A 56222-nucleotide genomic window follows, 5' to 3' on the forward strand; every position below is an offset into this window, starting at 1 on the left:
AGCCTTGACGGCGGCACCCCCGATCAAGCTTACTTCAGCCCGCTGCCGTTCCGCGCGGCAGCCTAACTCTGGCAGAAACTCCACTTATCGACGCGGAATTGCTGTTCAGACAACCGGGGCCAGCTCTCTCCTGCGCCGCCGTTTCCCAGCTCGGGATCGTGACCTCGCGGCCGTCCACGCCCCGGACCCGCGGGCGCTCGACCTCGATCTTGCCGCCGTGGAAACCGATCCGTCCGCGCGTTCGGCCCCAACGGTGCGCCCGCCGCGCCGCATCGCGACCGTGGCGCGGCCCGCAGGCCGCCGTCACGTCCGCCTCCATCATCGTGCCGAGCGCCTCGATCCCCGCCGCAAGGCAGAACCGATCAAAGCTCGCCCGCACTTCCGCAAACGCTTCGTCCACAGCCCCAGTCGCCGGCGAACCAGCCGGTGTGATATCTCTCGTCATGGCGTTGCTCTCCTTTGTGGAATCAGCACCCCGAGCCTACCGGCTCAAGGTGAGCAACGCCGACCTCTTCAGAAATTCAACAGAACCCGGGACATCCCCGTACCAGCCGGTTCTCGGGTGGGATGCCTGTGAGACTTTCGCCAGCGCGCCGCGCCCGTGCTGCCTACGATCCGGGACTGATCGCCAAGTCACCGCCCTATCCTGGTAGTTGCGCTAGGGCATTCGTCGGGATGATGTATCCCCGTCAGCTTCTTTCGTCGCTGAGGCTGGCTGCGTAGAAGTCACTAGCGAGTGGCAGGGACAGCACTTTATTGGTCCACTTCCAAGCGTCGAGTCAAGTTGCCGCTAACGTTCCCGCTGTTTAGGTCGCGCGGCTGCCACCGTGAGTCCGGTGTGATCCTTGAGGCTATCGACTACCGTGACCGCCGCTTCGAGTTCATCTCGAAGACGCTTCGTAATCCGCAGAATGCTGCTCGCGAGCTCCTCGCGGCTGATTTCTGCACCGTGAGCAACTTTTTCTTCGAGGTCGCGTATCGCTTCGTCGATCTTGTGCAGCGAGAATGTGCTAGGCATCATCCGGCTCCGTCCTGATTGAGGGTCGGGCATCCGCCGAACCACGGTGTAAAAATGCGTCCGCTACACGGTTAAGTAAAGCGGGTGGCGTTGCGGGAAAATCTGTCCCCATCTCGCGTCTGAGCGCCTCGAATTCGGATAAGGTCGAAATCGGGCAATCCGCCACCGCGTCCATTTTTGAGCGGATAACTTCAACCCGGGATCGCCAATCGGCCAGCTGTTCTTTAGTTCGCTGTGGGCCGTACGTGTCTTCTGCCGGTGTATGGCTTGGCCTACGGACGTAGTCCGTGAATGCTTGGATTGCCACTTCGGTCCTTGGCAAGGCGTTACTCCTATGAGCGGAGCCAGCTCGAACAGTTACAGGCCGAGCATTTTATACAGGCACGCGGGATGCGGCAACCCCCTCGTGCTGGTAGGTGCTCTCCAACTGTTCTCAGAATACAAATTGGTAGCATCTTGAGAATTTCAGCCTCTCGGGAGCAAAGGTGGTCAGCCTCAGTCTTCGAGGACGGGCTGGCCACCATCGCTTGCGACGCCACCTTGCAGGTCCAAACGGAATGCACACGTTGGAGCGACACGCCACCTCCCTACGCTCGCAGGCGCTTGCGGTGCTTGCAGCCAATCAGGCCCGGGCGGCCGATCAATCTTTGAGCCTGGCAGATCGACAAGTCGCGACGTTTAATGCTGAGGAGGCCCAGGCGCTGCTCAGCATCCTCGATTGCGTGAAGCTCGAACCCGGGCCTGAGGAGGCACGGAAGATCGCAGCGCGCATACGCGCGCTTCTAGAGGACCCACGGAGAAGCCAACCGATTCGAGTGGCGTGCTTGTAGGGTTGCGGATTCCGATCGATGTCGCCCAGGATTCCGAGATGATCTCGCCCACCATTCCGATTTGAAGTCGCCCACCCGTTCCGAGATGATGTCACCCACCATTCCGGGATGATGTCGCCCGGGTCTCGCAAGGGCGAACCCGGGGTGACGAGACCTCTTCTGGCTCCCATAGGGTCAACCTTTCGGTTTTGCGAAGGGGGACCCTGGATGCCGACGGAGAGGCTTGCGATGCGCCGTGTGCGCGATGTGATCAGGATGAAGGCGGCTGGGCTGCCGAGCCGCGAGATTGCTCGGCGGATGGGCGCGGCGCCCTCGACAGTGCGGCTGACCATCCGGCGATTCGAGGCCGCAGGCCTGAGCTGGCCGTTGCCCGACGAACTCACGGACGCGGCCCTGGAGGCCCGCCTGTTCGCCAAGACCGGCAACGGTAACCGGCAGGGTCATCGCCGCATCGCCGAGCCCGACTGGGCGGCGGTGCACCGCAGCTCAAGCGCAAGCATGTGACGCTGTCGATCCTGTGGGAGGAGTACATCGGCGCCGAGCCCGGCGGATACCGGTACTCGCGCTTCTGCGAGCTTTACCGCGCCTGGGAGGGACGCCTGTCGGTGACGATGCGCCAGGCGCACGCGGCCGGCGACAAGCTGTTCGTCGACTACGCGGGCGACGGCGTGCCGGTGGTCGTCGACCGCCTCACCGGCGAGCGGAGGACGGCGCAGATCTTCGTCGCCGTGCTCGGCGCCTCGAGCTTCACCTCCGCGCAGGCGACGTGGACGCAGGGACTCGCCGACTGGATCAGCGCCCATGTTGGCGCCTTCGCGGCGATCGGCGGCGTCCCGGCGCTCTTGGTGCCTGACAACACCAAAGTCGCAGTCATCAAGGCGAGCCTCCACTACCCGCAGATCAATCGCACCTATGCGGAGATGGCCGCGCATTACGGCACGGCCGTCTTGCCGGCGCGACCTCGCAAGCCGCGCGACAAGGCCAAGGTCGAGCAGGCCGTCCTCATTATCGAGCGCTGGCTGCTCGGCCGCCTGCGCCACCGCGTCTTCTACAGCCTCGCCGAGGTCAATGCAGCGATCGGCGAGTTGCTCACCAGGCTCAACGAGGAGCGGCCGATCCGGCGGCTCGGCGTGACGCGCCGCCGGCTGCTCGAGGAGATCGACCGGCCGGCGCTCAAGCCGTTGCCGGCGAGCCCCTACGTCCTCGCCGAGTGGCGGATCCGCCGCGTCAGCCTCGACTACCACGTCGAGGTGGAGAAGCATTATTACAGCGTTCCGCATCGCTTCGCGCGTGCCGAGGTCGAGGTGCGGTTCACCGCCCGCACCGTCGAGATCTTCCACAAGGGCGAGCGGATTGCCGCGCATCAGCGCATGAGTGGCAATCACAAGCACACCACCGTGCCGGAGCACATGGCCTCCAGCCATCGGCGCTACGCCGGCTGGACTATCGGGCGTATCCGTCAGGACGCCGCCGCGATCGGGCCGGCAACCAGCGCATTGTGCGACCTCATTCTCGACGAGCGCTCGCACCCCGAACAAGGCTTCCGCGCCTGCCTCGCCATCCTCAGGCTCGCCGCCTCCTATGGGCGCGAACGGCTGGACGCGGCGGCTGCGCGGGCGATCGACATCGGCGCGCGCACCTATGGCTCGGTCAAGTCGATCCTCGCCAACAATCTCGATCGGCGTCCCGCTCACCAGCGCTCCGCGGACGATGCGTCGATCCTGCATGCCAACATCCGCGGACCGCGCTACTACAATTAGGAGACCGTCCCTTGCTCACCCATCCGACCCTCGACCGCCTCAACGCCCTCGGCCTCCACGGCATAGCCAAGGCCTTCGCCGACATTGAAGCCGCCGGTGAGGCTGGCAGCCTCGGTCACGCCGAATGGCTTGCTCTGCTGCTCGAACGTGAAGCCTCGCTGCGGCACGACAAAATGGCTCGCCACTCGCCTGCGCTACGCCAAGCTGCGCCAGCAGGCATGCGTCGAGGACATCGACTATCGCACCCCGCGCGGTCTCGACCGCCCGCTGTTCGCCAAGCAAGCAAAGCCGTCGCCGTCATTGGTCCCACGCCTGGGATTGTCATCAAACGGCGGGCATCTTCTTCTTTTCGGGCGCGATGGGTGATCTCGCTGTCGAGTTTCTTGATCTGCATTTCCAGCGTCAACATCGTCTTGATCAATATCTCGAGTACGAACCGTGCCGCTTCGGGCACGTCGGTTTTTGGATCCATTGCGCGCTCGACAAGCTCTGCGACATAGGCCGTGCCCTTTGCCATAATCACCCCGTATTCGGCGAGATGACCACGCAAAGCATTGATCGCCTGGGTCCGCTGCCGGATCAGCAGGTCGCGGGTCCGAAACACCACCGCGCTCGCTTGCTGCTCTTCACTCTTGACGGGAACGAAACGCATGGTCGGTCTCTGCGCCGCTTCACAGATCGCCGCTGCATCGGCCATGTCGTTCTTCTGCCGCTTCACGAAGGGCTTCATAAGCCGGTGGGATCAGCCGCACTTCATGGCCGAGCTTGCCGATCTCACGAGCCCAGTAATGCGCGCCCGAGCAGGCTTCGATCGCCACGAGGCAAGCCGGCTGCTCGGCAAAGAATGCCAGCAGCTTATTCCGGCGCAGCTGTTTGCGAAAAACGACCTTGCCGGCGGCATCGGCTCCATGGGCCTGAAAGACATACTTCGCTAAATCTAGTCCAATCGTGCTAACTTCGTTCATGGACGCTTCCTCTCTGGTGATGGTTGTTCAACACCCTTCACTTTGGCACATCGATGCCGTCGAGGGGGCGTCCACCCCATCACAGCAACCGCAGAAGAAGAAAAAAGGTTGAAGTCGCGATTCCAGATTGACCGCGCGGCTTGACCGATGCCAGAGAACCAGCCGGCCAGCACGCCTCGCCGCTGGGCGAGATCAAATCGGAAAGGTGGGCGACATCGTCTCGGAATCCACGGGCGACTTCATATCGGTACGCCTGGGCGACTTCGTCGGAATCCGCATGTAGGGTTTACTTGGAACACGACGAGTCCGTTTTTTGGCGCGTTTAGAGGAATCGAGTCACTCTTTCGGTGTCCGCACATTTTACCAAGTTAGTGGTGAGCCCGGCTGGACTTGAACCAGCAACGAGACCATTATGAGCGTACGCGTCCGGTGACGCTTTCAATTACCCACATTTAGCCGAACGGGCTGAGGGAGCGCACAAACCATTGCATCGCAGGAATCGACCGGATTCCTTGTCTGGCACCGATTCGCAGGGGGCGGTGCCAATGGACGAAGAAGCCGACGCATGGTTTGATCGCGAGCTCGCTGGCTGCAGCCTTGCCGACGAGCGCCTGAACAAGCGGCTCCGCAAACTGGTAGCGCAGATCGCGAGCGCGATGGGTGAAAGCATTCCGCTGGTGTGCCAGGACTGGGCCAATACCAAGGCTGCGTATCGTGTTTTCTCCAACGACCGGGTCAGTGAGGCGGACATTCTGGCCGGCCACTTTCAATCGACGCGGGAGCGCACGATTGGCACCGACGGTCCTGTTCTAGTGCTCCATGATACGACCGAATTCAGCTATCAGAGAGAGCTCGGACGCGATCGGGACCACCAAAAGCATAAACAGCGGCCGGGACAAGGCGGGCGGCCTGAGATCGCACACGGTTTGCGGCATCCTGATGCACTCGAGCCTGGCGGTGACGACCGAAGGGCTGCCGCTTGGACTGACGGCGGTCAAATTCTGGACCCGGAAGAAATTCAAGGGGACCGCCGCGCTTAAGAAAACGATCAATCCGACGCGCGTTCCCATCGAGAAGAAGGAGAGCATTCGGTGGCTGGACAATGTCCAGCAATCCACGGGGCTGCTGGGCGATCCAGGACGATGCGTTCACGTCGGTGATCGCGAGAGCGACATCTATGAGCTGTTCTGCGCGGCTCGAGAAGTAGGAACGCATTTGTGACTAGGACTTGCGTTGACCGTTTGGCTGGGGATGGAGATGCGATCCGCTGGACATGCGAGTCCCTTAATAGCGCCCGCGGTGCGAGTGGCTGCGATCCAAATGCCGTCCAACCAACACGAACTCTGGTGCAAATTGCTCCGGTGATTGGCTGGAGATCAGCCTGAGATTCCCCGGTGAGTGTCGCCGCCTACGTTCTGGTTGACGGAGGACTGACACATGGCTTCCAGAAGCATCGGCCTGACAGCGGATTTGCGCGGATACGCACCTGCAATCTCGCGGACCATCCAGCCATTGCGGGTGGCGCGATGAACACCCCCTATCAGCAAAATGAGGGCGGCATTGTTGCGCTCTTGCCGGATGGACGGGTCGAATTCCTTCATCCAGCGGCGCTCCCTCTACTCGAAGCCGCCCGCGCGGGCGACGCCAAGTTGCCGGACATTGACGACAACATCCTCTCGTCTCCTCTGGTCCGGCTCGAGCAATTCCATTTGACCGCGCCGGCCATTGCCTTCATCGAGCTCACCAACCTTTGCAATCTGCGCTGCAAGCATTGCTATACGTGGTCGGGTCCGAAGCGACCCAACGAAATGACGACCGAAAAGATCATCGGTCTGCTGGATCAGTTTGCGGAATCCGGCGTATTGCAGGTGTTTCTCACCGGTGGCGAGATTTTCGCCCACCCGGACGCAATCGAAATCATAAACTATGCCCGAACTAAGCCGTTCAGCACGCAAATCTTCACCAATGGTCTTCTGATCACGGAAGAAGCCCTGGCGCGCATAACCCCTGGGACCTCCTTCTTCATCAGCTTCGACACCGCGGACCCTGAGCGAACAGTTCGCGGTAAGATGGATTTTCCGAAGCTCCGAAGCGCCTTCGAATGGATGAAAACGCACGGTCACGCCTTTCGAACTGCGATCTCCGTCCATCGCAACAATGTAGCTGACGCGGAGGAGATCTTTGAATGGTGCGCGATCAACGACTATCCGCGGCCGCAATGGCTTGAAACACGCCCGGTCGGCCGGGCTCTTCTGCACCCAGGCATTCTTCTCCAGCCGGATCAGATCGACGAGGTGTTCGAGGTGTATCGTCGGTGCATGGACCGCTACTCGGCCGCGCCGGAGGCGGAGGAAGTCGGGGGCGTAGCATCGGCGGTGGCCGTCCGCAGTGTCGATACGATCAAATTCTGCCAGAGGCTCGAGCGCGCGACCGGGCAGGAGAAGTGCGGACGTTCGCTCGTCTACGTCAACAGCGTGCGATGTGTTTCCCTGCAGTAACTGCATGAGCGGCGGGCTCTACAGGGCCGGCAGCGTCGTCGATCAGCCGTTCGCCGAGATATGGGCCAATGGTTTTGACGAATTCAGGCGCATCACGTTCGACGATCACAATGGATGTCAGGAATGTCCTGTCCACAATGCCGGAATCTGGTGTCAGTTTCGGTGTCCGCCACTCGCGCAAAATGTCTCCCGGAATCAAAAGGGATGCGGCGCGACCGAATACCTTCGCCTGTTCATGCTGCGTGCGGGCGCCTTGTGGGAAGAGAGACGAAAGGCGGGTGTCCGGCTCACGATGGCGCCGTCCCGACCACATCGAGCGGAGCATACCGTCGCCTGAGATCGGCACCGGTCGCCCGCCCCGCGCCGATATGGTTTGGCGGGCTGCAATGAAAGGAGACATCGAACCATGAGCACGAAAGCCATTGGCCGACAGCTGTTGCCAGTTGACGGCATCGAGATCAGCGCGAGTCCCGGCAACGGCCTCGATCTGGCGCAAGACGGAGTATCGCTGGCAACCGTCGGCGCCGCCTCTGCCGTCGCTCAAAAGCGGCAATCGGCACGTCGCCCGCCTTACCCCAAGCAACGACGGGATCACCCTTGCGCTTGTCGGGGCGCCTCCGCAACCAAGGCCTAAGAAGCCGATCCCGGCCGCCACCGGTGGCCGGGATTACAATCCGGAGAAAGATCATGCATGCACCGACTGCTACTCCGCTGGTGAGGTCGGCTCCGCCGCGATCGCGCATCACAAATCCAGGTGCTCTGCTGGCGCTACACCCCGAATTGCGCATAGATCAAGACATCTACAACATCAATGTCACGGCCAACTTCGGTGCGACGCTGACTGCATCAGAGACTTGGCAGCAGATCGCGACACATGATGGCGCGCAGAAGCCAGTCCATCTTTATTTCCATTTGCCCCTGTGCAGCTACGTTTGCCGGTTCTGTAACTACGTCAAGCGGCAGGCCCCGACCGGCGCGAAGCTCGATGATGCCCTCGATCATTGGACCGGCTTGCTGATTGAGGAATCGCAACGATATCTGCGGGGAGCGCCGTGGTTGTCAGCGGCTCGCGTTGAGTCGCTGTTTCTGGGGGGCGGCACCGCATCGCTGCTCAGACCCAGGCACCTGGCGCGGATCATGCGGCATGTGCAAGACAACTATTCCGTCATACCGGGATGCGAGGCGACGTTGGAAGGCAATCCGGACAACTTCCTCGCCGACGAAGTCAGTGATGCAATCGAGATCGGCTTCAACCGGTTCAGCGTCGGCCTCCAGTCGCTCGACAGCAAGGTCAACGCCTTCGCTGGTCGGGGGCACGACCGACAAATGTCGCTGAAGTCCGTCTGCACGACCAGAATCTGTTCCCGACGCTTGAAACCACCTACGCGATGCGCGAAGCGATGGTGGATGTCCTGCTCGATGCAAACTATGAACCCAGCCCCTGCGGCTGGTGGAGTGCGCCAGGATCTTATCCTGACGGCAACATCCCACAGGTGTCGCGCAACAAGTGGCAGAATTACGACACGATGATCGGATTCGGTCCCGGCTCCTATGGCTGGCTCGCGGGTATTCGGCCGGATCCTATCCAGACCCGCAACATCGCCGACATCTCCGCCCATGCGCGCCATGTGGAATCTCAGAGCACCGCACCGCTCGCGTCCGGCAGGCGCCTGACCGGCGCGGAAGCCGTCGCGACGGCGCTTGGGTTCGCCTTCAAGTCAAACCAGCCGATCTCCGTGCAGCGGTTTGCCCGGATCTATGGCGTGAATCTGTTGTCCGATGAGCCCTATGCCGGCGTGATCGAAGACCTCATGGCAAAGGGACTGCTCGAGCCGGTCAATGGGTCGTCGGAGTACCTGAAGCCGACGCTTGATGGTGAAACCCTCCACGAGGAGATCATTACGACGCATATCCACGGCCGTATCGGCGGTGTCGTCGCCGCCGTCTGCCGGCGCTAAGAGGCTGCCTACTCATGTTGCAAACGCAGAGAACGATGAACCCGGAAGCAATTCGCATTCATGAGTTCGTACCGATATCGGGATCCGAGATCGGCCGCGTCTTGATTGTACCATCCGGAAATGTCGGGCCGATGGATCAGGGCGGCTTCGAATCCGAATTGTACGAGCGGCTGGCCGGCAGGCTCGTTTCCTCCGGAATGATTACGGTTCGATTTGATGTCGAGTCCGATCGACCGCGCGGAGGTGTGTCGATACCGGCGCGCCGGGCGAACCGGACGCGGCGGTTGTCCGAGATCTTGGAACACGAGGCGATTGCGGCACGATCATCTCCGCTCATTCTACTCGGCGTGTCGCTCGGCGCACTTTCGATTGTTGACGTTCTAAGACGCCCGACCTCGCTCAATATCTGCGCGGCTGTTCTGCTTGGATGTGTGATCGAAGAACCCAGCGTTGTTATGCCGCCGGTCGAGCGAATCGACTTCCTCTACGGCGCGCGGGATCTGGTCGGATATTGTAACAGTGACGGTGAACTGAGCGAAGTCGTCGGTCCGGACACGTATGGACCTCGGTCGGCGCAGCAATTGATCGTTCGGCCGAGAACCGTCGTTACCACCCGCATCATCGAAGGGGTCGGACACATGCTCGCGCGGCCTGGTGCCCACGCGCCTGACGATGACACGTTGGATGTCATCGTCGACCTAACGAAGCAATCCGCTTTTCCGCCGTCTGCCCCGGCCGCGCAATAGGAGAGATCGACGATGACGTCTTTGGCAACCCAGCGCTTCGACAAACTGTCGACAAACTTTGCGACAAGCGAGGTCCATTCGAGCAGTCATTCCATCAGGCGATTGCATGAATTGCTCGACCTGCCGGCCGGCGCGTCGGTTGTCGACATAGCCTGCGGCGCTGGCCATCTTGCTCTGTCGTTTGCAGGTCGCGCGAAACGCATCGTGGGAGTCGATGGTGCCCCGACCATGCTGGGGGCCTTCCAGAGACTTGCGAACGAGAAGGCAATCCAGGTCGAAACTGTGCTGGCCATGAGCGATTCTGTCTCGCTGCGATCCGGCGAATTCGACGTCGCGGTTTCCCGGCTTGCACCGCATCATTTTCCGAACCTGCAAGCGTCGGTGCGGGAGATGGCGAGGCTGGTTCGGCCGGGGGGCATGTCGCAGTTATCGACCTGCATGGCTACGACGATTCCGACCTTGACGAATTCAACCATCGGCTGGAAGTTTTGCACGATCCAACGCACGTCCGAAGCCACACGCCGCTGGCCTGGCGAGATACCCTGGCGGGCGCCGATCTGGAGATCCTGACCTTCGAGACGCATCTTCGAGAGAGTCCGAAAGGTGTCAGCATACAGCGCTGGTGCGAAATTGCAGCCTCTGGCCCTGAGGCGGAACAGGCTATCCGTGCGCAGCTTGCGTCGGCCCCCGCGGCGACGTTGAACGCCTTGGGGATTGATTTCGCGGTAGATCAAGCCGAATTCCTGATTCCGGTGAGGACGTTGCTTGCGGTTGCGCGCAAGCCGGCCGTTAATCACTGAGCGGGGACGGGGGCCTTTGTTGCGAAGCGCGTGTGTCACGGTTGGTGGGTGAGGTTCAGGTGCCTGTCCTTCATATCTATTCACCTCTCGATTCGCCGCCATCGGCGCTGCTCGAGAACCTCTGCTCGGGGATCCTCGGCATTCTTCACCTACCGCCGGGGCATTGCTGGGCGATTTGGCACGAGGTGGCGCCCCACAATTTCCATCGCGACGGCTGGCATTACGGCGCCATGGACAACGGGCCGATCGTCACGATCTACTGCAAGCGAACATACAACAAGGAGGAGATCTCGCGGATGTTGCTCTTCACGCGGGATACGCTTGCGAGTGGCTTGTCGTGCGATGCGGCTGCCGTCTACGCGACCGTGCAGCGCGTTCAACCGGGAGAGACCCTGGTGCGAGGCGGGATTTGGCAGGAAGTTGAGGGGGCACCGTGACCGAAGCAGGATATATGCATCCGACCCGTGGCGACCGTCAGGTCGTCGCGTAAGACACCTGAAGATGACCATTGGGGGGCGGTGGAATCATACATCGACTTCGATCAACGCCAATTCGGTGCAAACGCGCTACTGGGGCTCTCGGAGTTTTCTCACGTTGAAGTAGTTTTCCTGATGCACAAGGTGCCACCGGATTCGGTAGAGAAGGGCGCGCGGCACCCGAGGGAGCGAGCGGATTGGCCCTTGGTGGGAATCTTTGCCCAGCGCGGCAAGTCGCGGCCGAACCGGCTGGGTGTCTCACGTTGCGCGTTGCTCGGGGTTTCGGGCCACACACTCCATGTGCGCGGGCTGGACGCAATCGATAGCAGCCCGGTCATCGATGTGAAACCCTACATGGAAGAATTTGGCCCGCGAGGAGCGATAGCGCAACCAGCTTGGTCCAACGAGGTCATGAAGGATTACTACAAGGAATGAAGGAAGGAGTGGCGAGTAGTTAGCCCGAGGTGATCAGGGGCAGCGTGAGAACGCCCGCCTTACGGAGGTCCTGAAACGGAAGCTCTATAAAATGGAGCTTCGGGCAATCCTCACCATGATGGTGCTGCCTCGGGATGAATTATCCGACCTGGCTCGTTTTCTGAGTAGGCGGTGCTTCTTCGATCATTCTGATTGCCTGTACGGCGAGACGATCAAGAGTAGGGTGTATCGACCAGGTACGAAGGACGGGAATGTCGCCGGCGTTGCCGAAGAGCCCGAGGATTTCAAGAGACTTCGCGACAACGTCTTCGGCGCGGAAGAATTCGAAGTAGCCAGATTGCGTGGTTGGGCTCGCAAGCGCGGCCCGATAGGATCGCCGCGATTTCGTTCGGAAAGAACTCGACGAATAATGCTACGGCAGGCTCGGTTCCGGGAAGATGCTTCGCACGTTCAGAAAACATGTGGTCCCTGTGGTAAAACTCTCCAACGAACGCCGCCGCAATCACCATGCCGAACGGCTGCTCAAAGCCTAGTTCCATAGGCGACGTCAAACCGCGCAGCGACGCGCTGACGCCTACAAGCTGTCCTTCGGCGGTGGCGACAGCCCCCGGCAGGCGCACAGCCCTCGCTGGACGGCGGCGTCGACGGCGGCTATCAATGCCTCGAAGCTGGCCACCGGTTTGCCTCGGATCGTAATGAGGCGCGTCGCCAGTGTAAATCTTCCCGGCCAGTTAGAATCTGAAAGCCTCAGCCCGGGCCAGGTCGGCACGCCATGCCGCGTAAAACCTGGTCGCAGTTGACCCCGTAAAGTCCGAGTAGCGCGTGTTCGGATATCAAGCAGTGCAATCACTAAGATCGTGCGACGAATGCCCACTTTCAGTCGGATAAGCCCAGTGGTGCGACCAGTAAGTCATTGATTGTTCTCACCCCGGGGCTGTCTCTTAATCAGCGGCCCGGTCCGAATCAGTTATGCAGCAAGCTTAGGAATCTCCTGTTCAATCAATCGCAACAATCGGGTGTTGCGCCTCCCCGCAACCAAATTCGGATTGACCGGATCCGAGACGACAACGGCCCGCTTGATGCGGGCCGTTTTTGTTTTGGCGATGGGATCCGCGCTACCTCGCCGCGGTCCGCCAGGCGAGTAGCCGCTGCTCGACCAGTGACATCGCAATCGACGTCAAATATCCGGTCGCGCCGAGCAGGATGACGCCGGCGAAGAGGTCGGCGGACCGGAACGCGCGTGCCGAGAGCAGCACCCAGTGACCAAGGCCGTCGAGGCCGGCCAGGATCTCGCAGACCACCGAGAGGATCAGCGCGACGGTCAGGCTGAGCCGCATGCCCGCGAGGATATCCGGCAATGCCGAGGGCAGGGCGATCTTGGCGATGATTGCGGTGCGCGACATCTGCAGCGAGCGGGCGACCTCATAGAGCCGCGGCTCGACTGCGGCAAAGCCGTGAACGGTTGCGAGGATGATCGGCCAGATCGCGCCGAAGGCGATCACGAACAGCGCCATGCCTTGCGTCAGCCCGAGCATCGCGATTGCGACCGGGATGATCGCCGAGACCGGCAGGGGCCTTAAGAATTCCAGCGACGGCGCGACATAGGCGCGCATCATCCGGGACGAACCGATCAGCGCGCCAAGCGCAATGCCGGCGATCGAGGCGGCGAACCAGCCATAGGCCATGTGCTCCAGCGTGCCGATGAGCTTGCCCGCGAGATCGCCGCTGGAAAAGCCGCGCACCAAAGCGGCCCAGGCGCGGTCCGGACCGGGCAGGAACACCGGCGACACTAGCTTCAGATTGGCGACGAGTTGCCACGCCGCGATGAAGCCGGCTGCGACGAGGGCGCTTGCCAAACGCCAGAGGATCGCGGTGCGCTTCATGGATTGTCTCCGGCGAGCGCGGCGCGGCCGAACAGACGGCGCTGGGCGGCGATCAACAGCATGTTCAGCGCGTAGCCGATCGCGCCGATCCAGACGAGATAGGCGAGCATCAGGTCGGCGCGCAGGGCCTGCTGTGCCAGCATGATGCCGGCACCCAAGCCGATCGGGTTGATGGCGATCTCGACGGTGACCGCGACGATCAGGGCGATCCCGGCCGACAGGCGGAAGGCGACAAAGATCCGCGGCAGTGCGGCCGGGATCACGATCTTCGCGATCCGTTGCGGCGCGCTCAGCCGCAAGGCCCGCGACACTTCCATCAATCGCGGCTCGATGCTGCGCACTGCGCTGCGCGTCATGATCAGCATCGGCCAGACGCAGGCGAACGCCACGATCACGATCTCCATGCGATAGCCAAAGCCGAGCGCGATCAACGCAATCGGCAGCAGCGCAATTGAGGGAATCGGGCGGATCGCCTCGACCGTCACCTCCATTAGCCGATCGAGAGGACGCGAAATGCCGAAGGCGATGCCGAGCGCAAGCCCGATGGCGCTGCCGATGGCCAGACCCGCAAAGGCGGCGAACAGCGTGTCGCGGGTCGCGACCGGGATCGAGAGATCGGCGAGCGCCGTGGCCAGCGCCGCGAGGATTGCGCTCGGCGGCGCCAGGCTGTCGCTTTGCAGATGGGTGAGGCGCGCCCAGAGCTCAAACGCCAGCACCAGCGCCAGCGGCAGCAGCAAGGGCTTGGTGCGATCGAGGCTCAATGCTCGGTCGCCTTGATGAAGTCGAACAATTGCCGGCGCAGCCGCAGGAATTCCGGATGCTCGCGGGTGGCGAGCTGGTCGCGCGGACGCGGCAGGTCGACGTCGAGCTCGATCCCGATCCGGCCCGGATGCGGCAAGAGGCCGATGACGCGGTCGCCGAGATAGATCGCCTCGTCGAGATCGTGGGTCACGAAGATCACGGTGGTCTCGCTCGCCTGCGTCAGCGACAGGACCTCGTCCTGCAAGCCCTGCCGCGTCATCGCATCCAGCGCGCCGAACGGCTCGTCCATCAGCAGGGTGGTCGGCTCCTGCGCAAGGCAGCGCGCGATCTGCAGGCGCTGCTGCATGCCCCCGGACATTTCGGCCGGATATTTGTCGGCATGGCCGGGCAGTCCGACCTTGCGCAGCAGCGCCTCGATGCGCGCGCCGCGTTCGCGCGCCGGCACACGCGAGGCTTCCAGCGCCAGCGAGATGTTTCCGGCCGCGGTTCGCCACGGCAACAGCGCCTTGCCGTAATCCTGGAACACGATCGCGACCTCACGCCGCGGCTCGGTGATCTCTTCGCCCTCAAACGTCACCGCGCCGCTCGTGGGGCGATAGAGACCTGCGGCGAGCCGCAGCGCCGTGGTCTTGCCGCAGCCGGAGGCGCCGACGATGCAGAGGAATTCGCCCGGCCGCACCTGAAGATCGAGATTCTCGATGATGGTCTTGCCGCCGAGCCGCAGCGTCGCGGCATTGAACGCGATCAGCGGTTTCTGCCGCCGCGCGGCGCGCGCCTCAATGAGCCTTGCAACGACGCTCATGATTGTTCCCCGCTCACCTGCGGATAGACGAAATCGATGGTCGAGTGCAGATGCGCCGCCAGCATTTTTTGCGCGGCGGCCACGTCGCGGGCGAGCACGAGGTCGGCGAGCATCTGGTGACTGCGGATGAATCTCTCGCCGCTGTCGATGGCGCCCATCATCACGCGGCGGTAGCGGTAGGCCTGGTCGTAGAGGTCGGAGTGGGCGGCCAGCATGCGCCGCGAGGCGCAGGCGGCGAGCAGCGCGGTGTGGAAGCCCTTGTGCAGCCGGTCGAACTCCGCCGCGCCCTCGCGGAATTCGTCGCCGGTGCGCTCGATGTGTCGGCGCATCTGATGCAGCGCGCTGATGATGCCGGCCTCCCAGGCAGCATCGCCGTGGAGGATGGCGAGCTTGACCGCCTCGATCTCGACCGCCGTCCGCATGCAGGTGATGTCGGCGAGATCCTCGCGGCTGACCTCGGCGACGCGGAAGCCGCGCTGGCCGATGCCGACGATGAGGCCGCGCGACATCAACCGCGAAAGGCCTTCGCGCAGGGGCGTGGCGCCGATATCGTAACGTTGCACGAGGTCGAGGATGCCCAGCCGCGATCCCGGTGCGAGATCTCCCGCCAGGATGTCCTGCTCGATGAGGTTTGCGGCACGCTCGCTCAAGGTGCCGGCTTCCGTCGGCAGGCGTTCGAGAGTGCGCTCGGGAGCTGGCATCGTCGATATCCCTTAGTTCAGCACCAGTTTCGCCGTGTCGAGCTTCGATTGCAGCATCTTCTGCGACGACATCACCTCGATCCACCAGCTGAGGTTTTGCGGCTTGAGGTTCGGCTCGGACTGGTTCGGCGGCGTCGCCTTGACGAGATCGAGCGGCTGCTTGGTGAACTTGGCGATCGAGGCCGAGGCCTTCTCGCGGTCGCTGTTGACGATCGCGGCGGCCTCCGCGACGGCCTCGCGAAACTTCTTCACGGTGGCCACATTCTTCTCCGCCCAGTCGCGCGATGCGGCATAGAAGATGATCGGATCGGTGCGGCCGAGCTCGGCGCCGTACCGCGCGCCAACCGAGCCGAGCCCCGCATTGCTCATGCGCGTGACGAACGGTTCGGCCGTGAGCACCGCATCAACGCCGCCTGATTTGATGATGTCGGCCATGGTCGGGAAGGTGACCTCGACGAAATTGACGCTTTTGGGATCGACGCCTTTCTCGACCAGCCATTTCACGAAGAGTACGTGCAGGAAGGCGTTCAGGCCGGGCGCGCCGACTTTCTTGCCGATGAAGTCCTTGGGATCCTTGATGGTGATGCCGTTGCGGACGAAGGCCGCGATCGCGGTGTTGGAGGTCGGGTTCATGACCGAGGCGCCGGCGATCGCGACGAGGTCGAGGCCCCCGTCGACGGCCTGGAGGAAGACGGTGGAGGTGGGGCCGCCGACCTGAATCGAGTTCGACAGGATCGCCGCCGGGATGTTGGAGTTGATCGCGATCGGCGTCATCTCGACGTTCAGCCCGTGCTTTCTGAAAATGCCTTCGTCGACCGCGACCATGGCCGAGGCGCAGTCGGAGGTGGCGGTGCAGCCGATCTGGATCTTGGCCTGCGCCAGCGCGGGTGCCGTCAAGCCGGCAGACATCCCGAGCACGAGACCTGCCGACATCGCTGTGATCTGCGTTCGCCTCACTGCGCTCTCCCCACATTATATTTTTCGTTCTTGTTTATCGATATTTTATCTGATCATATATTCGAAACGACGACAAGGGGTCCCCAAGGTGAAGCTCGCAACATTCAAAACGGCCGGTCAGGAGAAGATCGGCGCCGTCCACAGCAATGACAGCCAGGTGTTCGATCTCGCCGCCGCGGCCGCACGGGACGGCGGGGTCGATCCGGCCTTCGGCTCGATGCTGGCGCTGATCGACGCCGGGCCCCGTGCGCTGGATCGGGCCCGGGCCCTGCTCGACAAGCACGGTCAGGACGCGACGCTGTCGGCGGCGGTCAGCGCCGTCGACATCCTCGCGCCGGTGCCGGAGCCCAGGCAAATGCGCGACGGCATGTCGTTTCCCCTGCACATCCTGCAGGCGCCGCGCGGGCAGCTGAAGCTCGCCGCGCGTGCCAAGGGCGACATGGCAGAGTTGGCGCGCATCGACGCCGAGCCGCTCGGCGAATTGCCCGAGGTCTATCGCAAGCAGCCGATCTTCTACATCACCAACCGCTTCAGCGTCCGCGGCACCAACACCACAGTGAAATGGCCGCGCTACAGCAAGGTGATGGACTACGAGCTCGAATTCGGGATCATCACCAAGAACAAGGGCGCGAACATTTCCGCCGCGAAAGCCAAGGATCACATCTTCGGCTACACCATCTTCAATGATTTCTCCGCGCGCGACGCCCAGCGCATCGAGATGGAGGGGCGGCTCGGCCCTGCCAAGGGCAAGAGTTTTGACGGCGGCAACGTGATGGGGCCCTGGATCGTGACGCCGGACGAGATCGGTGATCCCTACAAGCTGAAGATGGAAGCGCGCGTCAACGGCGAGACCCGCTCCAAGGGCATCTCCGAGGGCATGCTGTTTTCGTTCGAGGAGATCATCGCGCACGTCTCCCAGGACGAGACGCTGATGCCCGGTGAATTCATCGGCTCCGGCACGGTCGGCAATGGCTGCGGCCTCGAGCTCGGCTGGTTTCTCGAGCATGGCGATACGATCGAGCTCGAGGTCGAGAAGATCGGCATTCTGAAGAATCGCGTCGAGCGGCAAGAACCTGAGGGGGACGCCTGAAGCGGCGGCCGACGCTGCCAACGAGAACAATCAACGAGGAAGCGCCATGACGACCAAGCTGATCGATATCTCTGTCCCGCTGCAAAATGACGTGCCGGCCGACCCGCCTGGCAATCATCCGACGATCCAGTACATCAATCATCAGCAGGGCCTGCCGCGCATGCTGCAGTTCTTCGATGGACTGAAGGCCGAGGATCTGCCCGATGGCCAGGGCTGGGCGGTGGAGCAGGTCAGCCTCTCCACCCACAACGGCACGCATCTCGATGCGCCCTGGCATTTTCACCCGACCATGAATCGCGGCGAGCGGTCCTGGACGATCGACGAGGTGCCGCTGGAATGGTGTTTTCAATCAGGCGTGAAGCTCGACTTCCGGCACCTGCCGGACGGCTATGTCGCGACGGCCAAGGACGTCGAGGCCGAGCTCAAGCGCATCGGCCACGAGCTGAAGCCGCTCGAGATCGTCGTGGTCAACACCAGCGCCGGCGCCAAATACGGGCGGCAGGACTATGTCACCTCGGGCTGCGGCATGGGCTATGAGGCAACCATGTACCTGCTCGAGCGCGGCGTGCGCCTGACCGGCACCGACGGCTGGAGCTGGGACGCGCCGTTCGTTCACACCGCGAAGAAATATGCCGAGACGAAAGATGCCAGCCTGATCTGGGAAGGCCACAAGGCCGGACGCCATATCGGCTATTGCCATCTCGAGAAGCTGCACAATCTCGAACTGCTGCCGCCAACCGGCTTCAAGGTGTCATGCTTCCCCGTCAAGATCGAGCGAGCCTCGGCGGGCTGGACGCGAGCGGTCGCGATTTTGGAGGGGTAGGTTGTCGAGGCCCGCGTTGGGCGACATCAGTTATGGTGATAGTCCAGGACTGTCATCGTATTTCGCACCCGATCGCTTGTTCTCTTTTTGTTCCTGTGATAATCTGGCGCTTTCCGTCTTCTCGGTGGGGCTTCCCCGCCGTAACCTGATGGGCTCTACGAGCAGTTCGTGGAGGGAATTTCTGTTTGCCCTTAAAGGCCGAGGCTTTAGTGACGCAGCGCTATATCAAGGAGTTAGCCAATCTTCCCGACGTGTATGAGGCCGCCAACAGACTTGATCCCGGTCCATTAAAAGTAGCGATCGAAAGTTGTGCTGCAAAACCGGCCGTGATGCTTGGTTCAGGTGGTTCTTTTTCCGTCGCATCATTCGCGGCCTACATTCACCAGTTTACAACCGGTCGCTTGGCCTCGCCCTCGACTCCGCTCGATTACATGACCCTGTCTCTCCGCGATGCCGCGGTAATGTGTTTCACGGCAAGCGGACGTAACAAGGATATTTGTGCGGCTTTCGATGAGGCCGCGCAGCGCGAAGCAAAACCCTTGATTGGTCTTGTCATGCGAGACCACTCTCCGCTTCACGAGTTATCGGAGCGCTATCGGTACAGCAGAGTAGTTTCTGCCCCCTCAGAGCTTTTCGAAGACGGCTTTCTGGCCGTTGCGTCTCTTCTCGGTTCTTCAATTTTGCTTCTAAGAGCCTATCGGCTGCTGATTGGAGACACTGCGGCTCTTCCCTCGACTTTTGCTTCTTTCATGCAGTGCCGTGTTAGCGTTCCGCTTGATGCGCTTGTTGACCATATGCGTCCAGCCGTTGTTTCCGAGACCACGAGCGTGCTCTGCTCGTCTTCACTCCGCCCGGCAGCTGTGGACATAGAGTCGCGTTTCGTAGAAGCAGCACTTGGAAACGTGCACGCAACTGATCTCCGGAATTTTGGTCACGGCCGTCATCACTGGTTTGCCAAGCGGCCAGATACTACAGGGATTTTGGCACTCATCGGCGATGATCAAGAAGCGCTTGCGACGCGTACTCTGGAACTCATTCCGAACGAAATTTCAAAGGCACGCATCGACTTTAGCGGTCCCCGCGATGAGCAAGCACTTGCCGGCATGGTCGTTAGTTTGCATCTTGCCGCCGCCGCAGGACAGGTCCGGAACATCGATCCTGGGAAGCCGGGCGTACCAGAATTCGGGCGGAAGCTTTATCACCTAGCGCCCGCGCGTCGACGTAAAGCCAAACGTGCAGAGATTACAGATGTGGCGCTCTGGCGAAAGGAAATGGCCGGAGGTTGGAAGACCGCGCACCAGATCGAGGAGTTGCGCGAGCACTGCAAGCGCGGCGTTGAAAGAATCAATCAATGCAAATTTGTAGGCATCGTCTTTGATTACGACGGAACGCTTTGCGAGCCCGACGGACGCTTCCAGCCGTTGTCAACGCCCATTGCAAATGGATTGAATCGGCTTCTTGCGGAGGGAGCAGTCATCGGTATTGCGACCGGGCGCGGTGGATCGGCCGCTGATCGAATCCGGGAGGCAATAGAGAAATCTTATTGGTCGAATGTGATAATTGGATTCTACAACGGCGCTGTTCTTAGAATGCTAGCAGAGGGCCCTCCCACGCCTGGCAATCCGACGGCAGATGTCCTTCGCATCGAGAAATTGCTGCGCTCGTCCCGTCATTTCTCGGCGAGTTCTTTCCGATCCAACGACTGCCAAATCGCAATCTCGCTTCCTACGCTCGAAGAACCCGCGACATCGGTCCGAGTCGCGACCGCTATTGTTGAGCAATCGGGAGTAAAGGCTTCCGTAACTTGCTCAAATCACTCCGTGGACGTCATTTTGGGCGGCGGCGGCAAGACGGCCGTGGTCGAGGCCGTTCGCGCATGTACGCACGCAACCTCCGGGGCTCCGGTCTTGAGGGTCGGCGATAAGGGCCGCTGGCCCGGGAATGATAGCGAACTGCTTGACGATCCGTTCGGCCTGAGTGTCGACGAAGTCAGCGCAAGTACCGAATCTTGCTGGGGATTATCGCCACGCGGCTACCTTGGCGTGCAAGCTACCCTCTATTATCTCGATAGAATCGGTTGGCAGCACGACGCTGGCACCATCCAGCTGGAATAGGTCTCATCGAATGAGGGACGAGCTAGCAGAGGCTCTCCTGGCCAAGGTCATGCATTGGTCGGATGAAGAAAAGGCTCGGGAGCGCCCGATCCTTCAGGACCTTGCGCGCTATAAATATGACGAATATCAGCAGTACGCGCCGGGACGACGATTCATTGAGAGTCTCGCGCTTTGGTTGCGGCAGTTCGAGACCCTTCAAGAACGAAAGGCAGCCTATGAGTTCTTTCGGACTCGTTTGATTTTTGTCTCCAACGCAGAGATACGCCATCTTATTGAGCTAGCATTTCCTGTCGTAATCCGACCCGGTCTCATCACCAAGGCCGCGGTCGCCTCATCGGCGGATCCTCAGCGCTGCAAGCAAGTCGTCGCCAGTCCAGCCTATTCACGAATATTACGCCAGACGCTTTTTCTTGGCCTGAGCGATGGCGCGCGTACCGACGTGTTTCGCCGCTCGCACCCTGAAGTTAGTAATGAGCAGCTTTGGCACGCCTACGATATCTCGGATGAAAAAGCTGCTTCGATGGGAGCCAAGCTCAAGAAGGCGCTCAAATCACAACTGGGCCGGGAGCCTACCGACGACGAGGCGCGCTTTCATACCATTTGCTTGCTCGATGATTTTACGGCTAGCGGAACCTCATACATCCGATTTGAAGAAGGCGCTTGGGACGGTAAGATTCCAAAAATTTTACAGAAGCTCTGCGAAGAAAATAGCTCTCTTAATAAGATTGTGGCGAAAGACAACCTTGACGTTATAGTTTGCATTTATGTCGCTGCTCATCAAGCGATCGAACATATCGAAGCAGAGCTGAAGAAGTACAATTATCCGAAAGGTACAGTGCGCCTGAGCGTGGTGCACGCTCTTCCCAAGGAGGCGCGTCTCGACGCCGATCGGGATCGCGATATCATCGCACTGGCCAACGACGATCGATATTTTGACAAGGAGGTTGACGACGAGCATGCGGAGGTCGGTGGAACCTCCATGCGGTTAGGATATGCAGATTGCCGTCTTCCGTTGATCTTGCCGCACAATGCGCCAAACAATTCAATCTACCTTCTATGGGGCGAATACCGGCAGACATTCACGGGTCTTTTCCCTCGTGTCAGCCGGCACAAGCGCGGAGGTTAGATGCGAAATCCATTCCGCCTACGTGCTTCGAAACGCTCCGTGCATGACGAGCAATTTGTTCGTCTGTTCGCGGCGGGTGCACTTGACCTATTGAACGATGCTGACGAGCCATGGTCAGGTGTTGTGTTCCTACGCAGTGCGCCCGGCGGCGGAAAGACGACGCTTCTTCGCCTGCTGACACCCGGCCCCTTACGCAAAATCTTTCGCATGCAGGATGATCAAGACGTCCGCCCGACGCGAGACGCCTTGGTAAAGGCTGGCGCGCTATCCGCAGACGGTCCGACAATTCTCGGCGTCATGATCGGATTCACAAATGAGTATCGTGATCTCGATGAGGTCGGGAACGGTGGACCGAGATCTACGGCTGTGTTCCGGGCGTTGGTCAACGCGCGGATCGTACTCGCCACCCTTCGCGCTGCTCTAGAGCGATCTGAAAAAACGTATCCAGACGATCTGATACAAATCCGCGCGTCCTGGCAGCCCGTAGATGGAGCAACACTGCCCGCCGTCGCAACGGGGGTCGATCTGCACAAATGGGCGTCTCAAATCGAGGAGAGCGTATTCGAAATCCTCGATGACCTGGGCGGCGAAGACAAGCCTATGCCCAAGGCCGCGTCGGGACTTGAAGCTCTCCAATGGCTTGCAACCGCTCAGCTCACCGATGCGGCGGGGCCGATCCTACAGAAGCGAGTGTTGCTCCTCGATGACCTACAATTTTTAGGTGATGAACAAAGCCAGTGGTTGCGCGAGACGGTCGCGAACGCGCGCCTGCCTTGCGGGATTTGGATTGCTGAACGATTGGAAGCTCTTCCCGCGGAAGACTTGCTCGCCGAGGGAGCGCTCGAAGACCGGGACTACGACGGCGAAATTCGACTGGAGCGGCGCTGGCGGAAGCGTAGTGTCGCTTACGTTAAGTTCGTTGATCAAATCGCGGATCTTCGGGCTCGTGATGCTGATGGTTTTCAAGGTCGTGCCTTTTTCCCGGCCCTCGCCGAGGAGCTTGATGCAGCAGACTGGGATAGCGTCTTTGAAGCCCAGTGTGGCGCGATCGAGCGCCGCTTACTGGCACGGATTGGGCAGCAGCAGCGGTATTCACAATGGTTGGCGCAGCGCCGAACTGTGACTGGAAGTTCTCGTGATCGCGCGTTGAGCTGGCGCGAGCTTGAGATTTTGATTGAACGGGACATTGCCAAGTCCCAGCGCGCCTTTGATTTCGATGCACTTACGGAAGAAGACTTAAGCGATAAGGAAAATACAGCCGTTAGGGCAGCGGCAGAGATTTTCCTATCCAAGGAGGCGAAGGCGCCGATCTACTTCGGGCGGCAAAAACTCGCCATGCTGTCTTCGTCAAACGTTGACCAGTTCGTAGAACTTGCAGGCGATCTTTTTGAAGAACTTGCTGCCAAGACAGCCGTTCGGCGCGGTGCTGACTCTATTCTCAATGCTGAACGCCAGCATCTTATTCTGAAGCGCGCTGCAGAGCGACGTTGGGAAGGAATCCCTCGGCGTGTGCCTAAGGGCTATGAGGCTCGACGCTTTCTTGAGGCTGTTGGCGCGTTTTGCGCGGGTCAGACCTATCGGCCGTCAGCGCCATATCCTCCTGGTGTCACTGGTTTCGGCATTACAATGCAAGATCGCGCTCGCCTCATTGATGGCGGTCGAGAATCCGCAACATTCAGTGAATTGCGTTCGATGTTGGCAGCCCTTGTATCGCAGAACCTTCTTGAGCCAACCCTTGATCACAAGAACAAGGGAGAGAGTCTCATTATTTTCAATCTCAATAGGGTTCTTTGTGCACACTTTGATCTCCCGCTCGGTTATGGCGGATGGCGAAAAAAATCTCTCAAGGAATTGACCGAATGGCTGGCTCGGGGACGCGCGGCAGTAACGGAGAAGTCGCTTGTCTAAAACTACACGGACAATGCGATGGGACCCTTACCAGCTATTTGCGGGGGCTGAGCTCGACGCCTATTGGAAAGGGCGCCTTGGCGATGGCTCGCGCAAACTTCTGTTTGTTGTTGGACGAGGTTTCGACGCCCGCGCGGCGCTGGTTCCTCAGCGTATCCTAGGCCTAGGAAAAGTAACGTCCTTGCACGGGTGGGTTCTTCGGTATCGGAATGGGCAAACGGATACTCCGGAAGCACAAAGCAAGATCGACGCCAACGCGGCTGCTTTTAGGTCGATTTTCGGTGGCCGCTTAACCGAGATTGAAGTTCGAATGCGCGGGGCCGGGAACAGCCACGTCACTTCGCGAAATACTCGTGCAGCAGTCACGCGCCGCGACGAGCTTGCCGGGTATTCAGATGTCATCGTTGACATCAGCGCGATGCCGCGCACCGTCGGCCTGACCGCAATCGCTCAGTTGGTCGCGCTTCTCGACGAGTTAGCTCAAAATGGCGGCCCGTCCGTCAATCTACATGTTGTCGTCGCTGAAAGTGTTGTCTCGGACGGGCGATTGGGTGCAGGAAGCCTGAGCGACACCGTTACGTCGCTTGTCGGCTTCTCGGGCCAACTTACGGCAGAGAGCACAGTCAATCTCCCTCGCGTCTGGTTTCCGGTTCTCGGTGAGGGGCAAAGCGCGCGGCTGGAGCGCATCCGTGCAGAACTCGACCCGGATGAAATCTGTCCGATCTTGCCGTTCCCGAGCCGTGATCCGCGGCGTGGCGATCGTCTTGTCGAGGAATATCGACAGCTGTTATTCGATGACTTCCGCGTGGAGCCAGCAAACATCCTCTATGCGGCTGAGTACAATCCTTTTGAAGCCTACCGACAGATCTATGGAGCGATAACCCGGTACCGCGACTCTCTCAGTGATCTCGGGGGCTGTAAGGTATTTGTGTCACCGCTGTCGAGTAAGCTTCTCTCCATCGGTGCTTTGTTGGCTTGCTACGACCATAAAGCCAATAGTGGTGGTCCAGATAAAGTGAATGTCGGCATTCCCTACGTCGAATCAGTTACCTACGGCGAACCCGGTGATACGGTGGACGCCGGCATAGAAGTTTACTCGCTTTGGATACGTGGAGACTGGGAAAAATGACGCGCATCGATCTGACACTGAAGGCCGCGACCCGTCATCCCGTTTGCGTAGGCGCAGGCTTCGTTGCAGCAGACATCGTTGAGGGGCGCTCAGAGGAGTTCGTCGCCGCTGGAGGGTCATGCGGTAACGTCCTTGCCATTCTGGCGTGGCTCGGCTGGAAGAGTTATCCGGTGGCGCGCCTTGGCAAGGATTGGGCGGCAGGCACCATTCGGAAAGAATTCAAAAGTATTGGGGTCGATAGTCAGTTTCTATCAGACGAGAAGGCTGTTCAGACGCCGATCGTAATCCAGCGGTTCGTTGAGGATAAAAAAGGGAAGCGCGTTCACCGGTTTTCACTCGCATGTCCTGAATGTGGAGGATGGCTTCCGCGCTTTCGCGCCTCCACTCTCCAGCAAGCCGCGGACGTAACGCAGTCCGAGATTGTGCCGAAGGCATTCTACATGGATCGCTTATCGCCGGCGGCAATCAAGGTTGCGGGATGGGCCAAAGAGAAAGGCGCTCTCATCGTTTTCGAGCCTTCTTCAATCGGGGATGAAAAGCAGTTCCAAAAAGCGGTTGATCTCTGTCATGTATTGAAGTTCTCCCACGATCGGCTTGGGCACGTACGCGATCTTCGAGAAGCCCAACGTCCCAAGGTCATTGTGGAAACGCTGGCAGAGGACGGCTTGAGAGTTCGCTGGCGGGGGTACTGGAGTGAATTGCCGGCATTCAAGACACCTCTCTTCGTCGATGGAGCAGGCGCAGGTGACTGGACCAGCGCAGGCCTCATCCACCAAATAGGGGCATCTGGAGCAAAGGTCTTTGATACGCTCCAAAAGCCCAGGCTTTTGTCGGCTCTACGCTTCGGCCAAGGACTTGCCGCTATCAATTGCGGGTACGAGGGGGCGCGCGGGGCAATGATGGCGATGACGCGTGAGCAACTTGCCAAACGATTGCTGGCCCTTGCGAGCCGCGGTTCTGAAGCGAATCTAAATGTGCAGGATCTCCAAGCTCACGAGGCGGATATCCCCACGCGCCTATGTGCAACATGTGCTTCTGATGAAAAAAGCACGAAAAGCTCGAAAGGTTCAAACGCGGCAGAGAGAAACTAAACTTAAACCCGATGTGAGAAATGAACTCGCGAACCAAACGACACTTCGACGACTTGCCTGCGCGGGCTTCAACAGTAACGAATTACGGTGACAGTCCACATATTGGCCCGGGCCCAGAGCTCCAGACAGCGCATCGTGCGAAGGGTAGTGTGCTGCCACCGTAATTCCTTACGGCCAAACGCAATGCTCCTGCCACAGTCCGTTCGGCGCTTACGGTCGAGTATCACCCCGCGCTTGCAATCAGCCGTTTCGCGCCAGGAAAACCGCAGAAGGCTCCACCTCGATGAGGAACTCATCTCTGGCAAGGCTTGGCACTCCAATCCAGGTCGTACACGGCGGATTGTCGCCGAACGCCGCCTTGAGGGCGCTGCTGATGGCTTTGCCTTCGTGGAGGTGACTCTGCTTGATGTAGAGCCGCAACGCACCCACCTGATCGAGTTTCGCACCGACCGATCCCAGCGCAACGCTAAGGTTTTCTAAGCTCTTGCTGAGTTGACGGCCGATGTCGCCAGCGCCAACGACGTTCTGTTCTGCGTCCCAAGCAACCTGGCCGGACACATACACAACGTCGCCAAACGGTGTGGGGACAGTCGCAACCTGCGCAAAGCCGTAGCGCAGACTATCGAAAGTTCCGACAGGAACATGCACCGATCGACTCATGAACGCTTCCCTTGGCCAGAGCGCCAGTCGGCGGCGCCACCAATAGTAGAGCAGAAAGCCAGCAAGCGGCGAAACGCACGCCGGCCGGGTAGGCTCTCTTTTGTCGAAGGCAATCAATTAACTTGATCAAGAGGCGAATGACGGTGACAGTGTTGGACTGCACCAACTCCGACTGTGCATCGGCCAACGTCGGAGAAAGCAAAGCCCTAACGAGCCTCGACCGCAACTCGCTCGCCGGCGAAAGGCGCAGCCAGACCCCGGCCTGTCCGACCTTCTGCGATGATGCCACTATGCTCCTGTTTTGCCCGACGAAGCAAATCACGGGAGACGTCATTCGGAATGGCGGCAACGATCGCGGCCAATTCGCCTCGGCTCGCTTGGGCGAGCCGGACAGGCGAGTCAAACCACGATCCCTCGGCTTTTGGGCTCCTGAAATCCGGCCCGACCCGCACCCAATCCCGCTCCCCACCTAACCCCTTGATTTTGCAACCACCGTCTACTGTGCATGGGGTTGTTTTCGGGAGTTTTGATTTGCCTGCGTGCAATTTGACGTCGCTGACACCGCCGACTACGTTCCGCGAAACGCGAAAGCTCGCAGCCTTTGTGCCAAGCGAAAATTCCACGGGGAAGAAATGACCGGCGACACCGCAGCCACCATCTCGAAAGCGCGCGAGCATTCCATCGGCGATCTCCTGCGCCGCTCCGCAGGCCGTGAGCCGAACAAGCTCGCGGTGAGCTGCGGCGATGTCAGCTGGAGCTTTGCCGAGATGGATGCGATCTGCAACCGGCTCGGCCGCGGCCTGCTCGGCCTCGGCGTTGGCAAGGGCGACCGCCTCGCCGTGCTCTCGCGCAACTCGCACGCCTTTGCTGCGCTACGCTTCGCGGCGGCGCGGATCGGCGCGGTGCTGGTGCCGATCAACTTCATGCTCAATCCGGACGAGATCAATTTCATCCTGAAGAGCTCCGGCGCAAGGCTGCTCGCGACCGGACCCGATTTCGTCGGGCCGGCACGCGCGGCGAGCGCGAAGGATTGCGCGGTCGAGAAGATGATCTGGCTGCCGGGCGAGGATCCGGCCGCGCCGCCTGCAGACCTCACCACCTTCGACGATCTCCTGCATCCCGACGGCTCGTTCCTGGACGCCTCGGTCGACAGCCGCGATCTAGCGCAGATCGTCTACACCTCGGGCACGGAATCGCTGCCCAAGGGCGCGATGCTGACCCATGAAGCCGTGATGTGGCAGTATGTCAGCTGCATCATCGATGGCGGCATGAGCGTGGACGACAAGTTCCTGCACGCTCTGCCGCTCTATCATTGTGCGCAGCTGGATGTGTTCCTGGGTCCGCAGGTCTATCTCGGCGCCTCCGGCGTGATCACGGGCAAGCCGACCGCCGACAACATCCTGGCGCTGATCCAGGCGCACAGGATCACCTCGTTCTTCGCGCCGCCGACGATCTGGATCGCGATGCTGCGCTCGCCGAACTTCGACAAGACTGATCTGTCGACGTTGCAGAAGGGGTATTACGGCGCCTCGATCATGCCGGTGGAGGTGCTGCTCGAACTGCAGCGCCGGCTGCCGGCCGTAAAGTTCTGGAATTTCTACGGCCAGACCGAGATCGCGCCGCTCGCGACCGTGCTGCGGCCGGAGGATCAGCTCCGCAAGGCCGGCTCCGCCGGCAAGCCCGTGCTCAACGTCGAGACGCGCGTCGTCAACACAGCGATGGAGGACGTCAAGGTCGGCGAAGTCGGCGAGATCGTGCATCGCTCGCCGCATCTGCTCTCCGGCTATTACAACGATCCGGTCAAGACCGCAGCGGCATTCACCGGCGGCTGGTTTCATTCCGGCGATCTCGCCACGGTCGACGAGGAAGGCCACATCACCGTGGTCGACCGCGTCAAGGACATGATCAAGACCGGCGGCGAGAACGTCGCCAGCCGCGAGGTCGAGGAGATGGTCTATCGCATCCCGGAGGTCTCCGAAGTCGCGGTCGTCGGCCTGCCCGATCCGCGCTGGATCGAGGCGGTGACCGCCATCGTCGTGGTCAAGACCGGGGCAAAGCTCGACGAAGAAACCGTCATCAGACATTGCGCCGGCCATATGGCCCACTTCAAGGTGCCCAAGCGCGTGATCTTCGTGGACGCCCTGCCGAAGAATCCGAGCGGCAAGCTGCTCAAGCGCGAGCTGCGCCAGCGCTTCGTCGGCGGCGAGACGCTCGACAAGGCGGTGCAGAAGAGCTTTGGGACGTAGCAGGCGCCGTTCCGGCGCCGTCGCGGCGAACTCGCCTATTCGGCCTCGCCAGCCAGCTTCCTGACGTCGTCGGGCGTCGCTCCGAAACGGCGGCGAAACGCGCGATGGAAGTAAGAGACGTCGTGAAATCCGGCGAGGTGCGCGATCTCGATGATCTTGCGGCTGCGCATCGCAGGATTTCGCAGCAGTCGTTCGGCGCGCAGCAATCGTTGCTCCAGCACGAAGCCGCTATAGGTGATGCCGGCCTTCTCGAACAGTAACTGGATCGTGCGCGCGCTGATGCGGTGCGTGGCTGCAAGGTCGGACAGCGACAATGCGGGGCTGTCCAGCTGCGCCAGGATGTCGGACTTGAGCGCTTCGAAGCGCGCCGCCGCAAGGCCGCGCAATCGAGCCTCTTCGGCGGCATCGCCGCGTGCGCCGAGCATCAGGACGGCGAGGTCGAACAGGTGCTGCGAGACCGCGTCGAGCTCCGCCGGCGCGAGCTTGTCCGCGTGCGCATGCGCGAGATCGTAATATCGCAGGAACATCGATGTGATCGGGTTGGCGCCGGAGATCGACCCCGCGATCAGGTCCTCGGCATTCGGGCAGGCGCGCAGCAGGGCCTTTCGCGGCAGCAGCGCGGTCTGGAAATTACCATACGCCAGTTGCGTGATTTGGGCCCCCTTGATCGAGGGATCGCCGATCGTGATGTCGCCGGCGGCGACCTCCAGTGGCCGTTTCCCCATGGCCCCACGCAATGCCGAATTGGGCGACGTCGTGATCACCAACTCGTCGTTCGTTCCCAATGACACGAAGGACATCGGCGTGCCGAACGAGGCCGAGAGTCTGAGGCGGGGAAGAATGGCAGGCGCAATGGTTCGGTGAACGCGCCCTTCACCAACCGGCACGAAATCGACGTTCGCTACCTGACGGCAAAACTGCTCGCGCCATTGTTCATAGGCCGCACCGTTCGGGTCGCCATCGAATGAGAGCTGCGGCTGGGTCATCGATCGCCGGAACGCCTATTGCCGATTCATTGCGGTCCGCACTTTCGTCGGCGCGCCGGGGATGCGGCAACTAGAAATGCGCCAGATTGCGCAAAAAACCACTCGCACCTACGCGCTGAGCCAGCGACGAGGTGCCGCAGCCTCCTTATTGGGCAAATCGAGCACGCTGCGCCGCGACCGCCAGGCGCCGGAGAACCTCAATACTTCTTCACCGCCGCACTGAAGGCCAGCCACAGCGCGATCGACGCCAGGCCAAAGCCGCCGAGCAGCAGGAAGGTCGGCCCATAGCCGATCCATTGCGCGATCCAGCCGCCGAGAGCCGGGCTGAGGCTCGCGCCGACGCCCTGCACGGTGATCACGGCGCCCTGGCCGAGATTGATGCGGCCGGTGCCGTTGAGCGAGCGCGCGACCATGCCGGGGACGGCAACCGTCTGAAGCCCGGTGCCGATGCCGTCGAGCACCTGCATCGGCACGACGCCCCACCATCCCGTGACGAAGAAGGCGAGCACGCCCCGGATGGGCAGGAACATGAAGGAGACCAAGATGATCGGCCAGTAGTTGCGCTTGCTCGCGGCCTTCATCGCGATCAGCGAGGTCACGATCATCACGCCCTGTGCGATCACCACGGTGGTTGCGACGAAGCTCGGGCCGTTGGCCTGTCCCTCGGCGACCGCGGCAAGTCCGTACAGCGGCACGATCGCGGCATTGCCGAGGTGGAACAGCGCGAGGGCGAGAGCAAGCACGAGCAACGCCTTGTGCTTCAGCAGCATCGTCATCGCATCCGGCGGCGCCTTGGAATCGTCCTCCTTGCTGCCGCGCGCGGCGCGATCGTCGATCGCCTTGGCCGGAATCATCAGCACGCAAGCGATCGCGATGGCGCCGAACAGGGCCGCCAGCGCGAACACGGCAAAATAGCCATACTTGTAGCCGAGATAGCCTGAGAGCGCGGCTCCGACCATGTTGCCGGCGTGGTTGTACGCCTGGTTGCGGCCGTTGAGCGCATTGAAGCCCTTCTGCTTGGCGATGCCGAGCGTGATGCCCGTGACGGCCGGCACGATTGCGGCGCTCGCCAGCGATTGCGCCACTTGCGAGAACGTCACCGCCCAGAAGTTTTGCGAGATCAGGATGATTGCGGACGCCGAGACAACGCAGATGCCGGGAATGATCACCCACAGCCGCTTGTTGCGGCTGGAATCGATGAAGCCGCCGATCGGAGTCGTGACCAGCATGCCCGCGACGTTGCCGATCGTCATTGCCGTGCCGATCAGGCCGGTCGCCCAGCCGCGTTCCTGAAGGAAGACCCCGACGAACGGCCCGATGCCCGACTGCATGTCGGCCATGAAGAAATTGAGCGCGAACAGGGGCCAGATGCGAGACGTTGAAGGGCGAGATGTCATCGAGACGCTGAACTTGATGCTGCCGATCGAATCGGATCTCGCATGATGCGGACTCGGCGGGCGGGTGCCCGGGCGGACCAGAACTTAACCTGCTCTCATGGCGTTGGTTCCGGTTGCTCTTGCGATCCGGCGAGTGCGACGTCATGTCTTGCAAGACTGGATCATGATGGATCAGCGCGATGCCCCTCTGGACCTGCGCAACCTGCGGCGCTCAATTCCCGGATAGCGGAAAACCCCCTGCGGCCTGTCCGATCTGCGAGGACGAGCGCCAGTTCGTCGGCTGGGACGGTCAAGCGTTCCTCACGCGCGAGGAGCTCGCGCGCAAGCACCGACTGGTGGGGCGCGACGATCTCGGCCTGACCGGGATCGGCATGGAGCCGAGCTTTGCCATCGGGCAGCGAGCGCTGCTGGTGCCCGACGGCGGCGGCTGCGTAATGTGGGACTGCATTCCACTCGCGAGCGACGAGGCCATCCATCACATCACAGCACTCGGCGGTCTCAAGGCCATCGCGATCTCGCATCCGCATTACTATGGCGCGGTCGCCGACTGGAGCGACAGGTTCGGTGGCGTGCCGGTCTATCTGCACGCCGACGATCGCGCCTTTGTCACGCGGCCTCATCCGGCGATCGTGCACTGGACCGGCGAAAGCCATCGCCTCTCCGGCGACGTGCTGCTGCTGCGCACCGGAGGCCACTTCGCCGGCGCCACCGTGCTGCATTATGCGCGTGGTGCGGACGGCAAGGGCGCGCTGCTCACGGGAGATATCGCGCAGGTGACGATGGACCGGCGCTTCGTCAGCTTCATGTATTCCTATCCGAACTACATGCCGCTCAACGCCGCCGCGGTGCGGCGGATTGCGTCAGCCGTCGAGCCGTTCGCCTTCGACCGGATCTATGGCGCCTGGTGGGGCCGCAACATCGCCAGCGGTGCCAAGGCGGCGTTTGCTGCGTCGGTCGCGCGCTATCTCGCGGCCATCGCCTGAGCCGGGTTGCGGACCGGATTCATCTTGCCGGCGCCGAATAACTGTACTAATAGTACACTATAAGTAAAGCGACGCATCCGGCGAAAGCCGGCATGATCGATGCATCGCGGACGCCGAGAAGGCCTCCGTGAGCGGGAGCTGAGTGCATGACGGCGCAGCGCGACTACGACATCTTCGAGGCTGGCGACGTCACGCTCCAATCCGGGTCCGTGTTTCCCGCGCTGAAGCTCGCCTACAAGACCTACGGCACGCTGAGCCCGGCCAAAGACAACGTCATCCTCTATCCGACCTCGTTCAGCGCCCAGCACACCGACATTGAATGGCTGATCGGGCCCGACGGCGTGCTCGATCCCACGCACTACTTCATCATCATCCCGAACCTGTTCGGCAACGGCCTGTCGTCGTCGCCCTCGAACACGCCCGCGCCTTTCCCGGAAGTGAGCTATCACGATGCCGTCGCGGTCCAGCACCGGCTGCTCACCGAGCGCTTTGGCATCTCGAAGCTTGCGCTGGTCTATGGCTGGTCGATGGGCGGCATGCAGGCCTATCACTGGTCGGCGCTGCATCCGGACATGGTCGAGCGCGCCGCGGTCGTCTGCGGCAGCGCCCGCTGCGCACCCTACAACTACGTCTTCCTTGAAAGCGTGAAGGCCGCGCTCACGGCCGATCCCGCCTTCCGCGATGGCCTTTTCCTCGAAAAACCCGTTGCCGGCTACCGCGCCATGGGACGCGTCTATGCCGGCTGGGCGATGTCGCACGGCTTCTACCGCGACGAGCTCTGGCGCGAGGCCGGCTTCACTTCACTCGAGGATTATCTCGTCCGCGCCTGGGATGCGACCTTCGCGCGGCGCGATGCCAACGATCTTCTGGCGCAGATCGGCATCTGGCAGCGTGGCGACATCAGTCGCTGTGCAGCATTCGCCGGCGATCTCGATCGCGCGCTGGCCGCGATCAAGGCCCACATGCTGCTGATGCCGGGCGCGACCGACCGTTATTTCGACGTGCACGACAACGAGGACGAGCTCGGCAAGCTCGTCAACGCGAGATCGGCGGTGCTGCATCCGATCCCGTCGCTGCATGGCCATCGCGCCGGCAATCCCATCAACAATCCCCGCGACCAGGCCTTCATCAAGGCCGAGATCGCCGAGCTTCTCCGCAAGTAGGGCACGCAACCGACCATGAGCGACGCAACCATTCCGGACGCCGGCCATCGCCTGAAGCCCCTGACGCCCACCACGCTGCGCGAATTGTCGGTTCGCTCCAACATCAGAGGTGCGGTGCAGAGCCTCGGCCATTACAGCGTGATTGTGCTGGTGGGCGTGCTGATCTGGAGGGTTTCGTCGAGCTGGGGCGCGCTCTGGGCGCTGCCGCTGATGGTGGTGCAGGGCTATGTCGTTGCTTTCCTGTTCATGGCGGTGCACGAGACCGCGCACAAGACGGCATTCAGGAGCCGGGGCCTCAATCTCGGCGTCGGCTATCTCTCGGCGTTCATCATCGGGCTGCCTTACGAATATTACTGTCTGTTTCACTGGGACCATCATCGCTTCACGCAGGACCCGGAAAGGGATCCCGAGCTGATCGTTGGCGTGAAGCCGACGTCCGACACCCAGCTTGCGCTCGCCTATAGCGGCCTGCTCCAGGTCGCCGGCCGTCTGCGGCTGATGCTCGGCCACGCGATCACCGGCAAGGTCGTCGTGCCATGGATTCCCGAGAGCAAGCGCAGCACCATCGTTGCCGAGGCGCGCGCCTATGTCGCGCTCTACGCCCTGCTGCTCGCGCTGTCGCTGTGGTTCTCTTCAGCGCTGCTGCTCTGGGTCTGGATCGTGCCGCTCGTGATCGGGCAGTTCTTCCTGCGGCCCTATCTCTACGCCGAGCATACCGGTTGCGACCGCACCCGCAGCGCCTTTCAGAACACCCGCACGACTTACACCGGTGCTATCGTCAAATGGTTCGCGTGGAACATGCCGTATCATGTCGAGCACCACGCTTATCCCTCGATCCCCTTTCACGCCCTGCCGAAGCTGAACGCGATCGTCGACGGCGAGATCGTCCATCGCGGCCGCGGCTACATCAGAACGACGCGCGAGACCTGGGCCTGGTTTCGCCGGCAGCGGCAGGCCGGCTAGCTCAACGCAAAACTCCGGCCGCGATGCGACCGGAGCTTTGTCGTGATATCGAGATATCAGTAGATCCCGTAGGCGCAGACGTTCACGACGCGCACGCGCAGGCCGTGACGGGTCCGGACCAGGCGCTCCTGATAGCAATTGCTGACGCCGGTGTTGAGGTAGATACCGCCAAAGCCCCAGCCGGGACCCCAGTGGTGATGACCATGATGGTGATGGAAGCCGCCGGCCGAGGCCGCGGTGGGGGCGAGAGCGGCAACGCCGAGCGTGCCGGCGGCGATCAGACCAAGTGCAAGCTTACGAAACATCTTCATTCTCCATTCGGCGCTAGGGCCATTGTTGCGTCCCTGCATTTCCGTCGAGACGAGACGCGATCGCGTTCATGGCAAGCGGGAAGAATCGTGTTTCAGGAATGTTTCGTCGGCTGCGGCAGAATGCGCCGCGATCAGGCTTTCTGCGCCGCGCGATACCGCGCGGCCATCGCCTGCGTCAGCTCGGCCATCTTGTCGCGGAGATCAGCAGGCTCCAGGACTTCGGCTTCCGGGCCGAGCCGCAGCAGTTCGGCCGCGGCATGCCACGATGTCTTTCCGACCGGCACGCGCGCAATGCGCCAACCGTCTGCATCGGTTGTCTCCTCGAGCTGTGTGCGTGCCTTGACATAGGGCTGGCTGAGCGCGTCGAGCAGCTTCACGCCGAACGGCGACAGGCGGACGATCGCGACATTGGGGTGCATCTCCGCTTCGAGCCGCAGCGTCGCGGCCCGCCAATGGGCGGCGAGGTCGAAGCCGGCCGGACGATCGAAGCGGTCGCCGAGGGCTGTGCAGTCGAGCACGCGTGCGACGCGATAGGTGCGCACGCTGCCGTCGACTTGTCCTGCGAGATACCAGCTGCCGCCCTTCAGCACGAGGCCGAGCGGCGCGACGCGGCGCTGCTTCTCTGCGCGCCAGCTCTGGTACCGAATCCTGATCAGCGTCCCGCGCAGCACAGCGCCAGCGATGGTGCGCAGGTGCTTCGGGTCTTCCGCTTCACCGAACCAGCCGGGCGCGTCCAGGTGGAAACGCTCCTGCATCCGCCCGGCATCCTCACGCAAATTCGGTGGCAGTGCCGCCATCAGCTTGTTTTGGGCGGCGATCATCGCAGCATCGAGCCCGAGTGCGGCGGCCGGGCCTGGCAATCCCGCCAGGAACAACGCGCCCGCCTCGCTCTGCGACAGCCCGTTCAGCCGCACGCGATAGCCGTCGAGCAGCCGATAGCCGCCTTCCGCGCCGCGGTCGGCATAAACGGGAACGCCGGACGCCGCGAGCGCGTCGATGTCCCGATAGATCGTGCGCACCGACACTTCGCAGGCCTGCGCGAGCTCGGGCGCGGTGACCTGTCCCCTGGCCTGGAGGGTGGTGAGGATCGACAGCATCCGGCTCGCGCGCATGATCCCTTAGACCATACCTGACACAAGATGTCAGGTATGGTCCGCTACAAGCGGCGCCATCGCCAGCCGGCCAGATGGAGACTGCCATGACCGATCCGAACCGCATCACCCTGTTCTATTCGCCGCAGACGCGCGCCACCGGCACGCGCGTGCTGCTCGAGGAACTGGGGGCACCTTACGATCTCCATGTCCTCAACATGAAGGCCGGCGATCAGCGCAAGCCCGCCTATCTCGCCCTCAACCCGCTCGGCAAGGTGCCGGCGATTCGCCACGGCGAGGCGCTGGTGACCGAGCAGGTCGCGATCACCATCTATCTCGCCGACCTGTTCCCGCAAGCGGGGCTGACCCCCGCCCTGAACGATCCGCTGCGCGGGCCTTATCTGCGCTGGATCGCCTATTATGGGTCGTCGTTCGAGCCGGCCTTGATCGACAAGTTCATGCAGCGAGAGCCGGCGCCGATCACGCAATCGCCCTATGCCGATTACGATACGATGCTGGGTGCGCTCGAGGCCCAGTTGGCGAACGGGCCCTATCTGCTCGGCGAGCGCATGACGGCGGCCGACGTATTGTGGGGCGTCGCGTTCAGCTGGACCATGATGTTCGGCATCGTGCCGAAGAAGGATGTCTTCGTCCGCTATGCGGAGCGCATGACGGCGCGGCCGGCGTTCCAGCGCATCAATGCCGCAGATGCGGAGATGGCGGCGCAGCATGCCGCCGCGGCGGGTGGATGAGAGGGCGTCAAAATCGCGGTGCCCGCTTGTCGGCGAACGCCTTGATGCCTTCCTTGATCTCGTCGCCGCGCATGCTGTCGCGGTGGCGCCGGTCGGCGGCGCCTTCATCGAGCTCGCCGCGGGCGAACTCGTTGATCGCGCGCTTCATGCCGCGCATCGCTTGGGGGGCGTTGCCGGCGAGGATCGCAGCGAGCGTGTCGACCTCCTCGTCCAGGAATTCCAGCGGCACCATTGTGGTGAGATAGCCGATGCGCAGCATCTCCGGGGCGTCGATCTTCTGCGCGGTGAGGAACAGCTTCTTCGCATTGTCGACGCCGAGGCGGGTCACGTAGCGCTTGATGCCGCTCGGGTAGTAATGCAGCCCAAGGCGCGCCGCCGGCATGAACATTTCCGCGGTATCGACGCCGACGCGGAAATCGCAGGCGAGTGCGAGGTCGGTCGAGCCGCCATAGACGCCGCCATTGAGCCGGCAGATGGTCGGCACGCCGAGATCCTCGAGCCGGTTGACGACGGCCTCGAAGGCCGAGCCCGCGCTCTGCTGCTCGCCCGCGCTGACCGCGCGTTCCGCGACCGAATTGAGATCGTAGCCGGCGGAGAAGGCGCGCCCGGTTCCGGTCAGCACCAGCACGCGAATATCGGGATCGGCCTCGACCCGGTCGAACAGTCTCGTCAGCTCGTCGAGATCCTCCGCCTCCAGCCGGTTGAGATGTTTCGGCCGGTTGAGGCGGATGGTGGCGCGGGCGCCGATGATTTCGAGCAGGGGGCTAGATGCTGCGTCGGCTGTGTCCGACATTCTCGTCTCCGTTGTCGGCGCCAAAGTGCCCGCCCGGGCGGAGGCCGTCAACGACGGCGCCGGTCGTTTGCCGCGCCGCTGCAGCGGGCCTGCCGTCCACGCCGCCGTCCCTGGCGGGGTGCCTTACCTGAAATGTGGCGGCTCGTCGTAGCCGCGGCGGCTGCTGAAGAACAGCAGCACCATCAGCCCGACGCCGACAATGACGGAAAACCCCGCGCCCAGCGCCAGTGCCACATAGCCTTCCGTCGGGATCGGCTCACCTTCGACCGCCATTGCGGAATAGGCGAAGTAGCCGGCCGCCGCCAGCATTGCCAGAAGGAGGATGATGAGGAGTGCACGCATGCCGCGTTCTCCGGTTGCAACCGGAAACCAACGGTTGCGGGTGGGCAGGGTTCCAGACTGGCTGGCGATCGGACGGGTAGCCTCCGTCTCGTGCCCCGGACGCGGCGCAGCACGAAGTGATGCACCGCAGGACCGGTTCCTGGGTCCGGCTCAGCGCTGCGATGCCTTCGGCATTGCAGCTGTCCGGGACACGACAACGGTGGGGCGGCTGTCAGGCGCTCTGGGCGGTCTTCACCACCACGACATTGCTGTCGTCTGACGGAGCCGGGCCGGCATCGCGTACCGTCTTGTCGGCTTCGCCGGCATGACGTTTCAGATAGTCGCGGCGCATGCCGATCTCGTCACGGACGAATTCGTAGCCGAGCTTGAAGGTGTCGAGCCCGTCGGTACTGATGGTGCCGTCCCTGAGGCCGATGACGGCACCGCGCAAGATGGTCTCGAGCTCATCCTGGAGACATTCGAGCTGATCCAGCGAATGGGCGTGCTCGATCCGCTCGCCGATGTCGAGGATGGCGGTCGAGAGCTCGCTGGCCTTCTCCGGCGCGATGCGGGTGATCTTGGCGTAGATCGCGGCGAAGATCGAGCCGATGACGCTGAGCGCTGCGGCGGCCAGATACATCAAGTCGCTGTACTTATCCACGAACGACTTGGTATCGTCGTTGATGTAGTCGGCGGCGCCCCGATGTGCGACCACGAAGGCGTCCTTCTCGACCGAGGCCGGCTCGATCCTGGTGGCAAAGCCGTTGTCGAGCCCGAGCGCCGCCTTGTTCTCGTAGACGATGCGGGCGAGCTCGCCGGCCGTGCTTGGGGACATCCGGGATTGCGCGACCAGCAGCCATTCGAGACCGATCGTGTCGAGATCGTCGTCGGGAATCTGCGGGGATGTCGACACCGAACCGGCTGTCACAGTCTCGTCGGAAATGCCGGGAAATTTGCGCGCCAGCGTCTTGGCTTCTTCGATGGTGTTCAGTGTGAAGCCGCCGCGCTTGGCGGCTTGCTCATAGGATTTGTCCCGGACCGCCTTCGAGGCGTGGACGATCGCGAGCACCGCGCTGAAGCCGTTTGCCGGGGCGAACAGCTTGTCGAGTGTCGCGCCCTGCGGCGCCATCTGGATCTTCGCAGCCTCAGGGCCATCGGGGACGTCGAGGATGCTGCGGACGAAGGCGAGCGAGGTTTCGTTCTCGGCGACGACCGCGACCTTCTTCTTCTTCAATTCGGCCAGCGACTTGATCTTCTTGTTGCCGGGACCGAGCAGGAGCACGAGATCGTGCTCGAGGATCGCGAGCGTGCGCGCCCGCAGCGGCACCTTGGCGTCGGTGCGCAGCACGGCGAGGTCGGCCTGCCTGCGGTCGAACTGCGCGAGCGCCTTGGCATTGTCGGCGTTGTTGACGATGTTGATCCGCAAGCGCGAAGCGTTGTTCTTCAGGAGGGCGGCGAGCTTGGCCGCGAACAGCGCCTCATCGCTGTTGGGGCCGCCGACGGCAAAGGTCAGCGTCTCCGAATTGTGCACCAGCGTGCGGCCGGCCCAGACGGTGGCGAACGACAGCAGCAGGGTCAGCACGACGTAGAGGAGAACCTGCTGCTGGTTGGTCTTGATCACCTTGGGGCGCCGGGGCGGCGGCATGGTCGGCGATGCGATGGGGCCTTCGGTACTCATGGCGGCACTCTGGCCTTATCGTTTGGCTGGCGGCGGCGCGTGGCTTGGAAGCGCGGCGGGCCCGGTAATTCGTAAACGCCTGAAAAAAGAACGATATTCCCGATCGCCGATGATAGCGCGAAGGCAGCGGAATGCAAATTTCGAGCCGGAGGTAACCTTACTCGATATGTCCGCGGCGATTGGCCATCCTATCACCGGTTAGCCACACTTGGCGATTTTCCGGTTCCACCCGGCTGCATTCCGCCGCGGGAGATGTCATAAATTGCGCGTCCCGGCGATTTGACCGGTCCAAGAAGAAGTTGCGCTGAACGCTCCAATTCTTCTCGTCACGTCAATGAGGGCGTCAGCTTTGTCGTTTCCACCCATGTCATCGGCGATTCCGGTTGAAGCGCTCATTGGCTGGATGTTGCTGCTCACCTTCAAGCACGTCATCGCCGATTTCGTTCTTCAAACCGCCTGGATGGCGCACGGCAAGGATCAGAAGCATGGCTGGGCCCTGCCGCTCCTGGTGCACTGCCTGGTCCACCTTGCCGTCGCGCTGCCGCTGATCGTGATCGTGGCGCCGCGATTCTGGTTCGTGGCCTTCTTCGACTTCCTGATCCATATCACGATCGACCGCGCCAAGGGATACGTCTCCGCCAATTTCGGCGTCGACCTCGCCCATCCCTGGTTCTGGACCCTGATCGGCGTCGACCAGGCGCTGCACCACCTGACCGGCTTCGGCCTCGCGATCTTCATGGCGGCGAACTGAAGGTCGCCTTTGGGCCTTTCGGGGAGAGGCAATCGCCATCAGCACGAGGGATCATCATGCCCGGGCTTGTCCCGGGCCTCCACGTTCTTCGTGCCTCCTGGCTTTCCGTGAAGGGTCGGGACAAGCCCGGCCATGACGCCGCGGAAGACTTTGAAAACCCCACCAAGGCGTCCCACCGATTCGCGGCCGACGCGCAACCACCCCGGGTGACTACCGGGCAGCGTGGTTAACCTTTCGTTAGAGAATTGCGCTGCATCTTCCTTACACGAGGGAGAACTGCAATGTTTTCAAGCCGCGACGCCTTTGAAAGCGATTTCTGCCCGGTCCGCGACGAGCTCCTTGGCGAGATGTATCGCGCCAGCGAGAGTGGCCTGCCGAGGCTGGTTGAGAGTGTTTCCCCTGACGTGCGCGCCAGGCTGGCGCTGTTCTGCTACCGCCGTAGCCATTTGCACTCGCTGGCGGTCGCGATCGCAGCGAGCTGCAGCGAGCGCGACCTGATCGAGAATGGCGGCCGCGTCGGCTCGACGCTCTTCGCGCTGTCGCGCGAAGGCACCGCGAAAGCTTCGACGTCGCTGACGGGTGGGCGCAAGCCGATCACGCTGTCGACCAAGCCGCTCTCGGTGCTCGCACCGCTCGATGACGAGCTCGACGACGAGATCGGCGAAGCCGTCCCCGCCTAAGCGGCCTCGATAACGGGCAGGCCGAACTTCCGCCGCGCCATCGCGCATTCGGCGTCACCAGGCATGCAGGTGCGGCACACCTCCGGCCGCACGTCATAGATGCCGCAGGCCGTCATCCTTCCGATCTCGCCTTGCAATGCCGCGCAGCGATCGCCCTCGCAGCGCATGCCCGATTGCCGGTCGTTGACGAGCGCCTCCGGGATCAGCTCAAGCTCCTCGTCGCTCTCGATCGAGAAGCGCGGCCAGTTTTGCGAATAGCCGCAGCAGGCGCCGCAGCCCTGGCAACAGCTCGACAGCTCGGTCTCGTCCATCGTTCTCACGTGTCCTTCGGCGGACCCCAGACCAGGCTCTGCCGCCATCTCGCGCGCAGCACGTCGCGCCGTTCCGGATATTTCTCGTCGAGATAGGTCGCCTCGACCACGCGGTCGGTGCGGAAGCTGCGGAAGTCGCCGCGCAGCTCGCACCAGGCCGCCAGCAGCCGCACGGCTTCGAGATAGCCGACCGAGATCGGCCAGATCATGCGCTCGCTGGGGCGGCCCTGTTCGTCGCGATAGCGCAGCATGATCTTCTTGCCTTCGTGGATCTGGGTGCGGGTGCGCGCCATGTCCAGGCGGTCCGGTTCCCGGTTCCAGCTCGGACGCGCCCGGCTCGCCGGCTCCAGTACGAAGGGGCGCAGGCGCTCCGGGACGGTATCGGCGATCTTGGCCATCAAGTCTTCGGCCGCGCGCGCCAGCGCGGAATCGGCGTGGCCTGCGACCCATTGCGCGCCCAGCACGGCCGCCTCGATCTCGTCCGGCGTCAGCATCAGGGGCGGCAGGTCGAAACCCTTTTCCAGGATGTAACCCATGCCGGCTTCGCCGCGGATCGGCACGCGCTGGCCGATCAGGGTTGCGATGTCGCGATAGATGGTGCGCTTCGAAGTCTCGAGCTCGGCCGCGATCGCGTCTGCCGTCAGCGGCTTACGCGTGCGCCTTAGCACCTGGATGATTTGAAACAGCCGGTCGGCGCGTCTCATGACAGTTCTCTTCTCGAACGACGGATCAGAAATCGGCGCGCGGCTGCTGACAGGATGTTGGCAGCAGGGGGGTTCTATACCGGGACAACACATCGACTGAAGAGGATTTGTCCATGATCATTCCAACCCATTTCGGCCAGGCCGGTCCACTGTGGCGGGCGCAGCTGTGGCACGGCCAAATGTTGCGGGCTTGGGCGTTTGGCCGCCTCGTTCCGCTCGATCTCATGGCCGTTGATCTCCGATTTGCGCTCGCAAGCGTGGTGACACGCTCGCTGAACCATGCCGCGAATGCGCTGGTCCGCCATCTGATGGGCCGCGCCTGGCGCGGGGCCCGCTTCGCAGAAGATATCACGGCTGCTGCCACCATGGTGGCAGCAGCCGGCCGCTAGGTTCCTTCCACTCGTTCGACAGGTTCAGGAGAGCTTGCATGATCACGCTTTACGGCTTTGGCGCCGGCTTCGGCCTGCCGGAAATCAGCCCCTTCGTCACCAAGACCGAGGTGCAGCTCAAGATGGCGGGACTGCCTTATCGGAAAGAGCGGGCGATGCCGCCGGCCTCGCCCAAGGGGCAGCTGCCCTTCATCGACGATGGCGGCGAGGCGGTGGCCGATTCCACCTTCATCCGGGCCCATATCGAGCGCCGCTACGGCTTCGATTTCGATGCCGGCCTCACCTTGGCCGAGCGTGCGCAGGCCTGGGCGTTCGAGCGCATGATCGAGCACCACGTCTATTGGGCGCTGGTGGGCGCGCGCTGGGTCGATCCGGTCAATTTCGCCAAGGGGCCCGCGCATTTCTTCGACGGTGCGCCGGAGCACAATCGCGAGAAGCTGCGCGAGGACGCTCAATTCCGCGTCGCCGAGAACTATCTGCTCTCTGGCCTCGGCCGCCATGCGCCGGATGACGACGTCGATCTTGCCGTGCGTTCGCTGTTCGCGCTGTCGGTGCAGCTCGGCGACAAAGCCTTCCTGATGGGCAACAGGCCCTGCGGCGTCGATGCCACTGCGTTCGGTATGCTCGCCGGCGTCCTCTCACCGTTCTTCGAATCCGCCTTGCGCGAGCGGGCCGAGGGATTTCCGAACCTCACCGCCTATGTCGACCGCATGATGGACGACTATTATCCGGAATTCGCCTGGACGCCGCTGCGGCAGGCGGCGTAGCCGCGGTGCATCGGCTGACTCGGTGCGACCTCTCCCGCTTGCGGGAGAGGTCGGCGCGAAGCGCCGGGTGAGGGTTTTCTCCTCTAGGGGGTTTTCTCCGTAAGTCTCGGAGGGTCCCAACGCGGAGGCACCTCTCCCCAACCCTCTCCCGCAAGCGGGAGAGGGGGCGCACCTGCGCCGGTGCCGCAGCTCACGCCATTGACCAAACAAAAGAGCCGGCCCATCGGGCCGGCTCTCGTTGTCTGAAATCTTCGCAGCGCCTACTTCACCAGCGTGTACTTGCCGTCCTTCACCGTGAGCAGGATGCGCGAGCGCTCGTCGAGGCCGTAGCGGTCCTTTTCAGTGAAGTTGTAGACGCCCTGGCTCGCCGCCAGCTCCTTCTCCGTCAGCAGCGCCTGGCGGATGGCCTCGCGGAATTCCGGCGTGCCGGGCTTGGCCGTCTTCAACGCCGCCGGAATGACGCGCTTGAGGATCTCGAACGCATCAAAGGAATGGCCGGCGAACTGGCTGCGGCTGTTGGGGCCGTACTTTGCCTCGTAGGCGGAGTTCAGTGCGAGGCCGGGCTTCTTGGTCAGCGCGCTGTCCGGCTGTTCCTCGGGGGCCATCACGGGACCCGAGGCCATCAGCACGCCTTCCGCTGCTTTGCCGGCAATGCGGATGAAGTCCATGCTGGCGGCGCCGTGGGTCTGGTAGATCAGGCCCTTGTAGCCGCGCTCGCGCAGCTCGGTCTGCGGCAGCGCGGCCGCGGTGCCGGACGCGCCGACCAGGATGGCGTCGGGATTGGCGGCGACGAGCTTCAGCACCTGGCCGGTCACCGAGGTGTCGGGACGAGCGAAGCGCTCCTCGTCGACGATCGTCATCCCCATCGGCACGGCCTGCGCCTTTAAATCGTTGAACCAGAGGTCGCCGTAGGAATCGGAATAGCCGATGTAGCCGAGCGTCTTCACGCCCTTGGCCTTCATGTGGTCATACAGCACCTTGCCGACGATCGGAATCGGCTGCGGCATCGCCACCGACCACTTCATGCGCTCCGGCGTGATCGGGAAGGGCGCCAGACCGAAGTGCGGGATACCGGCCTCGTTGGCGACGTTGGAGACCGCGATGGTCGGCGGCGTCAGCGCCGAGCCCATGATGATGTCGGCCTTGGATTCGGTGACGAAGCGGCGGGCGTTGGTGGTAGCGGTGGTGGGATCGCCGCCGTCGTCGAGCACGATCACCTTCAACGGCACGCCGCCGATCTCCTTCGGCACGAATTCCAGCGCGTTGCGCTCGGGAATACCGAGTGCCGCACCTGGACCGGTCGTGGTCGTGGTGATGCCGATGGTGACTTCGCTGGTCTGGGCCAGCGCGGGCAATGCCGGCAGGGTCAGCGCAGCCGCAGTGATGGCAGCGGTTAAATAAAAGCGTTTCATCTATTCCTCCCTTGACGTGTTTATTTGAAAGCAGAAATCGCGGGGTAATTCAGCCCCGTCTTTTGGTGATGCGGCGATTTAGCTCCGGACTTAACTCCCCGTGAACTTGGCTACCATTTCCGCCGGGAATGGTGCGGATTTCAGCTTGTCGTGGTTATCAGGGTCGCGGCCCACCAGGACGCGGGTCTCGAAACCCTCGATCGCGAGCGCCTCGCCCTTGTAGACATTGTGCTTCACCTCGAAGCTCGAGCGCTTGATGCTCTCGATTCTGGTCTCGATGGTGATCCAGTCGCCATAGGTCGAGGGGATGTAGAACTTGGCCCGCGTGTCGACCATCGGGATGCCCACCAGGCCGTATTTGCGGACCAGGTCCTGCTTGGAGAAGCCGGCGGCCTCGAACAGGGTCGAGGTCGAATCGTCGAACATCGCGAAATAGCGCGGATAGTAGACGATGTTCGCGGGGTCGCAATCGCCCCACTGGATCTGGACCTCGCGCCGGTTCACGAACATGAGCGATGCCTTACTTCGCGAATTTACTTGGGCGCCATGCGCAGCGAGCCGTCGAGGCGCACCACCTCGCCGTTCAGGTAGGCATTCTCGACCATGTGCAGCGCGAGCGCGGCGAACTCGTCGGCCTGGCCGAGCCGGCGCGGGAAGGGGATGGCGGCGGCGAGCGAGTCTTGGGCCTCCTGCGGCAGATTCGCCAGCAGCGGCGTCAGGAACAGGCCGGGGGCGATCGTCAGCACGCGGACGCCGAACTGCGCGAGCTCGCGCGCGATCGGCAGCGTCATGCCGACGATGCCGCCCTTGGAGGCCGAATAGGCGGATTGGCCGATCTGGCCGTCATAGGCGGCAACGGAGGCGGTGTTGATGATGACGCCGCGCTCGCCGGTCGCCTGCGGCTCAAGCTTGGACATTTCGGTGGCGGCGAGGCGCAGCATGTTGAAGGTGCCGATCAGGTTGACCTTGATCACCTTGTCGAAATCCGAAAGCGCCATCGGGCCGTCGCGGCCGACCACGCGCTTGGCGACGCCGATGCCGGCGCAATTGACCAGCACGCGCGCCGGGCCATGGACCTTGGTCGCCTGCGCGATCGCGGCTTCAGCGGAGGCGGCATCGGAGACGTCGCAGGTGACGGCCACGCCCTTGATCTCTGCGGCGACCGTTTCGGCCAGCTTGGTGTTGAGGTCGCACACCGCGACCTTGGCGCCCTGTGCGGCCAGCTTTCTCGCGGTGGCCGCGCCCAGTCCCGATGCGCCGCCGGTGACGATGGCTGCCTGATCCTTCAACAACATGGCGTTCTCCTTTGGCGATATTTTTCTAGGTGACCGATATCACACGGTTCGACGGATTGGCAGCGTAGAGCTCCTCGATCAGCTCGCCGCGATGCTCCAGCACTGCGCGCTGGTTGATCGAGCCCTTGTCGGTGACTTCGCCTTTGTCGATCGAGAGTGGCGTGTCCATCAGGATTGCGCGCGTGATCCGTGTCGAGGATCCCGTGGCCTGGCCGAGGAAACGGGTCAGGCGCTCGCGGAAAGCCTCGCGCACCAGGCGGTCGCGCGTCGCGACGACGAGATCGTCGGGCGGCAGCGTCGGGTTGATCAGCCGGCAGCCGTCGAGATCGAGCACGACCAGCGCGGAGATCTCGTCGCGGTTGATGCCGGCGATGACGACGTCGCGCACCAGGGGCGCGCAGGCCGCGGTGAGGCGCGCGCGCAGGGGACCGACGCTGACCCAGGTGCCGCTCGCGAGCTTGAAGTCCTCGCTGACGCGGCCGTCGAAATCGAAGCCGGCGTTGAAATCATCGGGATCGGCGGGCTTGAGCGCATCGCCCATCTTGTAAAATCCTTCCTCGTCGAAGGATTTTGCCGTGATGTCGGGTTGGCGCCAGTAGCCAGGCATCACGTTCGGCCCCTTGGCGCGCACTTCCAGCTTGCCGTTGTTCGGCACCAGCTTGGCGTCGTTGCCGGAGACGGGCAGGCCGACATGGCCGGAGCGGCTGGTGCGCGGATTGACCGACATGAAGAACGGCGCGGTCTCGGTCGCGCCGAGACCGGTCAGCATCGGCACGCGATAGCCCTTCTCCTTCGCCGCGAGCTCGTCGAGGCTGTCCCAGACGAACGGCGACAGCGCCGCGCCGGAGAAGAACATCGCATGCAGCCGGTCGAAGAACTTGGCGCGCAAGCCCTGGTCGTCGCGCAGATAGGGCAGCAGCGATTCATAGCCCTTGGGCACGTTGAAATAGACCGTCGGTGAAATTTCCCGGAGATTGCGCACGGTCTCCTCGATGCCCCCAGGCACCGGCTTGCCGGCGTCCAGATACATCGAGCCGCCGTTGTAGAGCGTCAGGCCGATGTTGTGATTGCCGCCGAAGGTGTGATTCCACGGCAGCCAATCGATGATGACCGGCGGCTCGTCCTTCAGGAAGGCGAGCGTCTCGCGCAGCATCACCTGATTGGCGCAGATCATGCGCTGGGTGTTGATGACGGCCTTGGGATTGCCGGTCGAGCCCGAGGTCAGCAGGAATTTTGCGATCGTGTCGGGGCCGATCCTGCCGTGAACGTCGTCGAGATCGCCACGGATCGGCGTCGCCATCAGATCGGCCAGCAGGGTGACGTCGCGGCCCGGCACGTGGCCATAGGACGCGGCGATCTCGGTGCCGAGCGAGACGTTGGCGGCGAGCGCATCGGCGAACTTGTCGGCATCGTCAGCGAAGACGAGGCCCGGCGTCAGCAGCTTCATCAGATAGGACAGCTTGCCGTAATCCTTCGACACCAGCGAATAGGCCGGCGACACCGGGCAGAACGGAACGCCGGCATAGAACGCGCCGAACGCCAGGAGCGCGTGGTCGATCGAATTACCAGAGAGGATGACGACCGGCCGCTCGGCCGACAGGCCGCGCTGGATCAATGCGGAGGCGATGTGACGGCTCGCGGTGAGCAACTCGGCATAGGTGATCTTGCGCCAGCCGCGGCCGCCTTCGCGCTCGGCCATGAAGACGCGGTCCGGCGTCGTCGTGGCCCAATGATGCAGGCGGTCGGTGATGCGGACCGGATAGTCGCCGAGCGGCTGCTTTGGCCGCAGGTAAATCGTGCCGTCGTCGCGCCGCTCGATGTTGACGACGGGATTGCCGAACGAGATGGGCCGCAGCGGGAAATTGCTCGCGCCGCGCTCCATGCCGGAAGAGGACGGCTGGGCGCTCATGACTTTACGCTCATGATTTGGGCTTCACCTTCGCGGTCTTGTGCTCGAGGAATTCGCGGATCCGCCGCTTGGCCTCCTTGTCGCTCTGCGCGACGGTGGCCATCAGCGACTCCATCAACAGGCCGGTCTGCGGATTGGCCTCTGCGATCATCGGCAGCGCCTGGAGCACGGCGAAATTCGTCAGCGGGGCGTTGGACGCCACCTTGGTCGCAAGCTCCAGCGCTTTGCCGAGCCCGTTGCCGGCCTCCGTCAGATATTGCGCAAAGCCGTAGGACGCGCCCTCGGTCGCGCTGTAGACGCGTCCCGTCAGCATCATGTCCATCATCCGGGCAACGCCGATCAGCCGCGGCAGCCGGACCGAGCCGCCGCCGCCGACGAAAATGCCGCGCTGCCCCTCCGGCAGCGCGAAATAGGTCGAGGGCTCGGCGACGCGGATATGGGCCGCGCAGGCAAGCTCCAGCCCGCCGCCGATCACGGCGCCCCGGAGCGCTGCGATCACGGGCACGCGGCTGTACTGGATGCGGTCGAACACCCGGTGCCACATCTGGGAGTGCAGGAGCCCGCCGGTGGCGTCGTGCTCGGTCAGCTCGGAGAGGTCGAGGCCACTGGAGAAATGGTCGCCGATACCGTGGATGACGACCGCGCCGATATCCTCGGGCAGGTTCGCAAAACACTCGCCGATTTCCAGGATGATGCCGTCATTGAGCGCATTGCGCTTGGCCGGCCGGTTCAGACCCACGGTCAGAACCCGGTCCGCCCGCTCGATCCTCAACAGCCCGGAGGGACCCGCATTCGCGGTCTCGGCGTTTCCTTGTGTCATTTGCGTCCTTGTCAGAATAGTTATGTTGTATAACGAATTTTGGGGGAGTCAAGGTGGGGCAAGGCCAGGTGGCCGTGACCCCACCCTCCCGGGAGGCCGAGGCGAGCGCAGGGCTATCGCATTTGAGATTTCCCTGCGGCCATCCTTCGAGACGCCCGCTTGAGGCGGGCTCCTCAGGATGAGGTCGGAGTGCGCGGCAGCAGTTTCAACGGGCACTGACGCCGATTAGCCTCATCCTGAGGAGGCGCGTCAGCGCCGTCTCGAAGGACGAGGCGTGCGCGCAGACCGCCGCCACAAGTCATATGCGATAGCCCTGGGGGCGAGCGAGAGAGCGGTGCAGGCCTACTCTCGCGCCACAAACTTCGCGAACGCATCGGCGTAATCCGGATGCCAGCGCGACAATGGCGGGCGGTTCTCGACGATATCGCCGGCCGCCCAGAGCATGCGCTTCTCGTCGAGCGCGCGCGGCACGTCATTGTCCGGGCAGAGAATGTAGAAGTCGCCGGCCTCCAGCCGCGCCAGCACGAAATCGACCGTCTGCTCCGGCGTCCAGGCGCCGGCCGGCTTCTCGGTGCGTCCCTTTGCGGTCAGGCCGGTGAAGACGAAGCCCGGGATCAGCAGGTGCGCCGTGACGCGACAGTCATTCGTGTTGCGCAACTCGTGCTGGAGCGCCTCGGTGAAGGCTTTCACGCCGGCCTTGGAGACGTTGTAGGCGGGATCGCCGGGCGGCGTGGTGATGCCCTGCTTGGAACCGGTGTTGATGATGAGGCCGCGCCTGCCACGGGCGATCATGTTTGGCGCGAAGATGCGCGAGCCGTTGATGATGCCCCACATGTTGACGGCGATGATGCGTTGCCAATTGTCCGGCGCGTCGAACAAGGTGCTGCCGGGCTGAATGCCGGCATTGTTCATGAGGACATCGGTGCCGCCGAACCGCGCGTGGACGGCGCGCTCGAGTTCCGTCACGCTCTCGATCTTGCTGACATCGACGGCCGAGGTCATGACGTTTGCGGCCGATGTTACGGATGACAATTTTGTTGCAGCTTCTGCCAAGCGTGTCTCGTCGACATCCGCGATACATACCTTCATTCCAGCGCGCGCAAATGCCGCGGCGGCGGCAAATCCGATGCCGGCTGCGCCACCCGTGATCACGGCAACATTGTCCTTGACGATGGCGGGATGTGACATCGAGCGTCTCCGTGGAAAGCCTTCAGCCGAGCTATAGCATGGCAGCGATGCGACCCTGCACAAGTCGGCATGGGAGGTCTTCGTTCCGCGCTGCCTTTACGCCTATCAGGCGCGGCTGTATCCTCGGCCGAACGATCCCGCCCAGATCGAACCAATCAATTCAACTGACAGGGAGTGCAGCCATGGCTGTGTCGCAGGCTATTCCGATCACGCGCCATCCGTTCGCCAACGGGTCCTACAAGCAGATGCTGATCGACGGCAAGTGGGTCGATGCAGCCTCGGGCAAGCGCTTCGAGACCCGCAATCCCGCCACCGGCGAGCTGCTCGCAACCGTCGCCGAAGGCGACAAGGAAGACATCGATCGTGCGGTCGCGGCCGCGCGTCGCGCTTTCGAAGGCCCGTGGAGCAAGGTCAAGCCGTTCGAGCGGCAGAACCTGCTCCTGAGGCTCGCCGATCTCGTCGAGAAGAATTTCGACGAATTGTCGCAGCTCGACACGCTCGACATGGGCGCGCCGCTGAGCCGCACCCGTGCCTACCGCCTGCGCGCCGTCGGCATGCTGCGCTATTACGCCGGCCAGACCACCGCGATCCACGGCGAGACCATCGAGAACTCGCTACCCGGCGAGATATTCTCCTACACGCTGAAGGAGCCGATCGGCGTCGTCGGCGCCATCATTCCCTGGAACGGGCCGCTGACCGCGACGATCTGGAAGATCGGTCCGGCGATCGCGACCGGCTGCACCGTGGTGCTCAAGCCTGCCGAAGAAGCGCCGCTGACCTCGCTGCGCATCGCCGAGCTCGCAATGGAAGCGGGCGTGCCGCCCGGCGTCATCAACGTTGTCCCCGGCTATGGCGAGACCGCGGGGGCGGCGCTCGCCTCGCATCACGACGTCGACAAGGTCGCCTTCACCGGCTCGCATGTCACGGGGCAGTCGATCATCCGTGCGTCCGCCGGCAATCTCAAGCGCGTCTCGCTCGAGCTCGGTGGCAAGTCGCCGGACATCGTGTTCGCCGATGCCGATCTCGACGCCGCCGTGCCCGGCGCGGCGATGGCGGTGTTCGCCAATTCAGGGCAGATCTGCAGCGCCGGAACGCGTCTGTTCGTCGAGCACTCGATCTATGACGAATTCGTCGGCCGCGTCGCCGAGTTCGGCAAGAAGCTGCAGGTCGGCAACGGCCTCGATCCCAACGTGCAGATCGGGCCGCTCGTCTCGGAGCAGCAGCTCGAGCGCGTCACCGGCTATCTCGACATCGGCCAGAAGGAGGGCGCGAGGGCGCTTGCCGGCGGCGGCCGTGTCACCGAAGGCGCGCTGTCGAAGGGCTTCTTCGTCTCGCCGACGGTGTTCGCGGGTGTCGAGGACAACATGCGCATCGCGCAGGAGGAGATTTTCGGCCCCGTCATCTCCGCAATCGCGTTCAAGGACATGGACGAGCTGGTCAAACGCGCCAACAACACCACGTTCGGCCTCGGCTCCGGTCTGTGGACGCGCGACGTCAGCAAGGCCCATGCGGTGGCGAAACGCTTGCGTGCCGGCTCGGTGTGGGTCAACTGCTACCAGGCGATGGATCCGGCCGTGCCGTTCGGCGGCTACAAGATGAGCGGCTACGGCCGCGAATCCGGCAAGCAGCACGTCGAGGAATATCTCAACGTGAAGGCCGTCTGGATCAAGACGGCGTAAGGCCGGCTCTCCTTCGCCTCTCCCCGCTTGCGGGGAGAGGCGGAATTCGCGCAACGCGCGGATTCCGGGTGAGGGGGACTCTCCGCGAGTCCACTCTCACCGCGATTGCCGAGGCAGCCCCTCACCCCAACCCTCTCCCCGTAAGAACGGGGAGAGGGAGAACAACCACCGCCTTCAGGCGGTCAGTCTCCCTCACAATCATCTGCATCCTTTCAAAGACATCCGGGGACCACATGAAATTCGAAGCCTTGTTCAAGCCGTTGCAGGTCGGTCCCTACCAGCTCGCGCATCGCGTCGCGATGGCGCCGCTAACGCGCATGCGGGCCGAGCGCGACACTTTCGCGCCGCGGCCACTCAACGCCGAATATTACGGCCAGCGTGCGACGAAGGGCGGCCTGATCATCGCCGAAGCCTCGCCGGTGCTCTCGCACGGCCGCGGCAATCCGGCGACACCCGGCATCTATTCGGAGGCGCAAGTCGAGGGCTGGCGCAAGGTGACGGATGCCGTGCACGCCAAGGGCGGCATCATCTTTCTCCAGCTCTGGCATGTCGGCCGCGTCTCTCATTCCTCCTTCCACGGCGGCGAGCTGCCGGTTTCGGCCTCGGCAATTCCGATCAAGGCCGAAGGCATGAAGGCGATGACGGCCGACGGAAAGATCGCCGACTACGAGACGCCGCGCGCGCTGGAGACTGATGAGGTGAAGGGCATCGTCGAGGCGTTCCGGCAGGGTGCCAAGAATGCGCTCGCCGCCGGCTTCGACGGTGTCGAGATCCACGGCGCCAACGGCTATCTGCTCGAGCAATTCCTGCAATCGCGCAGCAACCAGCGCACCGATCAATATGGCGGCGGAATCGAGAACCGCGCGCGCCTTCTGCTCGAGGTCACTCAGGCTGCGATCGACGTCTGGGGCTCGAACCGTGTCGCTGTGCGGCTGTCGCCCTACGGCATCGCCAATGATTCCGGCGAGCCCGATCCGATGCCGCTCTATATCCATGTCGTGAAGGCGCTCGAGAAGCTGGGTTTGGCGTACCTGCATTTCATCGAACCGCGCTCCAGCGGCTCGGGCCGCGCCGAGGTCAACTGGCAGAACGTGCCATCGGCGATGGTGCTGTTCCGTCCGCTCTACAGCGGCGTGCTGATGACCGCCGGCGGCTTCACCGGGGAGACCGCGAATGCGGCGATCGCCGACGGACATGCGGACATCATCGCCTTCGGCCGCATCTTCATCTCCAATCCTGATCTGCCGCGTCGTCTCGAGCACGGCTACCCGATCACGCCGTATAATCGCGCGACGTTCTACAGCGGCGAGGAGAAGGGGTACACGGATTATCCGGTGTATGACGAGCTGACGCCGGCTTGATCTGTCATTCCGGGGCGCGACGAAGTCGCGAACCCGGAATCCATCGGGCCGCATACCTGGACGTGGGATGGATTCCGGGCTCGATGCTTCGCATCGCCCCGGAATGACGAGCTTGCTTCGCTGCGCTAGCAATGACGACGGAGAGACGTCCATGGCCAAAGCCGCAGCCGCCGCAGGGATCGCCACCGGCCAATGCCTCTGCGGCAAGGTCGCCTTCGAGATCGACGTGCCCGCGCGCTGGGCCTGGCACGATCATTCCGCTGCCAGCCGCCGCGCCCATGGCGCGGCCTACGCCACCTATGTCGGAAGCTGGAAGAAGCGCTTCCGCATCACCTCGGGCAAGACCGCGCTGACCCGCTACGAGGACAAGGCGACGAAGATCGCGCGCAGCTTCTGCTCGCATTGCGGCACGCCGATCATGTACGAGCGCCCGCGCGGGCCGCACATGGTCAACATCCCGCGCGCCCTGTTCAACGAGCGCACCGGCCGCCAGCCGCTCTATCACATCGCCATCGAGGAGCTGCAGGAATGGGCCTATACCGGCGAGCCCCTGGTGCCGCTGAAGGGCTTTCCCGGCGTCGTCTGGCAGCGCTCGAAAAGGAAGAAGCGCGCTGGCGGGGACGACCCGTTCGAACTCGGGCGGGAGGAGATGTAGCGCCTCTCCCGCGCAACGCAGCCATGACCGCGCTTCCTTGCGCCTCTGCCAGCATCTCGGCCATCATGCTTTCGGTCCTTGCGGCAACGGTCCGCTCCTGGAGGAAACATGAAGAACAAGATCACCGGCCGCTCCGCCTTTCTCGCGCTGCTCAAGGACGAGGGCATCACGCATCTGTTCGGCAACCCTGGAACCACCGAACTGCCGATCATGCATGCGCTGAAGGACCATCCCGATCTCACTTATGTGATGGCGATGCAGGAGAGCCTGGTGGTCGCGATCGCCGACGGCTACAGCCGCGCTTCGGGCAAGCTCGTCGCCTGCAACGTTCACGTCGCGCCCGGCCTCGGCAACGCCATGGGCTCGCTCTACAACGCCCAGTTCACGGGCACGCCGATGATCCTGACGGCGGGCCAGCAGGAGCAGGGCCACGGTCTGATGGAGCCGGTGCTCTATGGTCCGCTGGTGCGCATGGCCGAGCCGCTGGTGAAATGGGCGGTAGAGGTGACACGGCTGGAGGACCTGCCGCGCATCGTGCGCCGCGCCGCCAAGGTGGCGATGACGCCGCCGACCGGGCCGGTGTTCATCTCGCTGCCCGGCGACATCCTCAACAGCGAGGCGGGACTCGATCTCGGTCGTTCCACCCGCATCGATGCGCGCACGAAACCTTCGGACGAGGCGCTGAAGGCCTTTGCCGCACGTCTGCTCAAGGCCGAGCGTCCCGTGATCGTGACCATGGACGAGGTGGTCAAGAGCGATGCTTTGACGGAGGCGGCTGAACTGGCCGAGCTGCTCGGCGCTGCGGCCTATCAGTCCTCGACGCCCTACGGCTCGCACTTTCTGTCCGAAAGCCCGAGCTTCGTCGGCACGCTCGCGCGCGTGCAGAAGGCCGCGCGCGATACGCTCGCGCCGTACGATCTGCTGATCGCGCTCGGCGGCGATCCCTTGCGGATGTCGGTCTATAGCGAGGTCGATGCGCTGCCGGAGGGTCTCGGCATCGTGCAGGTCGGCCTCGTCGATTGGGAGATCGCCAAGAATTACGGGGCCGAGATCGCGCTGAAGGCGGATCTGAAGCAAACCCTGCGCGCGCTGATCCCGGTGCTGAAGGAGATGGGCGGCGCGGCACTCGCGAGCCGCGCCAAGCAGCGCCTCGCCGAGCTCGCGCCGAAGAGCTGGACCGCGCGCCGCGGCGCTTTGGTCGAGCAGATCGGCAAGAGCGCCGGCCGCACACCGATCGATCCGGACTTCCTCGTGCTCCAGATGGTCGAGGCAATGCCTGACAATGCCATTCTCGTCGACGAAGGCCTCACCTCCAGCCGCCAGGTCACGGCCCTGCATCCGCATCGCGACCGCTACGGCTATCACGGGCTCGCCTCCGGCGGCATCGGCTGGGGTTTGCCGGCCTCGGTCGGCGCCAGCATTGCCAATCCCGATCGCCCCGTGGTGTGCTTCTCCGGCGATGGCAGCGCGATGTACTCGATCCAGTCGCTCTGGACTGCCGCTCACCACAAGCTGCCGCTCAACGTCGTCATTGCCAACAATGGCGGCTATCGCATCATCAAGCAGCGCCTGCTCGCCTTCCACGGTGATGACAATTACGTCGGCATGGACTTCGTCAATCCGCCGGTCGATTTCGCCGGCGTCGCCAAGGCGCTCGGCTGCGAGGCGATCAAGGTGAGTGATCCCCGTGAGCTGAAGGCGACGCTGGCGTCGGCGTTTGGCCGGCCGGGAACCAAGCTGATCGAGGTGATGGTGGACGGGAAGGTGTAGCCCCGCTGTCGTCCCCGCGAAGGCGGGGACCCATACCGCGTGATCTATCGACTGCGGCTGGTAGGCGTACCGAACTCCCGAGTCTTCGCCAAACTACTTCCTGTGGTTATGGGTCCCCGCCTTCGCGGGGACGACAGCCTGGCTGTGGCGCGATCTTCCGCCTACCCCTTCTTCCCCACGCGATACTCCGCCGCGGGATGCGGCGCGTCGAGGCGCGCGCGGCCCTCGCCGAACAGTTTTTCCCGCAACGTGCCCTTGGCGTACTCGCTCTTGTACCTTCCGCGCCGCGTCAGCTCGGGCACCAGCATGTCGGCGATATCCTCGAAATCGCCGGGCGAGATCGCGAACGCGACGTTGAGGCCGTCGACATCCGTCGCCTCGAACCATGCTTCGATCTTGTCTGCGACCATCTCGGGCGTGCCGACCACGACCGGGCCAGCGCCGCCGATGCCGACATGCTCGATGACGTCGCGCACGGTCCAGACGCGGTCAGGGTCGGCGCGGGTCACGTTGTCCATCGCGCTGCGGCCGGCATCGTTCTGGACGTGGCGCACCTGCTGGTCGAGGTCGTAGCCGGAGAAGTCGACGCCGGTCCATCCCGACATCAGCGCCAGCGCGCCTTCTGGGCTGATGTGGCGGCGGTAGTCGGCGTATTTTTCCTTCGCCTCGGCTTCCGTCCGTCCGAGGATGATCGTCATCATCGAGAACATCAGGATCTCCGCCGGATCGCGGCCGAGTGCGGCCGCCTCCTGCCGGATTGCGGAGACGCGCGGCGCGATCACCTTGGCTGACGGTCCCGACATGAACACGCACTCGGCGTGCCTGGCCGCGAACTGCCGGCCGCGCGGCGAGGTGCCGGCCTGGTACAGCACGGGCGTGCGCTGCGGCGAGGGCTCGCTGAGGTGAATGGTGTTGTTGATGCGGTAGTTCGCGCCCGCATGATTGACGCGATGAACTTTTGCCGGGTCGGTGAAGATGCCGCGCTTGCGGTCGCGCAGCACGGCATCGTCTTCCCAGCTGCCTTCCCAGAGCTTGTAGACGACCTCCATATATTCGTCGGCGATGTCGTAGCGGTCGTCATGGCCGGTCTGCTTGTCCTTGCCGGCACCGCGCGCGGCGCTGTCGAGATAGCCGGTGACGACGTTCCAGCCGATCCGCCCCTCGGTGAGGTGATCGAGCGTCGACATCCGCCGTGCGAACGGATAGGGCGGCTCGAAGGACAGATTGCTGGTGACGCCGAAGCCGAGATTTTGCGTCACCGCCGCCATCGCCGACAGCAGCAGCAGCGGCTCGTTCGACGGCGTCTGCGCTGCAT

General features: G+C 62.8%; 54 protein-coding genes and 4 pseudogenes (1 of these 58 running past the window's edge). 32 read left to right on the forward strand and 26 right to left on the reverse strand.

Annotation, left to right across the window (positions count from 1 at the left end; all coding sequences use genetic code 11):
• Positions 1-127 precede the first annotated feature (127 nt).
• Both I6F37_RS23490 and I6F37_RS23495 read right to left on the reverse strand, forming a co-directional pair.
• Positions 128-445: pseudogene (locus I6F37_RS23490) on the reverse strand (IS256 family transposase); the annotation flags it as partial.
• Between the two features lie 345 nt (positions 446-790).
• Positions 791-1018 (reverse strand): hypothetical protein, encoded by a 228-nt coding sequence (locus tag I6F37_RS23495; protein WP_225152829.1) that lies wholly within the window; start codon positions 1016-1018, stop codon positions 791-793.
• Between the two features lie 1058 nt (positions 1019-2076).
• On the opposite strand from I6F37_RS23495, the pseudogene istA reads away from it, so the two are divergent.
• A pseudogene (istA, locus tag I6F37_RS23500) lies at positions 2077-3608 on the forward strand (IS21 family transposase).
• Here the strand turns inward: istA and I6F37_RS45950 are convergent.
• The gene (locus I6F37_RS45950) at positions 3605-3727 is read right to left on the reverse strand and encodes a hypothetical protein (RefSeq protein WP_271529907.1); all 123 of its coding nucleotides are present in this window, start codon (positions 3725-3727) and stop codon (positions 3605-3607) included. The pseudogene istA and the gene I6F37_RS45950 sit on opposite strands and share 4 nt — an antisense overlap.
• On the opposite strand from I6F37_RS45950, the pseudogene I6F37_RS23505 reads away from it, so the two are divergent.
• A pseudogene (locus tag I6F37_RS23505) lies at positions 3671-3887 on the forward strand (ATP-binding protein); the annotation flags it as partial. The gene I6F37_RS45950 and the pseudogene I6F37_RS23505 sit on opposite strands and share 57 nt — an antisense overlap.
• Positions 3888-3891: 4 nt before the next feature.
• Here I6F37_RS23505 and I6F37_RS23510 read toward each other — a convergent pair.
• Positions 3892-4573 (reverse strand): annotated as a pseudogene (locus I6F37_RS23510) (IS110 family transposase); the annotation flags it as partial.
• 545 nt (positions 4574-5118) lie between these two features.
• Here I6F37_RS23510 and I6F37_RS23515 point away from each other — a divergent pair.
• From I6F37_RS23515 to I6F37_RS23560, 10 genes are all read left to right on the forward strand, one after another.
• On the forward strand, positions 5119-5613 hold the full coding sequence (locus I6F37_RS23515; protein ID WP_225152831.1) for a transposase DNA-binding-containing protein: 495 nt from the start codon (positions 5119-5121) through the stop codon (positions 5611-5613).
• Positions 5614-5967: 354 nt separating this feature from the next.
• On the forward strand, positions 5968-7071 hold the full coding sequence (locus I6F37_RS23520; protein ID WP_202948374.1) for a radical SAM protein: 1104 nt from the start codon (positions 5968-5970) through the stop codon (positions 7069-7071).
• A 4-nt stretch (positions 7072-7075) separates the two neighbouring features.
• On the forward strand, positions 7076-7408 hold the full coding sequence (locus I6F37_RS45955; protein WP_202948375.1) for a hypothetical protein: 333 nt from the start codon (positions 7076-7078) through the stop codon (positions 7406-7408).
• Between the two features lie 69 nt (positions 7409-7477).
• Complete coding sequence (locus I6F37_RS45960; RefSeq protein WP_157785105.1) at positions 7478-7705, forward strand: hypothetical protein; 228 nt, start codon at positions 7478-7480, stop codon at positions 7703-7705.
• Between the two features lie 53 nt (positions 7706-7758).
• Entirely contained in the window at positions 7759-8601 is an 843-nt protein-coding gene (locus tag I6F37_RS23535) for a radical SAM protein (protein ID WP_210161371.1), read from the forward strand.
• A complete protein-coding gene (locus I6F37_RS23540; protein ID WP_225152835.1) occupies positions 8565-9029 on the forward strand; it encodes a hypothetical protein in 465 nt (154 codons plus the stop codon). The genes I6F37_RS23535 and I6F37_RS23540 overlap by 37 nt, the downstream gene beginning before the upstream one ends.
• 35 nt (positions 9030-9064) lie before the next feature.
• Entirely contained in the window at positions 9065-9775 is a 711-nt protein-coding gene (locus tag I6F37_RS23545; protein ID WP_157785106.1) for a hypothetical protein, read from the forward strand.
• 12 nt (positions 9776-9787) lie between these two features.
• On the forward strand, positions 9788-10345 hold the full coding sequence (locus I6F37_RS23550) for a class I SAM-dependent methyltransferase (RefSeq protein ID WP_081493689.1): 558 nt from the start codon (positions 9788-9790) through the stop codon (positions 10343-10345).
• A 274-nt stretch (positions 10346-10619) separates the two neighbouring features.
• Positions 10620-11012: a hypothetical protein gene (locus I6F37_RS23555; RefSeq protein WP_157785107.1), complete on the forward strand. Its 393-nt coding sequence runs from the start codon at positions 10620-10622 to the stop codon at positions 11010-11012.
• 81 nt (positions 11013-11093) lie between these two features.
• Positions 11094-11486, forward strand: a complete 393-nt coding sequence (locus I6F37_RS23560) for an SAM-dependent methyltransferase (protein WP_202948377.1) — start codon at positions 11094-11096, stop codon at positions 11484-11486.
• Between the two features lie 1115 nt (positions 11487-12601).
• Here the strand turns inward: I6F37_RS23560 and I6F37_RS23565 are convergent.
• The 5 genes from I6F37_RS23565 to I6F37_RS23585 are packed head-to-tail and all read right to left on the reverse strand — an operon-like array spanning position 12602 to position 16567.
• Positions 12602-13369, reverse strand: a complete 768-nt coding sequence (locus I6F37_RS23565) for an ABC transporter permease (RefSeq protein WP_035997163.1) — start codon at positions 13367-13369, stop codon at positions 12602-12604.
• A complete protein-coding gene (locus I6F37_RS23570; RefSeq protein WP_035997166.1) occupies positions 13366-14130 on the reverse strand; it encodes an ABC transporter permease in 765 nt (254 codons plus the stop codon). The genes I6F37_RS23565 and I6F37_RS23570 overlap by 4 nt, the downstream gene beginning before the upstream one ends.
• Positions 14127-14933 carry an ABC transporter ATP-binding protein gene (locus tag I6F37_RS23575; protein ID WP_035997169.1) on the reverse strand — a complete coding sequence of 269 codons (807 nt, stop codon included), beginning with the start codon at positions 14931-14933 and terminating at the stop codon, positions 14127-14129. The genes I6F37_RS23570 and I6F37_RS23575 overlap by 4 nt, the downstream gene beginning before the upstream one ends.
• A complete protein-coding gene (locus I6F37_RS23580) occupies positions 14930-15634 on the reverse strand; it encodes a GntR family transcriptional regulator (RefSeq protein WP_035997172.1) in 705 nt (234 codons plus the stop codon). Before I6F37_RS23580 ends, I6F37_RS23575 begins: the two co-directional genes overlap by 4 nt.
• Before the next feature lie 12 nt (positions 15635-15646).
• Positions 15647-16567, reverse strand: coding sequence for an ABC transporter substrate-binding protein (locus tag I6F37_RS23585; protein WP_249795350.1), 921 nt, complete (start codon positions 16565-16567; stop codon positions 15647-15649).
• A gap of 112 nt (positions 16568-16679) precedes the next feature.
• Here I6F37_RS23585 and I6F37_RS23590 point away from each other — a divergent pair, with 112 nt between their 5' ends.
• From I6F37_RS23590 to I6F37_RS23620, 7 genes are all read left to right on the forward strand, one after another.
• Positions 16680-17681 carry a fumarylacetoacetate hydrolase family protein gene (locus tag I6F37_RS23590; protein WP_035997178.1) on the forward strand — a complete coding sequence of 334 codons (1002 nt, stop codon included), beginning with the start codon at positions 16680-16682 and terminating at the stop codon, positions 17679-17681.
• Between the two features lie 46 nt (positions 17682-17727).
• A complete protein-coding gene (locus I6F37_RS23595; protein ID WP_035997181.1) occupies positions 17728-18504 on the forward strand; it encodes a cyclase family protein in 777 nt (258 codons plus the stop codon).
• A 209-nt stretch (positions 18505-18713) separates the two neighbouring features.
• Positions 18714-20618: an HAD hydrolase family protein gene (locus I6F37_RS45965; protein ID WP_157783948.1), complete on the forward strand. Its 1905-nt coding sequence runs from the start codon at positions 18714-18716 to the stop codon at positions 20616-20618.
• A gap of 49 nt (positions 20619-20667) precedes the next feature.
• Positions 20668-21744: a hypothetical protein gene (locus tag I6F37_RS23605; protein ID WP_225152839.1), complete on the forward strand. Its 1077-nt coding sequence runs from the start codon at positions 20668-20670 to the stop codon at positions 21742-21744.
• Positions 21745-23652: a hypothetical protein gene (locus tag I6F37_RS23610; protein ID WP_157783949.1), complete on the forward strand. Its 1908-nt coding sequence runs from the start codon at positions 21745-21747 to the stop codon at positions 23650-23652.
• A complete protein-coding gene (locus I6F37_RS23615; RefSeq protein ID WP_157783950.1) occupies positions 23645-24781 on the forward strand; it encodes a hypothetical protein in 1137 nt (378 codons plus the stop codon). The genes I6F37_RS23610 and I6F37_RS23615 overlap by 8 nt, the downstream gene beginning before the upstream one ends.
• The gene (locus tag I6F37_RS23620; protein ID WP_035997193.1) at positions 24778-25872 is read left to right on the forward strand and encodes a PfkB family carbohydrate kinase; all 1095 of its coding nucleotides are present in this window, start codon (positions 24778-24780) and stop codon (positions 25870-25872) included. The genes I6F37_RS23615 and I6F37_RS23620 overlap by 4 nt, the downstream gene beginning before the upstream one ends.
• 240 nt (positions 25873-26112) lie before the next feature.
• On the opposite strand, the gene I6F37_RS23625 is transcribed toward I6F37_RS23620, so the two are convergent.
• Entirely contained in the window at positions 26113-26649 is a 537-nt protein-coding gene (locus tag I6F37_RS23625; RefSeq protein ID WP_225140841.1) for a RidA family protein, read from the reverse strand.
• 515 nt (positions 26650-27164) lie between these two features.
• Between I6F37_RS23625 and I6F37_RS23630 the strand changes: the two genes are divergently transcribed.
• Positions 27165-28778 (forward strand): acyl-CoA synthetase, encoded by a 1614-nt coding sequence (locus I6F37_RS23630; protein ID WP_035997197.1) that lies wholly within the window; start codon positions 27165-27167, stop codon positions 28776-28778.
• Between the two features lie 35 nt (positions 28779-28813).
• Here the strand turns inward: I6F37_RS23630 and I6F37_RS23635 are convergent, their stop codons facing one another.
• The gene (locus I6F37_RS23635) at positions 28814-29764 is read right to left on the reverse strand and encodes an AraC family transcriptional regulator (RefSeq protein ID WP_035997200.1); all 951 of its coding nucleotides are present in this window, start codon (positions 29762-29764) and stop codon (positions 28814-28816) included.
• A gap of 197 nt (positions 29765-29961) precedes the next feature.
• The gene (locus tag I6F37_RS23640) at positions 29962-31161 is read right to left on the reverse strand and encodes an MFS transporter (protein ID WP_035997203.1); all 1200 of its coding nucleotides are present in this window, start codon (positions 31159-31161) and stop codon (positions 29962-29964) included.
• A gap of 179 nt (positions 31162-31340) precedes the next feature.
• On the opposite strand from I6F37_RS23640, the gene I6F37_RS23645 reads away from it, so the two are divergent.
• From I6F37_RS23645 to I6F37_RS23655, 3 genes are all read left to right on the forward strand, one after another.
• Entirely contained in the window at positions 31341-32144 is an 804-nt protein-coding gene (locus I6F37_RS23645) for an MBL fold metallo-hydrolase (protein ID WP_035997206.1), read from the forward strand.
• Positions 32145-32290: 146 nt separating this feature from the next.
• On the forward strand, positions 32291-33307 hold the full coding sequence (locus I6F37_RS23650; RefSeq protein WP_035997209.1) for an alpha/beta fold hydrolase: 1017 nt from the start codon (positions 32291-32293) through the stop codon (positions 33305-33307).
• A 15-nt stretch (positions 33308-33322) separates the two neighbouring features.
• Positions 33323-34270 carry a fatty acid desaturase gene (locus tag I6F37_RS23655; RefSeq protein ID WP_035997212.1) on the forward strand — a complete coding sequence of 316 codons (948 nt, stop codon included), beginning with the start codon at positions 33323-33325 and terminating at the stop codon, positions 34268-34270.
• Between the two features lie 56 nt (positions 34271-34326).
• Here the strand turns inward: I6F37_RS23655 and I6F37_RS23660 are convergent, their stop codons facing one another.
• Positions 34327-34575 (reverse strand): hypothetical protein, encoded by a 249-nt coding sequence (locus I6F37_RS23660; protein ID WP_035997328.1) that lies wholly within the window; start codon positions 34573-34575, stop codon positions 34327-34329.
• 137 nt (positions 34576-34712) lie between these two features.
• Positions 34713-35693: a YafY family protein gene (locus I6F37_RS23665; protein ID WP_225152841.1), complete on the reverse strand. Its 981-nt coding sequence runs from the start codon at positions 35691-35693 to the stop codon at positions 34713-34715.
• An 86-nt stretch (positions 35694-35779) separates the two neighbouring features.
• Between I6F37_RS23665 and I6F37_RS23670 the strand changes: the two genes are divergently transcribed.
• Entirely contained in the window at positions 35780-36424 is a 645-nt protein-coding gene (locus tag I6F37_RS23670; protein WP_035997331.1) for a glutathione S-transferase family protein, read from the forward strand.
• 7 nt (positions 36425-36431) lie between these two features.
• On the opposite strand, the gene I6F37_RS23675 is transcribed toward I6F37_RS23670, so the two are convergent.
• The 3 genes from I6F37_RS23675 to I6F37_RS23685 form a co-directional block, all read right to left on the reverse strand.
• Complete coding sequence (locus tag I6F37_RS23675; protein ID WP_035997217.1) at positions 36432-37217, reverse strand: enoyl-CoA hydratase/isomerase family protein; 786 nt, start codon at positions 37215-37217, stop codon at positions 36432-36434.
• A 123-nt stretch (positions 37218-37340) separates the two neighbouring features.
• Entirely contained in the window at positions 37341-37559 is a 219-nt protein-coding gene (locus I6F37_RS23680; protein WP_035997220.1) for a hypothetical protein, read from the reverse strand.
• Between the two features lie 211 nt (positions 37560-37770).
• Positions 37771-39216 carry a TAXI family TRAP transporter solute-binding subunit gene (locus I6F37_RS23685; protein WP_051056807.1) on the reverse strand — a complete coding sequence of 482 codons (1446 nt, stop codon included), beginning with the start codon at positions 39214-39216 and terminating at the stop codon, positions 37771-37773.
• 403 nt (positions 39217-39619) lie between these two features.
• Here I6F37_RS23685 and I6F37_RS23690 point away from each other — a divergent pair, with 403 nt between their 5' ends.
• Entirely contained in the window at positions 39620-39967 is a 348-nt protein-coding gene (locus I6F37_RS23690) for a DUF3307 domain-containing protein (protein WP_050995827.1), read from the forward strand.
• 281 nt (positions 39968-40248) lie between these two features.
• The gene (locus I6F37_RS23695) at positions 40249-40647 is read left to right on the forward strand and encodes a hypothetical protein (RefSeq protein ID WP_035997226.1); all 399 of its coding nucleotides are present in this window, start codon (positions 40249-40251) and stop codon (positions 40645-40647) included.
• On the opposite strand, the gene I6F37_RS23700 is transcribed toward I6F37_RS23695, so the two are convergent.
• Together I6F37_RS23700 and I6F37_RS23705 are read right to left on the reverse strand one after the other, a co-directional pair.
• Positions 40644-40958 (reverse strand): YkgJ family cysteine cluster protein, encoded by a 315-nt coding sequence (locus I6F37_RS23700; protein ID WP_225146281.1) that lies wholly within the window; start codon positions 40956-40958, stop codon positions 40644-40646. The two genes, I6F37_RS23695 and I6F37_RS23700, sit on opposite strands and share 4 nt — an antisense overlap.
• Positions 40959-40963: 5 nt before the next feature.
• The gene (locus I6F37_RS23705) at positions 40964-41662 is read right to left on the reverse strand and encodes a YafY family protein (RefSeq protein WP_025033709.1); all 699 of its coding nucleotides are present in this window, start codon (positions 41660-41662) and stop codon (positions 40964-40966) included.
• A gap of 113 nt (positions 41663-41775) precedes the next feature.
• On the opposite strand from I6F37_RS23705, the gene I6F37_RS23710 reads away from it, so the two are divergent.
• Together I6F37_RS23710 and I6F37_RS23715 are read left to right on the forward strand one after the other, a co-directional pair.
• Positions 41776-42051 (forward strand): hypothetical protein, encoded by a 276-nt coding sequence (locus I6F37_RS23710; RefSeq protein ID WP_225126601.1) that lies wholly within the window; start codon positions 41776-41778, stop codon positions 42049-42051.
• Between the two features lie 38 nt (positions 42052-42089).
• On the forward strand, positions 42090-42818 hold the full coding sequence (locus I6F37_RS23715; protein WP_036021027.1) for a glutathione S-transferase family protein: 729 nt from the start codon (positions 42090-42092) through the stop codon (positions 42816-42818).
• Between the two features lie 260 nt (positions 42819-43078).
• Here I6F37_RS23715 and I6F37_RS23720 read toward each other — a convergent pair whose 3' ends face one another.
• The 6 genes from I6F37_RS23720 to I6F37_RS23745 all read right to left on the reverse strand — a co-directional run bounded on the left by I6F37_RS23720 (position 43079) and on the right by I6F37_RS23745 (position 49442).
• Entirely contained in the window at positions 43079-44230 is a 1152-nt protein-coding gene (locus I6F37_RS23720; RefSeq protein WP_225126599.1) for an ABC transporter substrate-binding protein, read from the reverse strand.
• Between the two features lie 90 nt (positions 44231-44320).
• The gene (locus I6F37_RS23725) at positions 44321-44740 is read right to left on the reverse strand and encodes a thioesterase family protein (protein ID WP_212260090.1); all 420 of its coding nucleotides are present in this window, start codon (positions 44738-44740) and stop codon (positions 44321-44323) included.
• 23 nt (positions 44741-44763) lie between these two features.
• Positions 44764-45525, reverse strand: a complete 762-nt coding sequence (locus tag I6F37_RS23730; RefSeq protein ID WP_225152843.1) for an SDR family NAD(P)-dependent oxidoreductase — start codon at positions 45523-45525, stop codon at positions 44764-44766.
• A gap of 25 nt (positions 45526-45550) precedes the next feature.
• Complete coding sequence (locus I6F37_RS23735) at positions 45551-47434, reverse strand: feruloyl-CoA synthase (protein ID WP_225152845.1); 1884 nt, start codon at positions 47432-47434, stop codon at positions 45551-45553.
• Positions 47435-47444: 10 nt separating this feature from the next.
• Positions 47445-48254, reverse strand: a complete 810-nt coding sequence (locus I6F37_RS23740; RefSeq protein ID WP_035997250.1) for a crotonase/enoyl-CoA hydratase family protein — start codon at positions 48252-48254, stop codon at positions 47445-47447.
• A 342-nt stretch (positions 48255-48596) separates the two neighbouring features.
• Positions 48597-49442 (reverse strand): SDR family NAD(P)-dependent oxidoreductase, encoded by an 846-nt coding sequence (locus I6F37_RS23745; RefSeq protein ID WP_225152846.1) that lies wholly within the window; start codon positions 49440-49442, stop codon positions 48597-48599.
• A 182-nt stretch (positions 49443-49624) separates the two neighbouring features.
• On the opposite strand from I6F37_RS23745, the gene I6F37_RS23750 reads away from it, so the two are divergent.
• The 4 genes from I6F37_RS23750 to I6F37_RS23765 all read left to right on the forward strand — a co-directional run bounded on the left by I6F37_RS23750 (position 49625) and on the right by I6F37_RS23765 (position 54907).
• Entirely contained in the window at positions 49625-51121 is a 1497-nt protein-coding gene (locus I6F37_RS23750) for an aldehyde dehydrogenase family protein (protein ID WP_035997259.1), read from the forward strand.
• Between the two features lie 233 nt (positions 51122-51354).
• The gene (locus I6F37_RS23755; RefSeq protein ID WP_225152848.1) at positions 51355-52482 is read left to right on the forward strand and encodes an alkene reductase; all 1128 of its coding nucleotides are present in this window, start codon (positions 51355-51357) and stop codon (positions 52480-52482) included.
• Positions 52483-52633: 151 nt separating this feature from the next.
• Positions 52634-53137, forward strand: a complete 504-nt coding sequence (locus I6F37_RS23760; RefSeq protein ID WP_036021041.1) for a GFA family protein — start codon at positions 52634-52636, stop codon at positions 53135-53137.
• 108 nt (positions 53138-53245) lie between these two features.
• Positions 53246-54907: a thiamine pyrophosphate-binding protein gene (locus I6F37_RS23765; RefSeq protein WP_225152850.1), complete on the forward strand. Its 1662-nt coding sequence runs from the start codon at positions 53246-53248 to the stop codon at positions 54905-54907.
• A 161-nt stretch (positions 54908-55068) separates the two neighbouring features.
• Here the strand turns inward: I6F37_RS23765 and I6F37_RS23770 are convergent, their stop codons facing one another.
• A protein-coding gene (locus I6F37_RS23770) for an LLM class flavin-dependent oxidoreductase (RefSeq protein ID WP_036021046.1) crosses the window boundary here: on the reverse strand, positions 55069-56222 show its 3' portion. Its footprint extends 226 nt past the window's final position; only the last 1154 of its 1380 coding nucleotides appear in the window; the start codon falls outside the window, past its right edge; it ends in the stop codon at positions 55069-55071.

This window comes from Bradyrhizobium sp. NBAIM08 (assembly GCF_020193935.1).
GTDB classification, from domain to species: domain Bacteria; phylum Pseudomonadota; class Alphaproteobacteria; order Rhizobiales; family Xanthobacteraceae; genus Bradyrhizobium; species Bradyrhizobium yuanmingense.

Excerpts from the sequence above, each read along its gene's own strand:
- I6F37_RS23495 (WP_225152829.1), bottom strand. The coding sequence starts at position 1,018 with ATGCCTAGCACATTCTCGCTGCACAAGATCGACGAAGCGATACGCGAC.
- I6F37_RS23515 (WP_225152831.1), top strand. The coding sequence starts at position 5,119 with ATGGACGAAGAAGCCGACGCATGGTTTGATCGCGAGCTCGCTGGCTGC.
- I6F37_RS45955 (WP_202948375.1), top strand. The coding sequence starts at position 7,076 with ATGAGCGGCGGGCTCTACAGGGCCGGCAGCGTCGTCGATCAGCCGTTC.
- I6F37_RS45960 (WP_157785105.1), top strand. The coding sequence starts at position 7,478 with ATGAGCACGAAAGCCATTGGCCGACAGCTGTTGCCAGTTGACGGCATC.
- I6F37_RS23535 (WP_210161371.1), top strand. The coding sequence starts at position 7,759 with ATGCATGCACCGACTGCTACTCCGCTGGTGAGGTCGGCTCCGCCGCGA.
- I6F37_RS23545 (WP_157785106.1), top strand. The coding sequence starts at position 9,065 with ATGAACCCGGAAGCAATTCGCATTCATGAGTTCGTACCGATATCGGGA.
- I6F37_RS23550 (WP_081493689.1), top strand. The coding sequence starts at position 9,788 with ATGACGTCTTTGGCAACCCAGCGCTTCGACAAACTGTCGACAAACTTT.
- I6F37_RS23565 (WP_035997163.1), bottom strand. The coding sequence starts at position 13,369 with ATGAAGCGCACCGCGATCCTCTGGCGTTTGGCAAGCGCCCTCGTCGCA.
- I6F37_RS23575 (WP_035997169.1), bottom strand. The coding sequence starts at position 14,933 with ATGAGCGTCGTTGCAAGGCTCATTGAGGCGCGCGCCGCGCGGCGGCAG.
- I6F37_RS23580 (WP_035997172.1), bottom strand. The coding sequence starts at position 15,634 with ATGCCAGCTCCCGAGCGCACTCTCGAACGCCTGCCGACGGAAGCCGGC.
- I6F37_RS23585 (WP_249795350.1), bottom strand. The coding sequence starts at position 16,567 with ATGTCGGCAGGTCTCGTGCTCGGGATGTCTGCCGGCTTGACGGCACCC.
- I6F37_RS23595 (WP_035997181.1), top strand. The coding sequence starts at position 17,728 with ATGACGACCAAGCTGATCGATATCTCTGTCCCGCTGCAAAATGACGTG.
- I6F37_RS23605 (WP_225152839.1), top strand. The coding sequence starts at position 20,668 with ATGCATTGGTCGGATGAAGAAAAGGCTCGGGAGCGCCCGATCCTTCAG.
- I6F37_RS23610 (WP_157783949.1), top strand. The coding sequence starts at position 21,745 with ATGCGAAATCCATTCCGCCTACGTGCTTCGAAACGCTCCGTGCATGAC.
- I6F37_RS23620 (WP_035997193.1), top strand. The coding sequence starts at position 24,778 with ATGACGCGCATCGATCTGACACTGAAGGCCGCGACCCGTCATCCCGTT.
- I6F37_RS23630 (WP_035997197.1), top strand. The coding sequence starts at position 27,165 with ATGACCGGCGACACCGCAGCCACCATCTCGAAAGCGCGCGAGCATTCC.
- I6F37_RS23635 (WP_035997200.1), bottom strand. The coding sequence starts at position 29,764 with ATGACCCAGCCGCAGCTCTCATTCGATGGCGACCCGAACGGTGCGGCC.
- I6F37_RS23640 (WP_035997203.1), bottom strand. The coding sequence starts at position 31,161 with ATGACATCTCGCCCTTCAACGTCTCGCATCTGGCCCCTGTTCGCGCTC.
- I6F37_RS23645 (WP_035997206.1), top strand. The coding sequence starts at position 31,341 with ATGCCCCTCTGGACCTGCGCAACCTGCGGCGCTCAATTCCCGGATAGC.
- I6F37_RS23650 (WP_035997209.1), top strand. The coding sequence starts at position 32,291 with ATGACGGCGCAGCGCGACTACGACATCTTCGAGGCTGGCGACGTCACG.
- I6F37_RS23655 (WP_035997212.1), top strand. The coding sequence starts at position 33,323 with ATGAGCGACGCAACCATTCCGGACGCCGGCCATCGCCTGAAGCCCCTG.
- I6F37_RS23660 (WP_035997328.1), bottom strand. The coding sequence starts at position 34,575 with ATGTTTCGTAAGCTTGCACTTGGTCTGATCGCCGCCGGCACGCTCGGC.
- I6F37_RS23665 (WP_225152841.1), bottom strand. The coding sequence starts at position 35,693 with ATGCGCGCGAGCCGGATGCTGTCGATCCTCACCACCCTCCAGGCCAGG.
- I6F37_RS23670 (WP_035997331.1), top strand. The coding sequence starts at position 35,780 with ATGACCGATCCGAACCGCATCACCCTGTTCTATTCGCCGCAGACGCGC.
- I6F37_RS23675 (WP_035997217.1), bottom strand. The coding sequence starts at position 37,217 with ATGTCGGACACAGCCGACGCAGCATCTAGCCCCCTGCTCGAAATCATC.
- I6F37_RS23680 (WP_035997220.1), bottom strand. The coding sequence starts at position 37,559 with ATGCGTGCACTCCTCATCATCCTCCTTCTGGCAATGCTGGCGGCGGCC.
- I6F37_RS23685 (WP_051056807.1), bottom strand. The coding sequence starts at position 39,216 with ATGAGTACCGAAGGCCCCATCGCATCGCCGACCATGCCGCCGCCCCGG.
- I6F37_RS23690 (WP_050995827.1), top strand. The coding sequence starts at position 39,620 with ATGTTGCTGCTCACCTTCAAGCACGTCATCGCCGATTTCGTTCTTCAA.
- I6F37_RS23695 (WP_035997226.1), top strand. The coding sequence starts at position 40,249 with ATGTTTTCAAGCCGCGACGCCTTTGAAAGCGATTTCTGCCCGGTCCGC.
- I6F37_RS23700 (WP_225146281.1), bottom strand. The coding sequence starts at position 40,958 with ATGGACGAGACCGAGCTGTCGAGCTGTTGCCAGGGCTGCGGCGCCTGC.
- I6F37_RS23705 (WP_025033709.1), bottom strand. The coding sequence starts at position 41,662 with ATGAGACGCGCCGACCGGCTGTTTCAAATCATCCAGGTGCTAAGGCGC.
- I6F37_RS23710 (WP_225126601.1), top strand. The coding sequence starts at position 41,776 with ATGATCATTCCAACCCATTTCGGCCAGGCCGGTCCACTGTGGCGGGCG.
- I6F37_RS23715 (WP_036021027.1), top strand. The coding sequence starts at position 42,090 with ATGATCACGCTTTACGGCTTTGGCGCCGGCTTCGGCCTGCCGGAAATC.
- I6F37_RS23720 (WP_225126599.1), bottom strand. The coding sequence starts at position 44,230 with ATGAAACGCTTTTATTTAACCGCTGCCATCACTGCGGCTGCGCTGACC.
- I6F37_RS23725 (WP_212260090.1), bottom strand. The coding sequence starts at position 44,740 with ATGTTCGTGAACCGGCGCGAGGTCCAGATCCAGTGGGGCGATTGCGAC.
- I6F37_RS23730 (WP_225152843.1), bottom strand. The coding sequence starts at position 45,525 with ATGTTGTTGAAGGATCAGGCAGCCATCGTCACCGGCGGCGCATCGGGA.
- I6F37_RS23735 (WP_225152845.1), bottom strand. The coding sequence starts at position 47,434 with ATGAGCGCCCAGCCGTCCTCTTCCGGCATGGAGCGCGGCGCGAGCAAT.
- I6F37_RS23740 (WP_035997250.1), bottom strand. The coding sequence starts at position 48,254 with ATGACACAAGGAAACGCCGAGACCGCGAATGCGGGTCCCTCCGGGCTG.
- I6F37_RS23745 (WP_225152846.1), bottom strand. The coding sequence starts at position 49,442 with ATGTCACATCCCGCCATCGTCAAGGACAATGTTGCCGTGATCACGGGT.
- I6F37_RS23750 (WP_035997259.1), top strand. The coding sequence starts at position 49,625 with ATGGCTGTGTCGCAGGCTATTCCGATCACGCGCCATCCGTTCGCCAAC.
- I6F37_RS23755 (WP_225152848.1), top strand. The coding sequence starts at position 51,355 with ATGAAATTCGAAGCCTTGTTCAAGCCGTTGCAGGTCGGTCCCTACCAG.
- I6F37_RS23760 (WP_036021041.1), top strand. The coding sequence starts at position 52,634 with ATGGCCAAAGCCGCAGCCGCCGCAGGGATCGCCACCGGCCAATGCCTC.
- I6F37_RS23765 (WP_225152850.1), top strand. The coding sequence starts at position 53,246 with ATGAAGAACAAGATCACCGGCCGCTCCGCCTTTCTCGCGCTGCTCAAG.